We start from the raw sequence: 55030 nt of genomic DNA, 5'->3' as shown, positions 1-55030 counted from the left end.
TGACCCAGACGGGCCGCATTTACTCCCGCATCGCCGGCACCGGCAGCTACCTGCCCGAAAAGGTACTGACCAACGACGACCTGGCGAAGATGGTCGACACCAGCGACGAGTGGATCCGGAGCCGCACCGGCATCCGCGAGCGCCACATCGCCGCCGCAGGCCAGACCAGCGGCGACCTCGGCTACGAGGCCGCGCTGCGGGCGATGGAAGCCGCCGGCGTGACCGCCGCCGAGCTCGACATGATCGTGGTTGGCACCACCACGCCCGACCTCGTCTTCCCGTCCACCGCCTGCCTGGTCCAGGCCAAGCTCGGCGCGGAAGGCTGCGCGGCGATGGACGTCAATGCCGCCTGCTCCGGCTTCGTGTTCGCGCTGAGCGTGGCCGACAAGTTCATCCGCTGCGGCGACGCGAAGACGGTGCTGGTCATCGGTACCGAGACCCTCAGCCGCATCGTCGACTGGACCGAGCGCACCACCTGCGTGCTGTTCGGCGACGGCGCCGGCGCGGCGGTGCTGAAGGCCGACGCGGAAACCGGCATCCTCAGCACCCACCTGCACGCCGACGGCAGCAAGAATGACCTGCTGTGGAACCCGGTCGGCGTTTCCGCGGGCTTCAGGAGCGACGAGCCGAACGGCGGCGCGAAGATCAACATGAAGGGCAACGACGTCTTCAAGTACGCGGTGAAGGCGCTCGACGGCGTGGTCGACGAGACCCTCGCCGCCAATGGCCTGGACAAGCGCGACCTCGACTGGCTGATCCCGCACCAGGCCAACCTGCGGATCATCGAAGCCACCGCCAAGCGCCTGGAGATGTCGATGGACCAGGTGATCGTCACCGTCGACAAGCATGGCAACACTTCGTCGGGCTCGGTGCCGCTGGCGCTGGATGCGGCGATCCGTTCCGGCCGCGTGCAGCGCGGCCAGCTGTTGCTGCTGGAAGCCTTCGGCGGCGGCTTCACCTGGGGCTCGGCGCTGCTGCGCTACTGATCCGCGCGGCGAAACGATGCGCACGCGAAAACGGCCCTGCAAGGGCCGTTTTCCGTTTCGGCGGGAAGCGTCGCCGGGGCGAATGCCGCGCGTCGCCGCTTCGCGCCTACATACGCACAGGTACAGACAAAACGCGGGTTTCGCCCGTATCATCGCCGCTCGATTTTTCCGACGGATTCCCGCGTGACCGCAGCGCAACTCGCATTCGTTTTTCCCGGCCAGGGTTCGCAGTCGATCGGCATGCTCGCCGAGCTGTCGGAACTGCATCCGGGCGTGCGCGACACCTTCGCCGAAGCCTCCGACGGCGCCGGCGCCGACCTGTGGGCGCTGTCGCAGGGCGGCCCCGAGGAAATGCTCAACCGCACCGAATACACCCAGCCGGCGCTGCTCGCCGCGGGCATCGCGGTGTGGCGCCTGTGGCAGGCGCAGGGCGGTGCGACGCCCGCGCAACTTGCCGGGCACAGCCTCGGCGAATACACCGCGCTGGTCGCGGCCGGCGCGTTGTCGCTGAAGGACGGCGCGCACCTGGTGCGCCTGCGCGGCCAGCTGATGCAGGACGCCGCGCCGGAAGGCGTCGGCGCGATGGCGGCGGTGCTCGGCGCCGACGACGCGCTGGTCGCCGCGGTTTGCGAGGAAGCGTCGGACTCGCAGGTCGTGGTGCCGGCCAATTTCAATTCGCCCGGGCAGATCGTCATCGGCGGCGCCACCGCCGCGGTCGAACGCGCGATCGCGCTGCTCGGCGAACGCGGCGTGCGCAAGGTGGTCAAGCTCGCGGTCAGCGTGCCGTCGCACACGCCGCTGATGCGCGAGGCCGCCAACCGCCTGGCCGAGGCGATGGCCGGCCTGGAATGGCACGCGCCGCGGCTGCCGGTGGTGCAGAACGTCGATGCCAGGGTGCACGATGGCGTCGACGCGATCCGCGACGCGCTGGTGCGCCAGTTGTACCTGCCGGTGCGCTGGACCGAATGCGTGCAGGCGCTGGCCGCGGGCGGCGCGACCCGCATCGCCGAGTGCGGCCCGGGCAAGGTGCTGAGCGGCCTGGTCAAGCGCATCGACAAGGCGCTGGACGCGCGTTCGCTGGCGGCGCCGGCCGATTTCGCCGGCGCGCTGGAAGAATGGAAGTGATACGGTTGTCGGTTCGTGGTTGTTGGTTGGGGCGGTAATCGCACCCATCGCAGCCAGCAACCAAGAACCAACGACCAAGAACCAGAATTCGGGATTCCGGAAATGAGTGAAGCATTGAAAGGCGAAATCGCCCTCGTCACCGGCGCCAGCCGCGGCATCGGCGCCGCCATCGCCGACGAGCTCGCCGCGCAGGGCGCGACCGTGATCGGCACCGCGACCAGCGAAGCCGGCGCCGCGGCCATCGGCGAGCGCCTCGCGGCGAAGGGCGGGGCGGGGCGCGTGCTCGACGTCGCCGACGGCGCGCAGGTCGAGGCGTTGATCGACGCCATCGCCAAGGAATTCGGCCCGGTTTCCATCCTCGTCAACAACGCCGGCATCACCCGCGACAACCTGCTGATGCGGATGAAGGACGAGGACTGGCAGGCGATCCTCGACACCAACCTCAGCAGCGTCTACCGCACCAGCAAGGCGGTGATGCGCGGGATGATGAAGGCGCGCAAGGGCCGCATCGTCAACATCGCCTCGGTGATCGGCGTGACCGGCAACGCGGGGCAGGCCAATTACGCGGCGGCGAAGGCCGGCATCATCGCCTTCAGCAAGTCGCTGGCGAAGGAGATCGGCAGCCGCGGCGTCACCGTGAACGTCGTCGCGCCGGGCTTCATCGACACCGACATGACCAAGGCGCTGCCGGAGGACGCGAAGAACGCGATGCTCGGGCAGATCGCGCTGGGCCGCTTCGGCGAACCCGCCGACATCGCCCGCGCGGTCGCGTTCCTGGCGGGTCCGTCGGCCGGCTACATCACCGGCGAGACCTTGCACGTCAACGGCGGCATGTACATGCCGTAACTTGATTTCCAGTGTAAGTAATTGATTAGAATACGGTCGTGGCGGGTGCCCGCCGCCGCCGGATTCCACTACACTATGCCCGGTCGCCGCCGCCCCGCGATGGCACTCCGGTTTCCAAGCCACAATTTCTCGTAACCCCAACTCCGTCTGGAGCGATACCACATGAGCAGCATCGAAGAACGCGTCAAGAAGATCGTCGTCGAACAACTTGGCGTCAAGGAAGAGGAAGTCACCAACAGCGCGTCGTTCGTCGACGACCTCGGTGCCGACTCGCTGGACACCGTCGAACTGGTGATGGCGCTGGAAGAAGAGTTCGAGTGCGAGATCCCGGACGAGGAAGCCGAGAAGATCACCTCGGTGCAGCAGGCCATCGACTACGTCAAGGCCCACGTCAAGGCCTGAGGTTCGTCCCTGACAAGAGCCCGGCCGTCCATGGCCGGACTTCCCGTGGAAAGGCCTGGCGCATTCGTGACGCCAGTGCAGCCGGGGAAGTACAACCGGGGCCGCGGATGCGGCCCCGCGCGTATGTGAAACCGGAACCGGCGCGTGCGCCGGCCGCAACAAACGTAAGGAGCCGCATATGAGCCAGCGTCGCGTCGTCATCACCGGCATGGGCATGGTTTCGCCGTTGGGCAACGACCTGGCCAGCAGCTGGGATGGCATCGTCAACGGCCGTTCCGGCATCGGCCAGATCACCTCGTTCGATACAGAGGGCTTCACCACCAAGATCGCCGGCGAAGTCCGCGACTTCGACCCGACCAGTTTCGTGTCCGCCAAGGACGCGAAGAAGATGGACCCGTTCATCCACTATGGGCTCGCCGCGTCGTTCATGGCGCTGGACGATTCCGGGCTGGAGATCACCGAGGCCAACGCCGAGCGCATCGGTGCGATCATCGGTTCCGGCATCGGCGGCATCCATGGCATCGAGGAACAGACCCTGCGCCTGCACGAAGGCGGCGCGCGCAAGGTGTCGCCGTTCTACGTGCCCAGCACCATCATCAACATGCTGCCCGGTCAGCTGACCATCCTGAAGGGCATCAAGGGCCCCAGTTTCTCGGTGGTCTCGGCCTGCGCCACCTCCAATCATTCCATCGGCACCGCGATGCGCGCCATCCAGTACGGCGACGCCGACGCGATGGTCGCCGGCGGCGCCGAACTCGGTTCGTCGCCGACCTCGGTGGCCGGCTTCTGCACGATGAAGGCGATGTCCACGCGCAACGACGATCCGGCCCGCGCTTCGCGTCCCTGGGACAAGGACCGCGACGGCTTCGTGATCGGCGACGGCGCCGGCATCCTGATCCTCGAGGAATACGAGCACGCCAAGGCGCGCGGCGCGCGCATCTACGCGGAACTGGCCGGCTTCGGTTCCAGTTCCGACGCGCACCACATGACCGCGCCGAGCGAGAACGGCGAGGGCCCGGCGCGCTGCCTGGCCGCGGCGCTGAAGGACGCGAAGGTTTCGACCGGGCAGGTCGAGTACCTCAACGCGCACGGCACCTCGACGCCGCTCGGCGACGTGGCCGAGACGCTGGCGATCAAGCGCGCGCTCGGCGACCACGCCTACAAGATCATGGTCAGCTCGACCAAGTCGATGACCGGGCACCTGCTCGGCGCGGCCGGCGGCGTCGAGGCGATCTTCTCGGTGCTGGCGATCCACCACGGCATCGTCCCGCCGACGATCAACCTCGACGAGCCGGGCGAGGGCTGCGACCTCGACTACGTGCCGAACGTCGCGCGGCAGAAGAAGATCGACGTCGCCGTGTCGAACGGCTTCGGCTTCGGCGGCACCAACGGCACGCTGGTGTTCAAGCGGATCTGACCGCAACGGTTCCTTCCCCCGTGAGCAGGGGAAGGTGCCGGGGGCGGATGGGGGCGAACGAGGCGAGATGATCCGGACCCGCGCGCTTCGCCCCGACATCGACCTGCTGGCGCTGCACCGGCTGGCGCCGTCGCGTTACCCGCTGCTGCTGGAATCGGTCGCGTCCGGCACCGCGCAGGGGCGCTGGGACCTGCTGCTCGCGGCGAACGGCGAAGGCCTGCGGCTGGACGCCGATGGAGCGACGCGCGACCTCGCCGGCAACCCGGTCGAAGGGGATTTCCTTTCCGCCCTCGACGCGCAGGGGGCGTCGCAGCGCATCCCGCGCGAGGAGCCGCGCTGGCCGTTCCGCGGCGGCTGGGCCCTGCTGCTCGGCTACGAACTGGCGGGACAGGTCGAGCCGGTGCTCGAGCTGCCGCGCGGCGACGGCGGATTGCCGGTCGCGGTGGCGCTGCGCTGCCCGGCGGCGATCCTGCGCGACCGCGCCAGCGGCGACTGCGTGGCGTTGGCCGAGGCCGGTCGCGACGGGCTGCTGGATGCGCTGCTTGCCGACATCGAGCGTTCGCGCGGGTTCGCGCCGTTGCCGGACTGGCGGCCGCCGGCGCGGGTCGACGAGGACGAGCCGCGGCGATTCACCGACGGCGTCGGCCGCATCCTCGATTACCTCGCCGCCGGCGACATCTTCCAGGTCAACCTGTCGCGCGGCTGGGTTGCGCACTTCGATGGCCCGCTTGAGCCGGCGGCGTTGTACGCGCGCTTGCGCAACGCCAATCCCGCGCCGTTCGCCGGCCTGTTCGCCGGGGGCGGCTGGGCGGTGGTCAGTTCGTCGCCGGAACGGCTGGTGTCGGTGCGCGGCGACGTGGCCGAGACCCGGCCGATCGCCGGCACCCGCCCGCGCTTTCCCGGCGACGACGACGCGGCGCGGATCCGCGAGCTGGTCGGCCACCCGAAGGAGCGCGCCGAGCACGTGATGCTGATCGACCTGGAGCGCAACGACCTGGGCCGCGTGTGCGTGCCGGGCAGCGTCGAAGTCGACGAGCTGATGACGGTGGAAAGCTACGCCCACGTCCACCACATCGTCAGCAACGTGCGCGGCCGGCTGCGCGGCGACGCCACGCCCGGCGCGGTGATCCGCGCGACCTTCCCCGGCGGCACCATCACCGGCTGCCCGAAGGTGCGCTGCATGCAGATCATCGCCGAACTGGAACGCGAAGCGCGCGGCGCCTACACCGGCGCGTTCGGCTGGCTCAACCGCGACGGCGACCTCGACCTCAACATCCTGATCCGCAGTGCCGAGGTGCGTTCGGCCGGGCAGGGCAGCGAAGTGCGGTTCCGCACCGGTGCCGGCATCGTCGCCGATTCCATTCCCGACAGGGAACTGGACGAGACCCGGGCCAAGGCGCGTGGCCTGCTGAAGGCCCTGTAGAGCGGCGCAAGCCGCGACCCGGCACGCGGTCGCGGGCGCCGGTCGCGGCTTGCGCCGCTCCTACAGATTGAGACGGCCAGCGGGTATCCTGCCGGCACCGACACAACGAATCGAGGTATTCGTGGCTTCACGTTTCATGCGCGGCTGCCGCAACATCGCCATCGTCCTGTTGCTGGCCGCGGTCGCCGGTGGCGCGTGGGTCTGGCAACGCTACGACAGCTTCGCCAACCAGCCCATCGCCGGTTTGCAGGCCGGGGACGCGGTGGTGGTCGAATCCGGCGATTCTTTCGCCCGGGTGTTGCGCAAACTGCGCGGCCAGGGCGTGCGCAACGGGTCCGACATCGAATGGCGGCTGCTGGCGCGGCGCATGGACGTGGCCGCCCGGCTCAAGGTCGGCGAATACGCGCTGCGCCCGGGCATGACGCCGCTGGACCTGCTGCGCGACATGCGCAACGGCAGGGTCGTGCAGCACCAGGTGACTATCGTCGAAGGCTGGAACATCCGCCAGGTGCGCGCCGCACTGGCGAAGGCCGAGCCGCTGCAGCACGAAACGGCGAACATGGACGACGCGGCGCTGATGAAGGCGCTGGGCCATCCGGGCGAGCACCCGGAGGGCCGCTTCCTGCCGGAGACTTATGCCTACTCGCGCGGCGACAGCGACCTCGACGTGCTGAAACGCGCCTACGACGCGATGGACAAGGCGCTGGCCGATGCGTGGGACAGGCGTGCGGCCGACAATCCGCTGCAGACCCCGTACGAGGCACTGATCCTCGCTTCGGTCGTCGAAAAGGAAACCGGCGTGGCCGACGAGCGCCCGCAGATCGCCGGCGTGTTCGCGCGGCGGCTGAAGGCCGGTATGCTGCTGCAGACCGACCCGACCGTGATCTATGGCATGGGCGCGGCCTACGACGGCAACATCCGCAAGCGCGACCTGCTGGCCGACACGCCGTACAACACCTACACCCGGGTCGGTCTGCCGCCGACGCCGATCTCGATGCCCGGCCGGCAGGCGCTGGAAGCGGCGGCGAACCCGGCCGGCGGCGACGCGCTGTTCTTCGTCGCGGTGGGCGACGGCAGCGGCCGCCATGTATTCTCCAGGTCGGTGAGCGAACACAATGCCGCCGTCGCCGCTTACCTGCAGCAACTGCGGCAACGGCGCACCGCCGGGAAAGAGAAAGCGAAGGGAACCGCAGCGCAATGACCGAAGCCGTCGTCAGCCACCCGCATTTCGTCAGCCTGGAGGGCGGCGAGGGCGCGGGCAAGACCAGCGCGCTGGCCGCGATCCGCGATCTGCTGCACGCGCGCGGCCACGAGGTCGTGGTCACCCGCGAACCCGGCGGCACGCCGCTGGCCGAACGCATCCGCGAACTGCTGCTGGCCCCCAGCGACGGCGAGAAGCTGGCACCGGAAACCGAGCTGCTGCTGATGTTCGCCTCGCGCGCGCAGCACGTGCGCGAGGTGATCCGCCCGGCGCTGCGCCGTGGCGCCTTCGTGGTCAGCGACCGCTTCACCGATTCCAGCTACGCCTACCAGGCGGCGGGGCGCGGCCTCGACGAGGCGCTGGTCGCCGAACTGGAACGGCGCGTGGTCGGCATCCAGCCCGGCCTGACCCTGCTGCTCGACCTCGACGTGCGCGAGGGCCGCGCGCGTACCGCCGGCCGCGACCTGTGGCCGGACCGCATCGAGAGCGAGCAGGACGATTTCTTCGAACGCGTGCGCGAGGGCTTCCGCAGGCGCGCCGCCGCCGAACCGCAACGCTTCCGTGTCATAGACGCTTCGCAACCGCCGGCCGAGGTCGCGGCGGCGGTGACGAAGGCGTTGGCGCAATGGCTGGACGCGAAGCCGCAGTGAGCACGTCTGGCTCCGGCAATACGATTGCGCCCTGGCAACAGCGTGCCTATGACCATCTGGTGGCCGCTTTCGATGCTGGACGGCTTGGTCATGGACAGTTGATAAGCGGTCCTGCTGGCTTGGGCAAGCGAGATGTCGTGGAGAAGTTCGGTCAGTATGTGCTTTGCGTGGACCGGTACGACGGACAGCCATGCGGCAAGTGCAAGAGCTGCCTTTTGTACCAGTCGCGTTCGCAGCGCGATCCGCTGGAACATCGGCCCGACAAGTCGCCGTCGCATCCGGATGGGCATCCGACGCACCCGGATGCGATTTTTATCGGTTTTGCGCTGAATCCGAAATCATCCACAAAGAGCATGTGGACTCAGATCGTCGTCGACCAGATGCGCGACTTGACCGAGCGTCTGTTCAAGACGGCGCAACTCGGCGGAAATATCATCGCGTTGATCGAACCGGCCGACGCCCTGAACGAAAGTGCGAGCAATTCGTTGCTGAAAACGCTCGAGGAACCAGTTCCAGGTCGTTACTTGTTCTTGATAACGGCAAATCCCATGCGCCTGCCGGCGACGATCCGCAGCCGCGTGCAAAGGCTCGAAGTCAAATTGCCGCCGCGCGCCGAGGCGCTGGCCTGGTTGCGCGGGCAGGGCCATCCGGAAAAGTCGGCGATCGAAGCGCTGGATGCCGCGCGCGGCCATCCGGGCCTGGCCGACGAATGGCTGCGCGGCGAAGGACTCGTCCTGCGCCGGCAGGTCGCCGAGGACCTGGACAAGCTCGAGCGCGGGCAGGGCACGGCGACGGAGATCGCACAGCGCTGGTCTTCCGACGAATTCGTCGACCTGCGCCTGCGCCATGCCGCGGACCTGGCGCTGGCCCGGGCCGGCGACTTGACGGACATGGCCAAGATGAACAAGCTGGCGTCGTGGTTCGACGCCGCCAACCGCACCCGTGACCTGTTGCGCACCACGGTGCGCGGCGACTTGGCGATGGTCGACCTGCTAGTGGCCTGGCGCGGCGTCAACCGCGCGGCCGGCGTCGGGGAACGTGGAGGCAGTGCATGAATGCAGCAACAGGCGGGCGCCAGGGCATCCTGTCGCTGGCGGTCAAGGACAAGGCGTCGCTGTACAACGCCTACATCCCGTACGTGAAGGGTGGCGGCATTTTCGTGCCGACGCCGAAGCGCTATTTCCTCGGCGACGAGGTGTTCCTGCTGCTAACCCTGCCCGAGTCGAGCGAACGCCTGCCGGTGGCCGGCAAGGTGGTGTGGGTAACCCCGGTCGGCGCGCAGGGCGCGCGCGTGGCCGGCATCGGCGTGCAGTTCACCGAGAGCAGCGAAGGCGAGGCGGTGAAGAACAAGATCGAGACGCTGCTGGCCGGCACGCTCAACGCGGACAAGCCGACGCATACGATGTGACGCGACGGCGTACCTGCGGCAAAACGGCGAGGCGGGTCCCGCCTCATGAAAAATAGCCCCGACATGCGGGGCTTTTCCGTATCCGGCGCTGGACCGGCTGCTTACAGCCCCCTGAACAGGATCCCCGGGATCGGCGCCCCAGCAAGGGTAGGGCGGGTCGTGACCCGCCCATCAACCGTTCCGGCAAAGCGAACCGAAACCTGAACAGGCAAAAATCCCGGTCAACTTCGCAATTCCTGTCCCGTTATCCGTACCGAAGCGGCGCAACACCGCGTCCGCATTCGACAGGATGGGCACCATGAAGAAGCTGGCTACCACCGCATTCGTTGCACTCGGTTTGCTGGCTGCGCCGACGATGGCGTCTGCCGCCACCACCGCCTATGCCAACTCCACCGTCAGCCTGCGCACCGGCCCCGACGCCGGCTACCCGCGCGTGGCGACGCTGCGCGCCGGCACGCCGCTGCAGGTTTACGGCTGCATCAACGACTGGTCGTGGTGCGACGTCAGCGTCGGTCGCGACCGCGGCTGGGTTTCCGCGGGCCATCTGGATGCCTACTCGCGCGGTCACCGCGTCGCCGTCAGCCGCTACGGCGTGGGCCTCGGCCTGCCGGTGATCCGCTTCACCTTCAACAGTTACTGGAACGACCACTACCGCTACCGTACCTGGTACGCGCAGCGCAACCAGTGGGCCGGCTATCGCCCGCCGGTGCAGCGGATCGTGGTGGTGAAGCCGCAACCGCGACCGGTGGTGGTCAAGCCGCAGGTTCCGGGCAAGGGCGTCATGCAGCACCAGTCGCGGCAGAAGAACGCGCCGGATCGCGGCAACGGTTCGCGCAAGGTGGCCTGGCGCGATCCCGCCGGCAAGTCGCAGCAGCGCACGCGTTGATCGCCCGGCATTGCAAACGGAAAGCCCCCGCATCGCGGGGGCTTTCCTTCATCCGCAGGACGGGAAGCGAAGCCGCTTACAGCCCCTTGAACAGATTTCCCAGCAGCAACACCACCAGCGCGGCGACAACCAGCCAGAAGGCGTACGGCACCAGCACCGGGATGTAGTGCAGCTTCGCCGCCACGCCGATGCCGCCCAGCAGCAGCGAAAGGAAGAACATGCCGGTGGTGGGTGCGCTCAGGTTGAACATGCGGGGAATGGCCTCGGTAGCGTGGAATGGATGCGGGCGATTATGCCGCCTCGCCTCGCGCCGCATCCATGACCGAATTCCGGTTCCGGGCCCGGTTCAGACCGGCTTCTCGCGCAGCAGCGGCGAATCCCAGCCCGGCCGCGGCGCGAAGCGGCTGCCGTAGCGGGCGTGCAGGGTGTTCAACCGCGCCAGCAGTTCGTCGGCGCCGGTGGCCCTGATGTACTGGATCGGGCCGCCGCGGAACGGCGCGAAGCCGGTACCGAAGATCGCGCCCGCGTCGAGCAGGTCGGCGTCGCCGACCACGCCGTCGTGCAGGCAGGCCACCGCTTCGTTGAGATAGGGCAGGACCAGGCGATCCTCGAGGTCGGCCGGCACCTGGTAGTCCTTCGGCAGTTCCGGCTTCACCGGCTTGCCGTTCTCCCACTTGTAGAAGCCCTGGCCGTCCTTCTTGCCGCGCTTGCCCGGCTCGGGCGCCGCCGCCAACGCCGGCGGCACCTGCAGGCCGAGGAACGGCGCCAGTTCCTTGTTGACCCCGTAGGCCACGTCCAGGCCCACGGTGTCGATCAGTTCGATCGGGCCCATCGGCATGCCGAACTTCACCGCCGCCTTGTCGATCGCCGCGCCGGGGATGCCTTCCGAATACGCCGTCGCCGCTTCCAGCATGTACGGGAACAGGATGCGGTTGACCAGGAAGCCCGGCGTGCCGGTCACCGACACCGGCAGCTTGTCGATGGCCTTGCAGAACGCGGCCAGCCGCCGCTCTGTTTCCGGCGCCAGGCCGTCGTGGCGGATGATCTCGACCAGCGGCATCTGCGCCACCGGGTTGAAGTAGTGCAGGCCGGCGAACTGCGCCGGTCGTGCGATGTGTCCGCGCAGTTCGGTCAGCGGGATCGACGAGGTGTTGGTGGTCAGCAGCGCGTCGGCCTTCATCCGCGGCTCCAGCGACTGGTACAGCTCGCGCTTGGCGTCGGGGTTCTCGACGATCGCCTCGATCACCAGGTCGGCATCGGCCGCGCCTTCGCCGGCCAGGTCGCCCTTCAGCCGCGCCGCCACCGACGCGCGCCTGGCTTCGTCCTTCACCCGCTTGGCGAACAGTTCCTGCGCGCGGGCCAGGGCCGGGTCGATGAAGCGCTGCTCGCGGTCCTGCAGGGTCACCTCGAAGCCCTTGTAGGCGGCCCACGCGGCGATGTCGCCGCCCATCACGCCGGCGCCGACCACGTGCACGCGCGAGATGCCGTGATCTTTCCCGCCCAGGCCCTTCATTCGTTCGGTCAGGAAGAAGATGCGCACCAGGTTGCGCGCGGTCGGCGTCGAGGCCAGTTTCACCACCGCCTTGCGCTCGGCGTCGAGGCGGCCCTGGATGCCCTTGCCGCCGGCGTTCTTCCAGACGCCGATCAGCGCGTACGGGGCCGGGTAGTGCGCCTTCGGCGCCTTGCGGGCGACGGTCTTGGCGATCTGCGGGGCCAGGACCTGCCGTGCCGGCCAGGTGTTCGTCGCCCAGCCGAGGAATTTCTGCTTGAACGGGCGCTCGGCGCCCTTGCCCAGCAGCGCGATCGCCGCATCGAGCAACTGCTCCGGCGCCACCACCTTGTCGACCAGGCCCATGGCGCGCGCGGCCGATGCCGACAGCGTGCGTCCGGTCAGCATCATGTCCATCGCCGCCGGCGCGCCGACCAGCCGCGGCAGTCGCGCGCTGCCGCCCCAACCGGGGAAGATGCCCAGCTTGACCTCGGGCAGGCCGATGCGGGTCGAGCCGTCGCTGCTGGCCACGCGGTAGCGGCAGGCCAGCGAGATCTCGGTGCCGCCGCCCATGCAGAAGCCGTGGATCGCGGCGACGGTGGGGAAGGGCAGCTCGGCCAGCTTCTGGAACACGACCTGGCCGCGGCGGATCGCGTCGTTGGTGGTGCCCTTGCGGTCGAACTCCTGGAATTCCTTCAGGTCGGCACCGGCGATGAAGCCGTTGGGCTTGGCCGAACGCAGCACCAGCCCCTTCGGCGGGTCGATCGACAGGCGCTCGATGATGTCGGCCAGCTCGATCAGGACGTCCTGGGAGAAGGCGTTGACCGATGCGCCCTGGCGGTCGAAACCGAGCACGACGACGCCGTCGTCGCGCAATTCGGTGCGCCAGTGACTGAATCGCAGCCCATCGAAGCTCGTCGCCATGGGAGGGACCATCCGTTTGCGTATGGGAAAGGCGACTATCATCCGGGGCTTGTTCAACTTCCGTCAAATCCCCATGCCTTTGGCGTGACCGCCGGCACGGGCCAGGCGGCGGGTTTGCGGTTCGAATGGCCCTTGTGCGTCCCGTTCGGGCGGGCCGTGAACTTTTTTCCACCCGGGTTGTCACAGAGTCCGGTTCAATGCCGGATCGACAGGAGTGCGGTTCGGCATGGCCGATGCGGTGAGCAAAAACGAGATGAAGCACGACCCTTCGAAGGTGGACCTGCCGGAGGGTGGCTCGCCGCAGGAGCTGGACCTCGAGCTGGTCAAGCGCGTACAGCGCGGCGACAGCGCGGCATTCGACCTGCTGGTGCGCAAGTACCAGCACCGGATCGTGGCGCTGGTCGGGCGGTACGTGCACGACTGGAGCGAAAGCCAGGACGTGGCCCAGGAGACCTTCCTGCGCGCATACCGCGCGCTGGGCAGTTTCCGCGGCGACGCCCAGTTCTACACCTGGTTGCACCGGATAGCCGTGAACACAGCGAAGAACCACCTGGTCGCCCACAACCGCCGCCCGCCCACCGACGACGTGGACGCCGCCGACGCCGAACAGTTCGATGCCGGTGCGCGCCTGCGCGACACCGACACGCCCGAGCGCGAGTTGATGCGGCAGGAACTGGAGCGCACGGTGATGAAGGCGGTCGACGCGCTGCCGGAGGAACTGCGGACCGCGATCACCCTGCGCGAGGTGGACGGCCTGAGCTACGAGGAAATCGCGCAGAAGATGGATTGCCCGATCGGCACGGTGCGCTCGCGCATCTTCCGCGCGCGCGAAGCCATCGACGCCGAATTGCGGCCCCTGCTCGACAGCCCCAGCGCCACCCGCGAGCGCAACCGTTCCTGAGTGCATTGCCCATGAGTTCTTCCAACCCCCTTCCCGCCGACAAGTTCGAACTGCATTACCGGCAGCAGCTGTCCGCGTTGATGGACGGCGACCTGTCGCCGGACGAGGCGCGCTTCCTGCTGCGCCGCCTGCAGCACGACGGCGAACTGAACGCGCAATGGGAGCGCTGGCAACTGCTGGCCGACGTGTTGCGCGGGCAGGCCACGGCGCCGGCGCCGGCCGGCTTCGCCGAGCGCGTCGGTGCGGCGATCGCCGCCGAGCCGGCCATTGCCGGTTCCACCGCATCGGCATCGACGGCGCGTTCGCGCGGAGCCCTGGTCCGCTGGGGCGGCGCGCTCGCCGCGTCGGTGGCGGTCGTGGCCCTGTTCTTCGCCCGCCAGCAGGCGCCCGGCGATGCGGAGCCGGCCCCCCTGGCTGCGGCCCCCGCCGCCGAACCGGCCACGGCCGGATCGCCCGTCGCCTCGTCCGCCGCGGATGTCAGCCTTGCCGACGCCGACCCCGCCGCGCCGGCGCCGGTCGTGGCCTCGGTCGCCCCGCGCCCGGTCGCCGCGACGCGGCGCAGCGCCACCCGTACCCAGCAGGCCGCGCGCAGCACGGCGCTGGCGCGCCGCGAAGCCGAACCGCGGCGTGCCGCCGCCATGGTCGCTGCCCCGCCGGTGGCGCCACCGGTGCTGGTCGCCGGCGCTGCCGGCGAGAGCCGCGCCCGCGACCGCGACCCGTTCTCCACCGCCGGCATCGAGGCGCAGGCGCACGTGCCCGCCGCGCGGCCATGGCCGCGTTCGGTGTTGCAGTCGTACCCGGGCAATGGCGGCTTCACCGCCAGCTATCCCGGCGGCGGCAACGCGACGCATGTCTTCTATCCGTTCGAACCGCGGCTGATGCCGGATGCCCCGCCGGGCGAATCGCCGGCGGAAGCGGAGCCGCAGGACTGCCCTGAAGCAATGTGGTTGGAGGTTCCTGGTTGTCGGGTTGCCGGCGGGAAAACCGCCGCAGTCGATCGCCGGCCGACAACCAGGAACCCACGACCAAGAACCCATCACAATCGACACATGCCTTCGATGAACCTTCGTGCCCGCAACGGCCTGCTCGGCCTGCTGATCCTGACCACCCCGCTGGCCGCCTGCGCGCGGCCGGCCCCCGTCGCGGCGGATGGTTCCACGCCGGCCGCGACCAGTTCCATCGCGCAGAGCAGCGCGCCGCAGATCGTCACCGGCCTGCCGGATTTCACCAGGCTGGTGGAGACCGTCGGCCCGGGCGTGGTCAACGTCGAGGCCAAGGTCACGCCGAAGCTGTCGCGGGCCCAGCGGCAAATGCCGGATGACGAGGAGATGCCGGAATTCTTCCGCCGCTTCTTCGGCCCGGGCTTCCAGATGCCGGGGCCGCAGGAACGCGGCGGGGTTTCGTCGGGCAGCGGTTTCATCATCTCGCCCGACGGCTACGTGCTGACCAACCACCATGTCATCGACGGTGCGGACACGGTGACGGTGAAGCTGTCCGACCGCCGCGAGCTGAAGGCCAAGGTGATCGGCAGCGACCAGCAATACGACGTGGCCCTGCTGAAGATCGACGCCAGCAACCTGCCAAGCATCCGCATCGGCAATTCGAACACGCTCAAGCCGGGCCAGTGGGTGGTGGCGATCGGTTCGCCGTTCGGCCTGGACCACTCGGTCACCGCCGGCGTGGTCAGCGCGGTGGGCCGCAGCACCGGCAACGACCAGCGCTACGTGCCCTTCATCCAGACCGACGTGGCGATCAACCCCGGCAATTCCGGCGGTCCGCTGCTGAACACCAGCGGCGAAGTGGTCGGCATCAACTCGCAGATCTTCTCGCGCTCCGGCGGCTACATGGGCGTCAGCTTCGCGATCCCGATCGACCTGGCGATGAGCGCGGCCGAGCAGCTGAAGAAGACCGGCAGGATCCAGCGCGGGCAGATCGGCGTGGTCGTCGGCCAGATCGATTCCGATACGGCCAAGGGGTTCGGCTTGCCCGATTCCCGGGGCGCGCTGATCAACGACGTGCAGGACGGCAGCGCGGGCGAGAAGGCCGGCCTGCAGCCCGGCGATGTCATCCGTTCCATCAACGGGAAGCAGATCGATACCTTCAATGAGGTGCCGCCGATGGTTGGCGCGATGGCGCCGGGCACGAAGGTCAGGCTGGGCGTGTGGCGCGACGGCAAGCTGCACGACATCGACGTGACCCTGACCGCACTGAAGGAAGACGCCGGCATCGGCCCGTCCGGTGGGGAGGGCGACGACGATTCCGGCACGGGTTCCGCGACGACCGCGAAGGCCGAATTGCTCGGCATCGAGGTCGCCGACCTCAGCGCCGATGACCGCAAGCAACTGGGCCTGTCCGCCGGCGAGGGCATCCAGATCACCGACATCATCGGTTCCACCGCCCTGGAAGCGCGCCTGCAGGCGGGCTACATCATTACCCAGGTCGGCCGTACCAAGGTCGGCAGCGTCGCCGCCTTCAACAAGGCCCTGGCCGGGGTGAAGCCCGGCGACGTGGTGATGCTGCTGGTGCGCAGCCCGCGCAGCGGCGCCAGCCAGTTCGTCGCGGTGACCGCGGCGAAGGATTGACGGCTGCGGATCCCCCCGCGCCCGGTGCTAGCCGGGCGCGGGCTTCGGGCGCAGGCGCAGGCGCGCGGCATGCGATAATGCGCCGTTCTCACCATGACGGCCACGCGCCGCCCCCATGCAGCATATCCGCAACTTTTCCATCATCGCCCACGTCGACCACGGCAAATCGACGCTGGCGGACCGCATCATCCAGCTTTGCGGCGGCCTCGAGGCCCGCGAAATGGAGGCGCAGGTGCTCGATTCGAACCCGATCGAGCGCGAGCGCGGCATCACCATCAAGGCGCAGTCGGTGTCGCTGCCGTACAAGGCGCGCGACGGCCGCACCTACCAGCTCAACTTCATCGACACCCCCGGCCACGTCGACTTCAGCTACGAGGTCAGCCGCTCGCTGGCCGCCTGCGAGGGCGCGCTGCTGGTGGTCGACGCCGCGCAGGGCGTCGAGGCGCAGTCGGTCGCCAACTGCTACACCGCGGTGGAGCAGGGCCTGGAAGTCGTTCCGGTGCTGAACAAGATCGACCTGCCGACCGCCGATATCGACCGGGCCAAGGCCGAGATCGAGGCGGTGATCGGCATCGACGCCTCCGAAGCGGTGGCGATCAGCGCCAAGACCGGCCTCAACGTGCAGGAAGTGCTGGAGGCGATCGTCCAGCGCATCCCGCCGCCGCAGCCCGGCGACACCGACAAGCTGCAGGCGTTGATCGTCGATTCGTGGTTCGACAACTACCTGGGCGTGGTGTCGCTGGTGCGCATCGTGCAGGGCGAGATCAAGCCCGGCGACAAGCTGCTGGTGATGAGCACCGGCCGCACCCACCAGGTCGACAACGTCGGCGTGTTCACGCCGAAGCGGAAGGTGCTGCCCAAGCTCGGCGCCGGCGAGGTGGGCTGGGTCACCGCCAGCATCAAGGACGTGCACGGCGCGCCGGTCGGCGACACCCTGACCCTGGCCGGCGATCCGGCGCCGAAGCCGCTGCCCGGCTTCCAGGAAATGCAGCCGCGCGTGTTCGCCGGACTGTTCCCGGTGGACGCCGAGGACTACCCGGCGCTGCGCGAGGCGCTGGAGAAGCTGCGCCTGAACGACGCCGCGTTGCGCTTCGAGCCGGAAAGCTCCGAGGCGATGGGCTTCGGCTTCCGCTGCGGCTTCCTCGGCATGCTGCACATGGAGATCGTGCAGGAGCGGCTGGAGCGCGAGTACGACCTCAACCTGATCACCACCGCGCCGACCGTGGTGTACGAGGTGGTGAAGACCGACGGCAGCGTCGTCTCGCTGGACAACCCGGCCAAGCTGCCGCCGGTGAACCAGATCGACGAGATCCGCGAGCCGATCATCCGCGCCAACATCCTGACGCCCGAGGCCTACATCGGCGCGATCATCACCCTGTGCGAGGAGAAGCGCGGCAGCCAGCTCGGCATCACCTACATGGGCAGCCAGGTGCAGATCGCCTACGAGCTGCCGATGGCCGAGGTGGTACTGGACTTCTTCGACAAGCTGAAGTCGGTCAGCCGTGGCTACGCTTCGCTGGACTACCACTTCCTGCGCTTCCAGGCCGGTCCGTTCGTGCGGGTGGACACGCTGATCAACGGCGACCGCGTGGACGCGCTGTCGCTGATCGTGCACCGCAGCCAGGCCGACCGCCGCGGCCGCGAGCTGTGCGAGAAGATGAAGGACCTGATCCCGCGGCAGATGTTCGACGTGGCCATCCAGGCCGCGGTCGGCTCGCAGATCATCGCCCGCAGCACGGTCAAGGCGCTGCGCAAGAACGTGCTGGCGAAATGCTATGGTGGCGACGTCACCCGCAAGAAGAAGCTCCTCGAGAAGCAGAAGGAGGGCAAGAAGCGGATGAAGCAGGTCGGGCGTGTCGAGATCCCGCAGGAGGCGTTCCTGGCGGTGTTGCAGATGGACAACAAGTAACGGGCAAGAAGAGACGGAACACCGTTCCAAAGGAACAAGAAAAATGGGCTGGTTGGAAGCGTTCGAAACAATCCTCGTCGTGGCGACCCTGCTGACCGGCGCGATCTGGCTGCTGGACAAGCTGTTCTTCGCCAAGCGCCGCGCGGAGAGGGGCGGCCTGCTCGACGAGGAGCCGGTGCTGGTCGACTACTCGCGCGCGTTCTTCCCGGTGCTGGCCATCGTGCTGGTGCTGCGCAGCTTCGTGGTCGAGCCGTACAAGATCCCGACCGCGTCGATGTATCCGAATCTGGAGATCGGCGACTTCATCCTGGTCAACAAGTTCGCCTACGGCCTGCGCCTGCCGATCAACAACCACAAGTTCGTGGCGCTGGGCGAGCCGAAGCGCGGCGACGTGGTGGTGTTCCACTACCCGGGCTATCCGTGCGAGGTCGACGGCAAGATCGTGCGCAGCGGCGACCGCTACTGCTACCAGCCGGAAACGCCGGTGGTCAACCAGAACTGGATCAAGCGGGTGATCGGCCTGCCGGGCGACAGGATCTCGTTCGAGGACAACACGGTGTCGATCAACGGCAAGCCGCTGGCCTACCAGCCGCTCGGCGCCTACGCCGACCCGCGCTCCGGGGTACCGGGCGCGCAGCTCCTGAAGGAAGAACTGCCGGGCCGGCCGCACGAGGTGCTGGAGAACCTGGACGCCCACGTGGTGTCCGGCGAATGGGTGGTGCCGGCCGGGCACTATTTCGTCATGGGCGACAATCGCGATAATAGCGAGGACGGCCGCTTCTGGGGGGTGCTGCCGGAGAAGGACCTGCGCGGCAAGGCTTTCCTGGTCTGGCTGAACTGCTCCGGCTGGTTCTGCAGCAACGGCTTCAACCCGTCGCGCATCGGCACCCGGATCCGCTGATCGCGGATTCGGGTATCTTCGGCACAGTCCGGGCGCGGGCGATCGGGCATCATCCGCGGCATCCGCCATAACGGCATCGGCTCCAAGGGGGACTTGGCACCATGAAACGCAAGCAGAGCGGCATCACCTTCATCGGCTTCCTGATCGTGCTGGCGGTGGTGGGGTTCGCCGCCTTCATCGGCATGAAGCTGTTCCCGATGTACCAGGAGTTCTACGCGGTGAAGACGGCGGCCAAGGGCCTGGCCACCGAACCCGGCGTCGGCGACATGGACCCGGCGAAGATCCAGGACCTGTTCTTCCGCCGCCTGTACATCAACTACTCCGAAAACGTGAAGCCGCAAAACGTCAAGATCGAGCGCATCGACAACGGCTGGAACATGAAGGTCAACTACGAGGTGCGCAAGTCGCTGGTCGGCAACCTCGACGTGGTCGGCAAGTTCGACATTTCCCAGGACCTGACCCGGCGCGGTGGTGGCGGCGAGTAATCCTTTTTCCGGCGGCGGCGACCGCATCGGCCACCGCTTCGCCGACCCCGCGTTGCTGGAGCGGGCGCTGACCCATCGCAGCGCCGGCCCGAAGCACAACGAACGCCTGGAATTCCTCGGCGACGGCGTGGTCAACCTGCTGGTCGCCGAGGCGCTGTTCGCGCGCTGGCCGAAGGCCGACGAAGGCGCGCTGACCCGCGCCCGCGCCGAGCTGGTGCGCGAAGCCTCGCTGGCCGCCATAGCGCGCCGGCTGGACCTCGGCCCGCGTCTGGTGATGGGGCCGGGCGAAATGAAATCCGGCGGCCACCGCCGCGATTCGATCCTGGCCGACGCGGTGGAGGCGGTCGTTGCGGCGATCTATCTCGACGCCGGCTTCGAGGCCTGCCGTACGGCGGTGCTGCCGTGGTTCGAGGAGGCGCTGGCCGCCTTGCCGGTCGGCAAGCCGGGGAAGGACGCCAAGACCCGTCTGCAGGAATGGCTGCAGGCGCGGCAGCGGCCGCTGCCGGTCTACGAACTGGTCGACGAAAGCGGCGACGAGCACGCGAAGGTGTTCCGCGCGCGCTGCAGCATCGTCGAGCCCGTGTTGTCCGCCGAAGGCGAGGGCAGCTCGCGGCGCAATGCGGAACAGGCCGCGGCGGCGGCCTTGCTGGAGTCGCTGGCGGCCGATCGCTGATTCGGCGGCCGGCCGGGCCTTTGCCGTCGGTCCCGGACTACTGGCGGCCAACTGCCTCTACAATCGCCGCATGTCCACTCCCGAACCAACCCACCGCAGCGGCAGCGTGGCCGTGGTCGGCCGCCCCAACGTCGGCAAATCGACCCTGGTCAATGCGCTGGTCGGCGCCAAGGTCAGCATCGTCTCCAACCGCCCGCAGACCACGCGCCATCGCCTGCTCGGCATCGCCACCTTCCCGGAAGGGCAGGTCGCGCTGGTCGACACGCCCGGCCTGCACAAGCAACAGAAGCGGGCGATGAACCGGGTGATGAACCGTGCCGCGCGCGGCGCGCTGGAAGGCGTGGACGCGGCGTTGCTGGTGATCGAGGCCGGGCGCTGGGACGACGAGGACACGCTGGCCTGCAACGTCCTCGGCGATGCCGGCGTACCGGTGATCCTGGTGGTCAACAAGGTCGACCGGCTGAAGGAAAAGGCGGCGCTGCTGCCGTTCCTCGCCCAGGTCAGCGAAGGCCGCAAGTTCGCCGCGGTGCATCCGGTTTCGGCGCTGAAGCGCAACGGCCTGCAGGCGCTGGCCAAGGACCTGCTCGCGTTGCTGCCGGAAGCGCCGCCGATGTTCGGCGAGGACGAAATCACCGACCGCAGTTCCAAGTTCCTCGCAGGCGAGCTGGTGCGCGAGCAGCTGATGCGCCAGCTCGGCGCCGAGCTGCCGTATTCGACGACCGTGGAAATCGAGCGTTTCGTCGAGGAAGGCGAGCTGCTGCGCATCGGCGCGGTGATCTGGGTCGAGCGCGAAGGGCAGAAGGCCATCGTGATCGGCAAGGCCGGCGCGCGGCTGAAGGAAATCGGCGCCAAGTCGCGGATCAGCATGGAGAAGCTGTTCGGCCGCAAGGTTTTCCTCGAAACCTGGGTGCGCGTGCGCGAGGGCTGGTCGGACGACGAGGCGGCGCTGAAGGCGTTTGGATACGAGTAGGAGCGGCGTGAGCCGCGACCGTAAACTTTCCGTCTTCGGGAATTACCCGCGTAGCGCCATTTTCGTGGTCGCGGCTCACGCCGCTCCTACAATGAGCCGATGCGCCTGATTGCCCAACCTGCCTTCGTCCTGCACGCGCGTCCTTGGCGCGAAACCAGCCTGCTGGTCGAGGTATTGGCGGCCGGGCATGGCCGCATCGGCCTGGTCGCGCGCGGCGTGCGCGGGCCGAAGGCGCACGTGCTGCGTTCGGCGCTGCAGCCGCTGCAGCACATCCGCTTCGATGCCGTGCTGCGCGGCGAACTGGCGCAGTTGCACGCGGCCGAAGCGCTCGACATCGCGCCGCGCTTGGCCGGCGATGCCGTCATGGCCGGGTTCTACCTCAACGAACTGGTGCTGCGCCTGGCACCGCGCCACGACCCGCATCCGGAACTGTTCGCCGCCTACGCGCGCGCCCGCGAACGCCTGCGCGCCGGCGACGTGCTGGCGTGGACCCTGCGCCGCTTCGAGCGCGACCTGCTGGGCGCGCTCGGATTCGGTTTCGCTCTCGACTGCGATGGCGATGGCGCGGCCATCGACCCGGCGGCGCGTTACCGGATCGACCCGGAGCACGGCCCGCGCCGCGTCGGCAGCGATCGCGGCCATGGGGAACGCAGCACGTTCGCCACCGGCCGCGGCCTGCTCGCCCTGGCGGCCGACGAAACGCCGGACCACGACGACCTTGCCAGCCTGCGCCTGCCGATGCGCGGGGTGCTGGCGCACCATCTCGGTCCGCGCGGCCTGAAGTCGTGGGAGATGATCGGCGAACTGGGGCGGCTGAAACGGTAGGATCGCGCTCGCGCGCGGGCGCCATGCTGCGCGGGCGAATGGAAGGTTCCCGGTCGCGGCCCGGCCTGCGCCTACAGGCGGGTCTGCTTCGCGATCTCGTCGAATTCGTCGAGCAGTGAAAGATCCGGCAGCGTGCGGTCGAACGCCGCCGCCGCCGACTGCAGCCGCGCCGCGCCGACGAAGCCGCAACTGGCCTTGAGCCGGTGCAGTTCGCGGTGCAGGGCTTCGTGGTCCCGGTTCGCCGCCGCCGCGGCGATGGCGGCCCGCTGTTTCGGCAGTTCGGCCAGAAACAACTGGCGCAGTGCGGCAACGTTGCCGGCATTGCCCTTCAGCGCCGCCAGTGCCGCGGCGTCGTCCCAGAGCGGCAGCCCGGTTCCGTCGCGGGGCGCGGCAGCCCCGGCCGGGGCACCGGCAGCCAGACCGAGCGTTTCCCGGACCGCTGCCTGCAGGTCGCCGGCCGACAGCGGCTTGACCAGCACCTCCACGAAGCCGTCGGCAAGCAGGCGCTCGCGCGTCGTCGGCGAGCCGTCGGCGGTGTGCGCCAGCGCCGGCGTGCGCGGGGCGTGCCGGCGCAGCCGCGCCAACAGTTCGGCACCGCTGCCGTCGGGCAGGTTGGCGTCGATCAGCCACAGGTCGCAGCCGGCACCGGCGGCCGTGGCTTCGGCCAGCGTGGCGGCGGTGTCGACCGTGGCCGGCAGGGCCTCGAGCGCGGCGGTCAGGAAATCGCGGCTGACCGGGTCGTCTTCGACCAGCAGCAGGCGTGGCTTCGTCTCCCGTTCCATTCCGTCCCCCCCATCGGCGCGGCGTCCGGCGGATGTTAGCGCCGGTTGGCGGGCGGGGGCCGGGACCCCGTCGGGTCCGTGGCCGGATGGCCTTCGGTTTGCGCCTAAGTGTTTGAAATGCCATAATGCGCGGCTCCCACGGGCCCTGCCTGGGGAGTCCTTGCTCCACCGCCACGGCGGGGGGCTGTCCGGCCGGCGCCGCTGGCGCTGGCCATCATCCACAAGGTAACCAAAACATGCGTCACTACGAAATCGTGTTCCTGGTCCATCCGGACCAGAGCGAGCAGGTGCCGGCGATGATCGAGCGCTACAAGGCGCTGGTCGAGAACGGCAGCGGCAAGATCCACCGCCTGGAAGACTGGGGCCGCCGCCAGCTGGCCTACCCGATCCAGAACCTGGTCAAGGCCCACTACGTGCTGCTCAACATCGAGGCCGGCCAGTCGGTGCTGGCCGAGCTGACCGAGAACTTCCGCTTCAACGACGCGGTGCTGCGCCACCTCGTCATCAAGCGCGATGGTCCGGACACCGAGCCGTCCTTCATCCTGAAGAGCAAGGACGAGAAGGACAAGGGCGAGCGTCGCCGCCGCGACGACGAAGAGGGCCCCGGTTCCGCCGATGCCGAAACCGCCGAAGCCGCCTGAGGAGATAGCCCATGTCCAAGTTCTTCCGTCGCCGCAAGTTCTGCAAGTTCACCGCCGAAGGCGTGAAGGAGATCGATTACAAGGATCTCAACACCCTGCGCCAGTACCTGACCGAGACCGGCAAGATCGTGCCGAGCCGCGTCACCGGCACCAAGTCGCGCTACCAGCGCCAGCTGCAGACCGCGATCAAGCGCGCGCGTTTCCTCGCGCTGATCCCGTACACCGACAACCACGACGTCTGATCGCGGAGGCAGGCCTCGGCCTGCCTTCCGCAGGGCGCGACCCCGTCCGTTCGGACAGCCAACAGTTGCGGACCCGCTCCATCGGGTCCGCTAACGAATACGGAGCAACAAAATGGAACTGATCCTCCTGCAGAAAGTGACCAACCTCGGCGGCCTTGGCGACAAGGTCAACGTCAAGCCGGGCTATGGCCGCAACTACCTGGTGCCGCAGGGCAAGGCCGTGCCGGCCACCGCGGAAAACATCGCCGCGTTCGAAGCCAAGCGCGCCGAGTACGAAGCCAAGGCCAAGGCCGCGCACGACGAAGCCGAAGCCCGCAAGGCCAAGCTGGAAGGCGCCAGCGTGACCATCAAGGCCAACGCATCGACCGAAGGCAAGCTGTTCGGCTCGGTCGGCCCGCGCGACATCGCCGAGGCCTTCACCGCCGCCGGCCTGCCGCTGGAGAAGAGCGAAGTGGTGCTGGGCGAAGGCGCGTTCCGCAACGTCGGCGAGTACGAAGTGATCGCCAAGCTGCACGCCGACGTCGAAACCACGCTGAAGGTCGTCGTCGAAGCCGAAGCCTGATCCTCCGGCACGGCCAGCGGTACCGAAAACGGGCGCCTCTCGGCGCCCGTTTTTCTTTTGCTGCCTATTGCCTGGCGACTGGCGCCGGCGGCGCGGGTGCCGCCGGGGGCGCGGGCGGTGCCGGCGGTTCGTCCTTGCCGGCGACGGCCTGCGTAGCTTCGCGGATCCCGTCGCGAATTCCCTGGCGAATGTCCTGCCGAAGTTCGGCGCGCTCCTCGTCCGACATCGCGGCGGCGCCATGGCCATCGATGTCGTCGGCGCAGTCGTCGATGTCGCCCTGGTTCATCGTCGCATACGGCTGGAACTCGGGCAGCGCGGCCGCGAGTTTCTGCTGCGAGGCCAGCAGCGCGGGCAGGCGGCCGCACAGTTGCTTCGCCCCCGCCTTGATCCCTTCCGCCTCGGCCTCGATGCGCTTCTCGATGGCCTTGTCGTCGTCGCCGTTGAACAAGCCCTTCAGCGCTTCGCCGGCCGCTTTTATGCCCAGGTCGGCGCCCTGCGCGCCGATGTCCATGCCGGCCTTGGCCACTTCGATCAGCTCGCCGCGGTATTGCTTCAGCAACGCCTGCTGTTCCGGCGTGGTCGCGACTTTCGCGCCTTCGATCAGCAATTCGCCCTGCGGGGTGATCTCGGCCTTGGGCAGGTTGCTGTCGCGCTTGATCTTGCGGCCGTTGACATTGATGTCGACGCCGCCGCTGCCGATGTTGATGTTCTTCGTTTCCAGTTCGGCCTTGGCCTTGTCCATGGCCTGCTGGACCTTCGAACCGATGAAGGTGGTCGGTTGCGATGCGCCGCTGCCGGCGGGCGCCGGCGCCGGCTTCTCGCCGCAGGCGGCCAGCGGCAGTACGGCGGCGAGCGCAAGGATGCGGAGTCTGTTCATGGTCGTTGCCTCGGGTCAGTGCATGGCGAAGTCGCGGCGGAGGTCGTTTTCGCAGTCCTCGACGTCGTCGGCTTCCAGCGTGGCGTAGGGGCGAAACTGCGGCAGGCTGGCGGCCAGTTGCTGCTGCGAGGCCAGCACGTCGGGCAGGCGCCGGCAGATCCGGCGTACCATCGGTTCGACGTGTTGCTTGACCGTGCGCTCGACGCGCCGCTCCAGGCTGCCGGTGAGGCCGCCCACGATCAGCCCGAACAACGAGGTGTCGGCGGCTTCGATCGCGGCCATGGCCGCGTGTTCGCCAGCGTCGATGCCATCCTTGGCAATGTCTATGATCAGGCCGCGATAGCCGAGCAGTTGCTGGCGCTGTACCGCGTTGACGGCCACGGCCTTGCCATCGATCAGGAAGTCGCCTTGCGGGCTGATTTCCGCCTTCGGCAGCTTTTCGTCGTGCGGCGGTTTTCTCTTGCCGTCCTTGCCGAAATGGAAGCCGTTGCCGACTTCCAGGTTTTCGGTTTCCAGCTCGGTGCGGGCCTTGGCGAGATCGGCGTGAACCTCACTGCGCGCTTCGGCCAGTTCCTGGCGGACTTCGTCGCGGGTGTCGCCGGCCTGCGCCGCCAGCGGCAGCAGCAGGGCCAGGACGAGGGTGGTGGCTTGCAGTTTTTTCATCGTCGGCTCTCCGAGGCGGGATCAGTCGGCCAGTTCGCGCCAGCGGCGCAGGTGGATCGCGGCGAAGATGAAGCCCGCGCCGACAACTGCGCCGATCCAGGTGTTGAGCAGGCTGAACGCGTGCCAGCTGTGCGCGACGAAGTTGTACAGGCCGATGATGCTGGTCTTCGCGTCGCCGGTGACGATGGCGTCGTGTCCGTACCACAGTGACCAGATGCCCGGCACCGCGCTGCCCAATCCCCGGCCGACGATGGTCGACCACAGTTCCTTCAGCGGCAGGTCCAGGCCCAGGATCAACGAGATCAGGCTGATGCTGGCGCAGCCCAGCACCGGTACCAGCACGGCCCACAGGAACGGCTTGCTGCGTGCCCAGGACGAAACGAACAGCAGCCAGCCGACGGTGGGCAGCGCCCAGGCCACGTAGACGGGCAGGGCGGCGATGCCGCTGCCGATCAGCCGGAACACGTGCGCATCGGTGAACATCGCGGTGAAGCCAACCATGCCCAGGCCACTGATGGCGATGCCCAGCGCGGCGATCAGCCACAGAACCAGGCCGAGTACCGCGCCCAGCAGGATCGCCAGCAGCGGCGCCAGCAACAGCGCCCAGGCGAGCTTGGACAGTACGGTGGCGGCATCGGACACCGGCATCGATTTCCAGAACAGCACGCTGCGGTCCTTGCGTTCGTCGAACAGCGCGCCCAGGGTGTAGAAGAACACCACGAAGGTAAGCACCAGCAGGCTGATGCCCATGCCCATGCTGACCACGCCCTCGATGAACTGGCCGATCGCGTGCGCGCCCGCCTCCGTGTCGACGTCGTGGAAGTCGTCGACGAAATGGCCGTTGATCTTGACTCCGCCCAGCACCGCGCCGATCAGGGTCAACCCGGCGACGACCGCGCCGGTGATCAGCTGCGACCACAGGAAACCGCCGCGGTTTTCCCAGAACTCGCGCTTCAGCAGCCATTTGAAGGTGTCGAACTTGCTCTTGTTCACGACGACGGCGTTCATGCGTAGGTTCCTTTCATGATGGCGACGAACAGGTCGGCCAGGCCGGGGTTGCGGGTTTCGCCCAGCGCGGCCAGGCGGTCGCGCGGCACGCCGTCAAACAGCAGGACGGTCTTGCCGAAGGGCAGGGCGCGTTCGTCGATCGGCTTCAGCGCGCGGGCTTCGTCGATCTTCTCGGCCGAAACCAGCGCTTCGGTGTAACGCGCGCCGACTTCGTCCATTTGCGCGGCCAGCGCGATCTTCCCGTCGCGGATGAACATCACGTCGGTGAGGATGTGCTCGATCTCCTCGACCTGGTGGGTGGTGACCAGGATGGTCTTCTCCTCGTCGAAGTAGTCCTCGAGCAGGCGCTGGTAGAACTGCTTGCGGTACAGGATGTCCAGGCCCAGCGTGGGTTCGTCCAGCACCAGCAGCCTGGCGTCGATCGCCATCACCAGCGCCAAGTGCAGCTGCACGATCATGCCCTTCGACATCTCGCGCACGCGCTGGTTGGGCTTCAGTTGCGTGTTGGCGAGGAAACGCTCGCACTTGGCGCGATCGAAGCGCGGGTGCACGCCGGCGACGAAATCGACCGCTTCCCTGACCCGGATCCAGCGCGGCAGCACCGCCACGTCGGCGATGAAGCACACGTCGCGCATCAACTGGTCGCGGTCCTTGCGCGGGTCCAGGCCCAGCACCTTCAGCTCGCCCTCGAACGGGATCAGGCCGAGGATCGCCTTCAGCGCGGTGGTCTTGCCGGCGCCGTTCGGCCCGATCAGGCCGACGATGCGGCCGGCCGGGATGTCGAAACCCGCGCCGTCCAGCGCCAGCTTGTTCTTGTAGGCCTTGCGCAGGCCGTGCGCGGAAACGACCGCGGAAGTACTCGTTGTATTCACTTGTCGATCCCCTTCAGCAGTTCTTCGGCAGTCAGTCCCAGGCGCTGGATGCGTTCGGCCACGACCGGCCATTCCTCGTTGAGGAAGCGCTCGCGCTCGCTGCCCAGCAGCTTCTTCGCCGCCTCTTCGGTGACGAACATGCCCAGCCCGCGGCGCTTCTCGACCAGGGCCTCGTCGGCCAGCTCCTGGTAGGCGCGCGACACGGTGATCGGGTTGAGCTGGTATTCGGCGGCCACCTGGCGTACCGAGGGCAGGGCGTCGCCGGGCTTCAGCACGCCGTCCAGCATCATCGCGATCACGCGGTCCTTCAGCTGGCGGTAGATCGGAGCGCCGTCGCTCCATTGGACGGATGGACTCATCATGTTCAGTTCCCGGGGCGCAGCGAACGCGCAAAGGAGAAGTAGGGCATCGACAGGACGCCGTGGCGACGGCGCAGCAGGTGGCGCGGCGTCACGGCAGTCGCGTCGTCGGCCTGTATCATTGGGGTATCCGCGACCGCCGGAACGAGGCCGCCCTCGGCGTTGGTGTCGGCGTGCCGTCCCGCCGCGGCCAGCAAACCCAGGCCGCAGAGGCCGGCGGACGCCAGCAGCAGGTACGGCGATTTGAGCGGGCTCGGTTTCATTGACTCCCCCTTCGGGGTGAGTGGTGTTGTATGTAACTATAACACCTAAACACGGCTTGTCAACAAGCTGCAATGAACCGGGAACCCAACTGAAGACACAGGCCATGGGGCCGTAGTGGAGGTTTGGAAATGGTGTTCAAGTCATTGAAATTACTCGCCTTCGTGGCCGTATTGGCGGTTTTCGACGCCCATGCGGGTGGCCTGCTCGACGTGACCTACCGTCCGCTGGCGGGCAAAACGCCGGTGGAACTGGACAAGGCCTATGGCGGCAAGGTGCTGCTGGTGGTCAATACGGCCAGCAAGTGCGGTTTCACGCCCCAGTACGAGGGCCTGGAGGCGATGCACCAGAAGTATTCGGCGCAGGGTTTCGCCGTGCTCGGTTTTCCGTCGAACGACTTCAGGGGCCAGGAGCCGGGAAGCGAGCAGCAGATCCAGGAGTTCTGCACCCTGACCTACGGGGTCAAGTTCCCCATGTTCGAGAAGGTGCACGTGGTCGGCGACGAAGCGACGCCGCTGTACAAGGCGCTGGCCCGCGAAACCGGCGTTGCGCCGGGCTGGAATTTCCACAAGTACCTGATCGGTCGCGACGGCCGCGTGCTTGCGCAATTCCCGAGCAAGGTCGAGCCCGACGACCCGCGGCTGGTGCAGGCAGTGGAAAACGCGCTGAAGGCGCCGCCCACCGGCAAATGATGCAGCCGGTATCGCGTCGCGCATGCGACAATGCCGCCATGCGCGGCGCGGCCGCGCCAACCGGATTCACCAGGAGCTATCGATGAAGCGTTTGATGCGCGGCGTGGCCGCGGCAGTGGCGGCCACCCTGGCCATGATCGGCGGCAACGTGGCCGCGCAGAGTACCGCGGGCGACAAGGCCGCGTTGAACAGCGAGCGCGAGAAGGTCAGTTACGCGATCGGCCTGGACATCGCGCGTTCGTTCGAGCCGCTGGCGCCGTTCGTCGATCTCGGCACGTTCGAGAAGGCGGTGCGCAATGCGTTCGCCGGCGGCGCGCCGCTGCAGAGCGAAGACGAAGCCCGCGCCACCGACAGCGCGCTGCGCATCAACCTCGCCGCCAGCCAGGGCCAGACCCCGCCGGGCATGCCGCCGGGCAGCCAGCCGCCGGCGGTGGACAAGGCCAAGGTCGGGCTGATGCTGGGCGACCGCATGGTCGGGCCGAGCTTGCTGCCGTTGAAGGACGAGATCGACCTGCCGCTGCTGATCCAGGCGATCCGCACGGCGTTCGCCAAGGGCCAGCCGTTGCTCAGCGCAGGCGAGGCGCAGGCGACGATGGCGGCCTATCTGTCCCGCAAGCAGAGCGAGGCCGGGGCGAAGAACCGCGCCGAGGGCGCCGAGTTCCTGGCGAAGAACAAGATGCAGAAGGGCGTGATCACCACGCCCTCCGGCCTGCAGTACCAAGTGCTGCGCCCGGGTAGCGGCCCGCACCCGACGCCGAACAGCACGGTACGGGTCAACTACGAGGGCAAGCTGCTCGGCGGGCAGGTGTTCGACAGCTCCTACAAGCGCGGCCAGCCGGCCGAATTCCCGCTGACCGGCGTGGTCGCGGGCTGGACCGAGGGCATCCCGCTGATGCCGGTCGGCGCCAAGTATCGCTTCTGGATCCCGTCCGAACTCGCTTACGGCCCGCAGGGGCAGCCGCAGGGCGGCATTCCGCCGAACGCCACCTTGACCTTCGACGTCGAGCTGCTCGGCATCCTGCAATAAACCGACGGGACAACTCCCGATCAACCCGAGGAATACAGGAACGGTATGCGCGTAGCGATTTTCGGAACCGGCTATGTCGGCCTGGTGACGGGTACCTGCCTGGCCGAAGTCGGCCACGACGTGGTTTGCGTGGACATCGAAGCGGCCAAGGTCGAGGGGCTGAACAACGGCGTCGTCCCGATCTACGAGCCCGGCCTGGAACCGATGGTCAAGGCCAACCACGCCGCCGGGCGCCTGCGCTTCACCACCGACGCGGCCGCGGCGATCGCGCACGGCGAGGTCGTGTTCATCGCAGTCGGCACACCGCCGGACGAAGACGGCAGCGCCGACCTGAAGTACGTGCTGGCGGTGGCCGCGACCATCGGCCGGCACATCGACAAGCCCACCGTGGTCGTCGACAAGTCGACCGTGCCGGTCGGCACCGCCGACAAGGTGCGCGCGACCGTCGCGGGGGAACTGCGGGCGCGCGGCGTGCAGGTCGCGTTCGACGTGGTTTCCAACCCGGAATTCCTCAAGGAAGGCGACGCGGTCAACGACTGCATGCGCCCGGACCGCATCGTCATCGGCGCCAGCGACCCGGCCTCGGTCGAGAAGATGAAGCGCCTGTACGCGCCGTTCAACCGCAACCACGAGCGCATCGTGGCGATGGACGTGCGTTCGGCCGAACTGACCAAGTACGCGGCCAACGCGATGCTGGCGACCAAGATCAGCTTCATGAACGAGATCGCCAACATCGCCGAGCGCGTCGGCGCCGACGTCGAGATGGTGCGCAAGGGCATCGGCTCCGACCCGCGCATCGGCTGGCACTTCATCTATCCCGGCGCCGGCTACGGCGGTTCGTGCTTCCCGAAGGACGTGCAGGCGCTGGCGAAGACCGCGTCGCAGCACGGCTATGCGGCGCGGTTGCTGGATTCGGTCGAGGCGGTCAACGACGCGCAGAAGGACCACCTGTTCGAACTGATCTCGCGACACTACGGCGGCAAGCTGGCCGGCAAGACCTTCGCGGTGTGGGGCCTGGCGTTCAAGCCGAACACCGACGACATGCGCGAGGCCTCCAGCCGCCGCCTGCTGGCGCAGCTGTGGCAGGCCGGTGCGAAGGTGCGCGCCTACGACCCGGAGGCGCGGCACGAAGCGCAGCGCATTTTCGGCGAGCGCGACGACCTGTTGCTGTGCGACACCGCCAGTGAAGCGCTGCATGGCGCCGACGCGCTGGTCGTGGTCACCGAATGGAAGCAGTTCCGCAGCCCGGCCTTCGCCGGCCTGAAGGACGTGCTGGCCGACGCGGTGGTCTTCGACGGCCGCAATCTCTACGAGCCGGCCGAGGTCGAGGAAGCCGGCGTGGCCTATTACGGCATCGGCCGGGGGCGTTCGCTGCATGCAGCCTGAGTTCGCCGGCCGCGACCGCCTGCTCGAGCAGCGGTTGATCGAAATGGAAACGCGCCTGACCTTCCAGGAACAGGCGCTGGCCGAGTTGAGCGAGGCCCTGGCCGATGCGCGCGCCGAGAGCGCCCGCAACGCCAGCCTGCTGCGCCACCTGCTCGAGGACCTCGGCAAGTTGCGCGCCAGCCTGTACGCCGATCCGGCCGACGAACCGCCCCCGCCGCACTACTGAGTTTTTTGCACCACCATGAGCGACAGCCTGCGCGATCAACTGCTGGGCCTGGGTTTCAAGCCGGCGCCGAAACCTTCACGGCAGCCGAAGACGGGCCATCCCGGACGCAAGCCGGAACACGGGAAGCCCGCTTCCGCCGATGCGCGCAGGCGCGGCGATCCGCAGCCGCATGGCAAGGGCAAGCCTGCCTCGTCGTCGAAGCCGGCGCGCATGCGCGAGGAAATCGATCTGGCCAAGGCCTATGCGATCCGCGCGCAGAAGGAAAAGGACGAGCGCATCGAGGCCGAGCGGCAGAAGCAGGAGGAGGCGCGCCAGCGCCGCGAAGCGAAGGCGAAGCTGGAAGCGTTGCTGCAGGGCAGGGCGCTGAACGATCCGGCGGCCGAGGTCGCGCGCCACTTCCCTTACGGCGGCAAGATCAAGCGCGTGCACGTGACCGGAGCGCAGCTGAAGGCGCTCAACGCCGGCGAGCTCGGCGTGGTGCAGTTGAACGGCCGCTACCTGCTGGTCGACGCGGCGACGCTGGCCGAGGCCGAAGCGGTCTTCCCGCAGGCGGTCGCGTTGAAGGTCGATCCGAACGCGCCGGCCGAAGACGATCCGTATTCCGACCCGAAATACCAGGTGCCCGACGACCTGGTCTGGTGATCGTCGCGGCTATGCCGTGGCCGGCGGGCGCACCCGCCCGCGCCAGGCGATGAACGCGGCCGCCAGCGCGACGAACCCCGCCACGGCGAAGGCGACATTGCCGCCGAATCGCCACAGTTGCCCGGCCAGCAGCGCGCCGGCCACGCCGCCGATGCCGGACGACAGGCCGTAGAACACGCCCTGGCCATGGCCGTTCATGCGCCCCGGGAAGAACCGCGCCAGCAACTGCATCACCGCGGCGAAGAACGCGCCGAAACTCAGCGCATGGCTGGCCTGCGCCACGAGCATGACAATTTCATGGCCCGGCCACAGCGCGACGGCCCACCAGCGCAGCGCCGCGGTCGCCATGGAGAAGGCCAGTACCTTGCCTGCGTCCCAGCGGCGGAAGATGCGCGCGGACAGGAAGAACACGCCGATCTCCGCGAGCACGCCGGCCGCCCACAGCAGGCCTTGCGCGGTCGGCGCATAACCGTGCGCTTCCAGGTAGATCGAGAAGAACGTGTAGAACGGGCCGAACGAAACCTGGGTCAGGAACGCGGATGCGAAGAAGGCGACGACCTGCGGCCGCCGCAATCGCGCACGGAAGCCGCCATCCAGCGAATGGTCGATTTCGTCCGGTCGGTGCGCGTAGCGGTTGGCGAAGGCGAAGGCCAGCATCAGCGCGAACAACGGCAGCATCAGCCATGGCAGCCGCGCGATGCCGAAGCGGTCGATCAGCCAGCCGTGCGCGACCACCACCGCGATGAAGCCGATCGAGCCCCAGACCCGGATGCGCCCGTACAGTTCGTTGCGGCCTTCCAGGTGCGACTGGGTGATCGATTCGAACTGCGGCATCACCGCGTTGTAGAAGAAGCAGAACAGGCACATCGCCGCGAACAGGCCGGCGAAGCCCAGCGGCAGGAAGAAGGCGGCGAAGCTGGCCAGGGTCAGCGCCGCGCCGATGCGCAGCCAGCGGATCGGCCGCGGCGAATGCGCCGCCAGCGTGGTCCACGTGCTCGGCGCGACGATCCGGGTCGCGTACCACAGGCTCATCAGCACGCTGATCGCGGTCGCACGCATGCCCTTGTCCTGCAGGTACAGGCTCCAGTACGGGGTGAACGCGCCCAGCGCGGCGTAGTAGGCGAAGTAGAAGCCCGCCAGCCGCAGCTGCGGTATCGCGGGCGGGTTCATTCGGGGTCGTAGTCGAGGTTCGACGCGAGCCAGCGCTCGGCCTGGGCGAGGTCGACGCCCTTGCGCTTCGCGTAATCGGCGACCTGCTCCTTCGATACCCGGCCGACCACGAAGTACTGGCTGCCCGGATGGCTGAAGTAGTAGCCGGACACCGCCGCGGTCGGCAGCATCGCGAAGCTCTCGGTCAGCGCCATGCCGGCGTTCCTTTCCGCGTCCAGCAGGCGGAAGATCGTCGCCTTCTCGCTGTGCTCGGGGCAGGCCGGGTAGCCGGGGGCCGGGCGGATGCCGCGGTACTTTTCGGCGATCAGCGCCTCGTTGTCGAGCGCTTCGGCGGCAGCGTAGCCCCAGAATTCGGTGCGCACGCGCTGGTGCAGGCGTTCCGCCAGCGCCTCGGCCAGGCGGTCGGCCAGCGACTTCAGCAGGATCGCGTTGTAGTCGTCGTGCTCGGCCTCGAACCGGGCCACGTGCGCGTCGATGCCGATGCCGGCGGTGACGGCGAACGCGCCGATCCAGTCCTGCTTGCCGCTGTCCTTCGGCGCGATGAAGTCGGCGAGGCAGAAGTCGGGGCGTTCGGCCGGCTTGTCGACCTGCTGGCGCAGGAAGCGCAGCTTCACCTCGTCGCCGTTCGTCAGCGGCGACGGGAACACGCTGACGTCGTCGCCGTTCGAATGCGCCGGCCACAGGCCGAACACCGCCTTCGCGGTCAGCCACTTTTCGGAAACGATCTTGTCGAGCATCGTCCGCGCATCGCGATACAACTCGCTGGCCTGCTTGCCGACGACCGCATCGTCGAGGATCGCCGGGAACTTGCCGGCCAGCTCCCAGGCGTTGAAGAACGGCGACCAGTCGATGCAGTCCACCAGTTCGGCGAGCGGATAGTCGTCGAACGCGGTGATGCCGGGCTTGTTCGGCGCGGGCGGCGCGTAGTTCGCCCAGTCGCCGTCGAACTTCTGGCCGCGCGCCTTCTCCAGCGAGACAAGGCGCTTGGCGTCGCCGCGGTTCCTGTGCCGCTCGCGGATTTCCGCATAGTCGGCGTCGTTCGCGGCGACGAAGGCGGTGCGCAGTTCCTTCGAGATCAGCGACTGCGCCACGCCGACGGCGCGCGAGGCGTCCTTCACCCAGACCGTCGGCGCCTTGTAGTGCGGATCGATCTTCAGCGCGGTATGCGCGCGCGAGGTGGTGGCGCCGCCGATCAGCAGCGGCGTCTCGAAGCCCTGGCGCTGCATCTCGCGGGCGACGTGGCTCATTTCCTCCAGCGACGGCGTGATCAGGCCGCTCAGGCCGATGAGGTCGGCGTTGACCTCGCGCGCCTTGTCGAGGATGACCTGCGCCGGCACCATCACCCCGAGGTCGACGACCTCGAAGTTGTTGCAGGCCAGGACCACGCCGACGATGTTCTTGCCGATGTCGTGCACGTCGCCCTTGACCGTGGCCATCACGATGCGGCCGTTCGACTTGCCGGCATCGCCGTTCCGGGTCTTTTCCGCCTCGATGAACGGCAGCAGGTAGGCGACCGCCTTCTTCATCACCCGCGCCGACTTCACCACCTGCGGCAGGAACATCTTGCCGGCGCCGAACAGGTCGCCGACGATGTTCATGCCGTCCATCAGCGGGCCTTCGATCACGTCGAGCGGGCGCGTCGCCTGCTGGCGCGCTTCCTCGGTGTCGGCGTCGACGAACGCGTCGATGCCGTGCACCAGCGCATGCGCCAGGCGCTCGCGCACCGGCTTCTGCCGCCACGCCAGGTCTTCGGCCTTGGCCTCGCCCTTCCTGCCCTTGTAGCGCTCGGCGACATCGAGCAGGCGCTCGGTCGCGTCCTTGCGCCGGTTCAGCACCACGTCCTCGACGCGTTCGCGCAGTTCCGGGTCGAGGTCGTCGTAGATCGGCAACGCGCCGGCGTTGACGATACCCATGTCCATGCCGGCCTTGATTGCGTGGTACAGGAACACGCTGTGGATGGCCTGGCGCACGATCTCGTTGCCGCGGAACGAGAACGACACGTTCGATACGCCGCCCGAGACATGGCAGCCCGGCAGCGTCTGTCTGATGGTCCGCGCGGCCTCGATGAAGTCGACGGCGTAGTTGTCGTGCTCCTCGATGCCGGTGGCGATCGCGAAGATGTTCGGATCGAAGATGATGTCCTCGGGCGGGAAGCCGACCTGTTCGGTCAGGATCCTGTACGCCCGTGTGCAGATCTCGACCTTGCGCGCGGCGGTATCGGCCTGGCCCTGTTCGTCGAAGGCCATCACCACCGCGGCGGCGCCGTAGCGCAGTACCTTCCTCGCGTGAGCGACGAAGGCTTCCTCGCCTTCCTTCAGCGAGATCGAGTTGACCACGCCCTTGCCCTGCAGGCACTTCAGCCCGGCCTCGATCACGCTCCACTTGGACGAGTCGACCATCACCGGGATGCGGGCGATGTCCGGCTCGGACGCGATCAGGTTGAGGAAGCGCGTCATCGCCTTCTCTGAGTCGATCAGGCCCTCGTCCATGTTGACGTCGAGGATCTGCGCGCCGTTCTCGACCTGCTGGCGCGCCACTTCCACGGCCTCGTCGTAGCGCTCTTCCTTGATCAGCTTGCGGAACTGCGCGCTGCCGGTGACGTTGGTGCGCTCGCCGATGTTGACGAACAGCAGGTCGGGGGTGATGACCAGCGGCTCGAGGCCGCTGAGGCGGGTCAGGGTGGTCATGCGGCCTTGCGTTCCTGCGCGGGCAGCGTGCGCGGGGCGATGCCTGCGACGGCATCGGCGATCGCGCGGATGTGGTCGGGCGTGGTACCGCAGCAGCCGCCGACGAGGTTGAGCAGGCCGGACTGCGCGAACTCCTTCAGCACGCCGGCCATGTCTTCCGGGGTTTCGTCGTAGCCGCCGAAGGCGTTCGGCAGGCCGGCGTTCGGGTGCGCGCTGACGTAGGCGTCGGCGACGCCCGCCAGTGTTTCGACGTGCGGGCGCAGGTCCTTCGCGCCGAGCGCGCAATTGAAGCCGATCGACAGTGGCCGCGCGTGCGCCAGCGAAGTGTAGAAGGCCTCGGCGGTCTGCCCGGACAGGGTGCGGCCGGAAGCGTCGGTGATGGTGCCGGAGATCATCACCGGCAGGCGCGCGCCGCGCTCGTCGAACACTTCCTCGATCGCGAACAGCGCGGCCTTGGCGTTGAGCGTGTCGAAGATGGTCTCGACCATCAGGACGTCGGCGCCGCCGTCGATCAGGCCGTTCGCGGCTTCGCGGTAGGTTTCGCGCAATTCGTCGAAGCTGGTGTTGCGGAAGCCGGGATCGTTGACCTCCGGGCTGATCGACGCGGTGCGGCTGGTCGGGCCGAGCACGCCGATGACGAAGCGCGGCTTGCCCGGGTCCCTTGCCTCGACGGCATCGCAGCATTCGCGCGCGACCTTCGCGCCCGCCTTGTTCAACTCGTACACGAGGTGTTCGAGGCGGTAGTCGGCCTGGCTCACCGAAGTCGCGTTGAAGGTGTTGGTCTCGACCAGGTCGGCGCCGGCCTCGAGGTAGGCGGTGTGGATGCCGGCGATGATCTCCGGGCGGGTCAGCAGCAACAGGTCGTTGTTGCCCTTCAGGTCGCAGCCGCAGCCGGCGCCGTGCACGTGGCCTTCCGGCGGGCGGGCGCTGTCGAAGCCTTCCGCGAAGCGTTCGCCGCGGTAGTCGGCTTCCTGCAGGTCGTGGCGCTGGATCATCGTGCCCATCGCGCCGTCGATGACCAGGATGCGCTCGCGCAGAGCGTGCAGCAGTTTCCCGGCGCGCTCGGGGTGCAGCCAGGGAAGCTGGATCCCCGCACGATGTGCGGTTTTCCGCGGGGGATTCGCATCGATGCTCATTGCTTCACTCCTATGAGCGAGATCACTTCGAAATGCGGCGGCCGGCGCTCGCGGGTCACGGTTTCCAGGCTGGTGACGTCCAGTCCGGCCTTCTCGGCGAACTTGCGCAGCTCCCTGTCGGCAAAGCCGAGGTTGACGTGGCCGTAGGCCTCGACCACGGTGCGGTGCTCGTGCCTGGCGAGGCTGCTCAGCAGCAGGCGCCCGCCCCGGCGCAGTACGCGGGCGGCTTCGGAAACCGCCTGTGCGGGCTTGCCGGAATAAGTCAGCGCATGCATCAGCACCACCAGGTCGAAGCTGGCGTCCTTGAACGGCAGTTCGTGCATGTCGCCCTCGCGCACTTCGACGTTGGGGAAGCGGCGCAGGCGTTCGCCGGCGGCGGCGACCACGCGGGCGCTGGTGTCGACGCAGACGTAGCGCTTGGCGTGCGGCGACAGCAGTTCGGCCAGCACGCCGTCGCCGGAGGCGATGTCGAGCACGTCGCCGGTTTCCAGCAGCGGCAGCGCGGTGCGCGCCAGCGCTTCCCAGGTGCGGCCGGGCGAGTAGTGGCGCTCCATGTCGCCGGCGACGCTGTCGGCCCAGTTCTGGTCGGCGGCGCGATTGGCGAGCACGCCGGCCACGCGCTCGGCGTCCTGGCGCAGCAGCGGGTCGTCGCTGCCATGGCTGAGCGCCTGCCACAGCGAGCGCTGCGCGGGGTCGAGCTGGGCTTCGTCGAAGCGGTAGTAGGCCGATACGCCGGCGCGACGGTCGCGGACCAGCCCGGCTTCCTTCAGCCTGGCCAGGTGGGTGGAGACGCGCGGCTGGGCGAGGCGGGTGATCGCCGACAGTTCGGCCACGGTCAGTTCTTCCTGCTCCAGCAGCGCCAGCAGGCGCACGCGGGTGGCGTCGGCGAAGACCTTCAGCCGGGCGGACCAGTCTTCCAGATCCATAAATATCTTCCCATCGCGATGAAAGGATATTGTCCGGCCGACGCCGTCCGCGGTCAAGCCGCGCTTGGGTGCGGGGCGGATGGTTACAATTGCATCTATTGCAATCGAAGGGGTCGGAACGTGGATTTCAGCTACACCGAAGAACAACTGATGCTGCAGGACGTGGCCCGGCGCATCGCACAGGAAAAGATCGCGCCCAGCGCCGAGCACTTCGACCGGGTCGGCGAGTTCCCGCTGGAGAACATCCACCTGCTCGGCGAGAACGGGCTGATGGGGATCGAGGTGCCGGTCGAATACGGCGGTGCCGGCATGGATTCGATCGCCTACGTGCTGGCGATGGTCGAGATCGCCGCCGCCGACGCCGCGCATTCGACCATCATGTCGGTCAACAACTCGCTGTTCTGCAACGGCATCCTGAAGTTCGGCACCGAGGAGCAGAAGCAGAAGTACGTGCGCGCGATCGCCGAAGGCCGCGAGATCGGCGCGTTCGCGCTGACCGAGCCGCAGTCCGGTTCCGACGCCACCGCGATGCGCTGCCGCGCGGTCAAGCAGGCCGACGGCAGTTTCGTCGTCAACGGCAAGAAGAGCTGGATCACTTCGGGCCCGGTGGCGAAGTACATCGTGCTGTTCGCGATGAGCGAGCCGGACCGGCGCTCGCACGGCATCACCGCGTTCCTGATCGACACGAGCAAGCCGGGCTTCCATCGCGGCAAGACCGAGCCGAAGCTGGGCATCCGCGCCTCGGCGACCTGCGAGATCGAATTCCAGGACTACGTGGTCGCGCCCGAGGACGTGCTCGGCACGGAGGGCGACGGCTTCAAGATCGCGATGGGCGTGCTCGACGCCGGCCGCATCGGCATCGCCTCGCAGGCGATCGGCATCGCCCGCGCCGCGTATGAGGCCACGCTGGCCTACGTGAGGGAGCGCAAGGCCTTCGGCGCGCCCATCGGCACCTTCCAGATGACCCAGGCCAAGATCGCCGACATGAAGTGCAAGCTGGACGCGGCGCTGCTGCTGACGCTGCGCGCGGCGTGGCTGAAGGGGCAGGGGCAGAGGTTCAGCACCGAGGCCGCAGTGGCCAAGTTGACCGCGTCGGAAGCGGCGATGTGGATCGCGCACCAGGCGGTGCAGATCCACGGCGGCATGGGTTATTCGAAGGAGATGCCGCTGGAGCGCTACTTCCGCGACGCCAAGATCACCGAGATCTACGAAGGCACCAGCGAGATCCAGCGCATGGTCATCGCGCGCGGCGAAACCGGGTTGCGCTGAACGGCCGAGCCGGACGAAACAATGGAAAACGAAACCCCGGCCTGGCCGGGGTTTTTTCTTGCCGCGACGGAATTCGAGAAGCGGATGCGCCGGACTCTTCGCGGGTGAATCCGGTTCGGGCGGTCGAAGCGTCATGGTCGTTGTGCCACTGCCATGTGTTCGCCACATTGTTGGTACGCCTTTGGTCTTGCGATTGCTGCAGTGCATGATGCTGCTGGGCAGCATCGCCACGTACGCTGCACGGCGGGCGTACGGCGTCCAGCGCGGTTTGCCCGGAAGCGTGCGGCGCGGGGCAGGTGCGGCGTTTCCAGTCTCGATTCCAAAACCATTACTACGAACATGACGACACAACAGACCCGCTGGTCGCAATTCGGTGTGCTCATCACCGTGTTTTTCTTCTGGGGCTTCGTCGCTGCCAGCAACGACATCCTGATCCCGGTGTTCAAGAACGCGTTCGACCTCACGCAGGGGCAGAGCCAGTTGGTGTCGGTGGCGTTCTACGTGGCCTACACGGTCGGTTCGCTGATCTACTTCGGCGTATCCAAGTCGATGGGCCAGGACGTGCTGAACAGGATCGGCTACAAGAACGGCATCTGCGTCGGCCTGGCGATCTCCGCGCTGGGCACGCTGCTTTTCTATCCGGCGGCGAATACCGGCTCGTTCGTCCTGATGCTGTCGGGCCTGTTCATCGTCGGCCTCGGCTTCTCGCTGCAGCAGATCGCGGCCAATCCGCTGGCGATCGTCATGGGCAACCCGGCCACCGGCGCGCAGCGCCTGACCATGGCCGGCGGCGTCAACAACTTCGGCACCACCATCGGCCCTCTGCTGGTCAGCCTGGCGATCTTCGGCAGCGTCGCCGCCGGCGGCACCAATGCCAGCATCGAAAGCGTCAAGGTGCCGTATCTGGTGCTGGGCGCGGCATTCCTGTTGGTGGCGGCCTTCATCAAGTTCTCGTCGGTACCCAACCATATCGACCTGGAAGAAGTCAGCGCCTCCGAGGCGCAGGACGAAGGCAAGCTGATCCACAAGGCGTCGGTTTTCGCCTATCCGCAGCTGGTGCTGGGCATGCTCGCGATCTTCGTCTACGTGGGCGTGGAGGTGTCCACCGTGGCGAACCTGCCGGCCTACCTGCACGAAGGACTGGGCATCGAAACCCACAACCTGGCGCCATACGTATCGCTGTACTGGGCCAGCCTGATGATCGGCCGCTGGACCGGTGCCGCCGGCGCGTTCGAGGTGGGCGCCGGGGCGAAGCGGTTGCTGACCCTGATCCTGCCGTTCCTGGCCTTCGGCGTGTTCCTCGCGGTGAACGCCATCGCCCAGCACGACGTGAGGCAGTTCTTCGGCTACGTGGCCATCATCGCGATCATGATTGCGGTCACGCTGACGACCCGCGGCAACCCGGCGCGGATGCTGCTGTACTTTGCCCTGTGCGGCATCGCCGCGCTGCTGATCGGCATGTTCACCACCGGCAAGGCCAGTGCGGTGGCCTTCATCAGCGTGGGACTGTTCTGCAGCACGATGTGGCCGTGCATCTTCGCACTGGCCATCGCCGGCCTGGGCAAGAACACCAATACGGGCAGCAGCCTGCTGATCATGATGATCATGGGCGGCGGCATCGTCAGCTGGCTGCAGGGCACGCTGGCCGATTCGGTCGGCCTGCACATGAGCTTCTGGGTCGGCGTGGCCTGCTTCACCTACCTGGCGTTCTACGCGCTGCGCGCCAGCGGCGTGCTCAAGCGGCAGGGCATCGACCTGGACAAGCTCAGCGCCGAAGGCGGGCATTGAGCCACGCGTTCCCGCCCTGATGCGAAAAAACCCCGGCACTGGCCGGGGTTTTTTCATGCGGGCGCAGTGGAAGGGAGTGTCGCGGCCCGGCCGTCACTGGCGCGGGTCGGGATCGGTGCGCATGCCGATTTCGGTTCCCGGCAGTGGCTGCCTGCGCCAGTCGTCGGCCGGATCGTCGAGCAGCGACAGTCCTTCGATGCGGTACTCGCAACCGACCAGGGTCATGCCTTCCAGGCCGGCGAGCCCGGCCGGGTAGACGACCAGGCCATGCCGCGCGTCGAGCCGTCCCGATACCGGCGAATCGCCGCTTCGTTCCAGGTATTGGTCGACCCGCTGGCTGGTCTCGTCGGGCGAGGCGGCGACCGCCAGCAGCACGCGGTTCGCGGCGACGACCACGGCGTCGCCCTCGCTGCCCCAGGCCCGTACCGGCTGGGCCAGCCGGTACAGGTCCATGTCCGGCGCGGAATACTGCCGCTCGGCCTGCATGAAATCGCCCGGGCGCGTCTGGCGCAGGCGCGCGAGCAGGCCCGGCAAGCCGACATCGTCGACCCGGCAGTCGAGCGCGTCGGTGAGCAGGGCCTCCCCCGGATTCGATGCCGGGTCGCCGGCCGCCGTTACCGCTGCCGTGTCCGCGGCTTCCGGATAGAAGGCTTGCGCTTGCGCCTGCGCCTGCCGCGCGCATGAGACGGCCAGCAGGGCGGACGCGGTCCACGCGGCGATCGGCCCGGTCAGGCGCATCGCGAACCTGTCAAGGCAGCTGGAACCGTCGCCAGATGCCCCGTTTCGATTTTCGAACCATTGCCCATTGGGATTCTTTATCGTTTCTCTGGCGAAACAGTCCGTCGGCCGCGGCCCGCTTACTCGCATACGTGAATCGGCGCATCCTGAGGCCATTCCGAAAACAGCCGAGGAGGCCTCCGTGATCACCCTTCGTCCCGCCAAGGAGCGCGGCCACGCCAACCATGGCTGGCTGGATTCGTGGCACAGCTTCTCCTTCGCCAACTACTACGATCCCAGCCACGTGCACTGGGGTCCGCTGCGCGTGATCAACGAGGACCGGGTCGCGGCCGGGCAGGGCTTCGGCACCCATGGCCACCGCGATATGGAGATCGTCAGCTACGTGCTGAATGGCGGGCTGGGCCACCAGGATTCGATGGGCAACAAGGCCACCATCGTGCCGGGAGAAGTGCAGCGCATGAGCGCGGGTACCGGCGTGACCCATTCCGAGTTCAACTACGACAAGGAAGGGCAGACCCACTTCCTGCAGATCTGGATCATCCCGAACAAGCTGGGCATCAAGCCGTCGTACGAGCAGAAGACCTACGGCGACGAAGAAAAGCGCGGCAGGCTGCGCCTGGTGGTCAGTCCGGACGGCGCCGGGGGCTCGGTGTCGATCCAGCAGGATGCGCGGATGTACGCCGGTTTGTTCGACGGCGACGAGAAGGCCGAGCTGGTGCTCGACAAGGGCCGCCTGGCCTACGTGCACGTGATCCGCGGTGAAGCCGAGGTCAACGGCCGTCGCGTGTCCGGCGGCGATGCGCTGCTGATGCAGGCCGAGCCGCTGGTCGCCGTGGCGAACGGCAGCAACGCCGAGCTGCTGGTGTTCGACCTGCCGGAAACCGGCTGGGAACCGAACTGAGCCATTTGCGGCACGGGCAAAAAAGCCCCGGATCGTCGGGGCTTTTTTTGCCGCTCAGCGCTTGAGTTTCTTCACCAGCCCGACGTACTTCTTCTGCGCGTCTTCCGGCGGCATGCCCTTGAGTTGGGTCCAGGCTTCGTGCTTGGCGGTGCCGACGAAGTCGAAGAAGCCGGGTTTGTCGCCCTTCACGTCACCCTCGGTGCCTTGCTTGTACAGCGCATAGAGGCGCAGCAAAGTCGCGTTGTCGGGGCGTTCCGGCAAGTGCTGGACATCTTCGGATGCCCTGTCGAAAGCGGTTTTCAGGTCGGCCATCGTTGCACCTCCGCCTGAGGAGACCGCGTGCAATTACGCCACGCAGGGCATGACGGGTCAACGCCAGTCGTGCGCGGTTGGTCCGGTGCGTCGCGGTTCCGGTGGTGGTGTCAGCGCCGGATCGATTCGCACTGCCGCCAGCGCACCTGCTCGTCGCTGCCCGGCGGCGGATTCATCTGCACGCGGGTCAGGGCCAGGTTGGGGTGGCGCGCCAGTTCGGTGCAGACCAGCGACCACGCGAGGTCTTCGCCGACCTTGCGGTCCACCGCCAGGGTCGAACGCGAAATCCAGATGCCGCGCACCAGGCCGTCGATGCCGGCCATCGACTTGGCGACTTCGGCGCGTTCCTTTTCCAGTTCTTCCTCGGTAGGCGGGGCGGCCACGCTGGCGACGGGCGGTTGCGGGGCGGTTTTCGCCTGCGTGGCGGTCGCCGGGGCGGACGGCGATGCCGTGGCGACTGCGTTCGCCTCGTCGGGCATGCCCGGCAGGAGCAGTGCGACGACGGCGCCGAGGGCGATGGCGGCGAGCCATGCGAATCCGGTGTGCCGGCCCGCGCGCGTCGTCGCGTCGTCGACCACGTGCTTGCGCAGGCCCTCGTCGACCAGCGGCTTCAGTTCCGCCCACAGCCGGGTGCCGTCGAGCACCTCGATGTCGTGCCTGGCGGCCTTGTCGCGGCCCCCCTGGTCGAGGATGCCCTGGGTGACGAGGATGCCGCCCTGTGCGCCGCGCAGGCGGATGTCGGCAGCGATCTCGTCGACCGTGGCGGAGCCGATGCGGTAGGCCGAGCCATGCTTGCAGGCCAGCAGCAATTGCCTGCCGTCCTTGCCCAGCAGGAAGTTGGCGCTTTGCTCGCGCACGTCCTCGGGGCCCGCGGAAATCTGCCGGTAGCCGCGACGCTCCATCGCCGCGAGCACGAGCCGGGCGAATTCGCGCCAGCGCATGCCTGCCAGCGCGTGCAGGCCGGCGGCGTTCTCTTCGGCGCGGCGGCGGAGCAGCCACAGGTACAAGCTGGCGGCGATGCCCAGCAGCAGGGCGATGAGCAGTCCGGTCAACCAGGCAGACATGGGGGGCCTTCGCAGCGTGAATCCCGTCGGGACGGCGATTCTATGTCAACTGCGGAATCGGCAGGCGCGCTGCCGGTCCAAAAGCGGGCACGAAAAAGGCCCGCCAGTCCGAAGTCGTAAGGGGAGGGGAGCATACGTGCTTCGGAGGACTGGCGGGCCTCGCGAAGAAAATTACGCGCTTCCATGTTGCTTTGCAACAGTCATTCGCGGTTGTTTACGCTATGTTCCGCCAGTGCGCGCAAGCGCCGTCCCGGTCAACGAATGTTTGCGCATTTTTGCCGGGAATTGGTTCGGAACTGGTCCATTCCGGGCGCCCGCTCAGCGGAATTTTTCCGCGAGGACGCGGCGGATCTCGTTCTCGATCGGCCCTTGCAGCATCGACAGCATGAAACCGAGCTCGGCGCTGACATGCAGTTGCTCGGGCGCGAGCCGGATCCTGCCGTCGACGCCGGCGCGCGAGAAGTTGAGCGTGTCGCCGTCCCAGCGGTACGCGAAGTCGAAGCGTTCGGCCAGCTTGCGCGCCACGTCCTCGACCGCTTCGCGCGCCTGCTGCAGATCCTTCGTGTGCCGGTGGAGGATGTCGATGCTGGACATGGGTGTGTGCGGGATGGAGCGGATGCGCATTGTATTGCGTGGCGAGTGATCGTCGGGCGACAACCTGCTAGTCTCCCGCGGCGTGGAGAATCTGAGAATTCATTTCAGGCACCGCCAGCAGGCGGATTGGCCTCTCGATGCCGGCGTGCACCGGCTGGTGCGCGGTCCCGGCGGAACGCTGGAGATCGGCGGCGCCGTGCAGGGTGCGCTGCTGGCGCAGTTCTGCGTCGACGACCGCGGCCTGTGGCTGCAGGTCGCCGGCGGAGTGCACGGCATCCACGTCAACGGTCGGCCGGTATTGCGCATGGCCCTGTTGCGCGCCGGCGATGCGGTCTATGCCGATGGCGTGGAACTGCTGATCCGGGGCGTGGCGGCGCGGCCCGCACCGGCGGCGCTGCAGGGCCCGGCCACGCCGCCGGACGAGGACGATCCGCGCATCGTGCTGCGCGGCATCGGCGGCGCCTGGCATGGCCGCAGCTTCCCGCTTGCGCGCGCCTGCGAAGTGGGCGATGCGCCCGGCGCGGACATCCGCATCGATTCGCCCGGCATCGCCGCGCGGCTGTGGCGCCAGGGCGACCGGGTGGTGCTGGCCGACCTGGGCTCCGCGGAGGGCATCCTGGTCAACGGCGTCGCGGTGCGCGAAGCCCTGCTGTCGGCCGGCGACCAGGTGGCGTTCGGCCCGCAATGGCGTTTCGTGGTCGAGGTGCCGTGGCAGGCGCAGCAGCCGGCGGGCGACGAGGCCGCGGAGGACGAGGATGACGAAGCGGTGCGTCCGCCGCCGCCGCTGCAGGCGGCGAAGCGCTGGCCGTGGCTGTTGCTGGCCGCGCTGCTGCTGGGCGCGGCGTTGAACGCACTGCTGCTGTTCGGGGTGGGCTAGGGCCTGTCGGCGGCGTTGCGCACTGCGGCATACTGGGCGTCCTTTTCCCCAGGTGCCCCATGACCCGCGTCTTCAACTTCAGCGCCGGCCCCGCCACGTTGCCGGAACCGGTCCTGCGCCAGGCCCAGGCCGAACTGCTCGACTGGAACGGCATCGGCGCCTCGATCGTCGAGATCAGCCACCGCAGCGCGGATTTCATCGAGGTCGCCGCGCGCGCCGAAGCCGACCTGCGCCAGCTGCTTTCCGTCCCCGACGACTACGCGGTGCTGTTCCTGTCCGGCGGCGCGACCACCCAGCAGGCGCTGCTGGCGCTGAACTTCGCCTCGCCGGGCGGCACCGTCGATTACGTCGTGACCGGGCACTGGAGCAAGACCGCGATCAAGCAGGTGCGGCCGTACGTGAAGGTCAACATCGCCGCTTCCTCGGAAGCGGGCGGCTTCGTCGACATCCCGCCGCGCGACACGTGGAAGCTGACGCCGGGCGCCGACTACGTGCACATCACCGCGAACGAGACCATCCACGGCGTCGAGTACCGCAATGGCGCGCCCGACGTCGGCGACGCGCCGCTGTTCGCCGATTTCAGCTCGAGCATCGCCTCGGAACCGATCGACGTATCGAAGTACGGCGCGATCTATGCCGGCGCGCAGAAGAACCTGGGCCCGGTCGGCGTGGCGGTGGTGATCGTGCGCCGCGACCTGCTCGGGCGCGAAGGCCTGCCGCGCGCCGACATCTTCGATTACCGTTCCCACGCCGCGCGCGATTCGATGCTCAACACGCCGCCGACCTGGAACTGGTACCTGGCCGGGCTGGTGTTCCGGTGGATGCTGGCCGAAGGCGGCGTCGCCGAATTCGCCAAGCGCAACGCCGAGAAGTCGCGCATCGTCTACGAGGCGATCGACGGCTCCGGTGGTTTCTACCGCAACCATGTGTTGCCGGATTTCCGTTCGCGCATGAACATACCGTTCTTCCTGCCGGACGAGACGCTGACCGCGCGCTTCGTGGCCGAGTCGAAGGCCGCGGGCCTGCTGGCGCTGAAGGGCCACAAGGCGGTCGGCGGCATCCGCGCTTCGCTGTACAACGCCATGCCGGTGGCCGGCGCGCAGGCGCTGGCGGCGTTCATGCGCGATTTCCAGCGGCTCAACGGCTAGGCAGGCGAAGCAACAAAGAAAGGAACCCGCAAGGCAATGGCGTCGAAGCCGAAGAAAACCCCGAAGAAGACCGCGCCGGCCGAGGCGAAGCCCGACCTCGCCGACGTGCGCGCCAAGATCGACGGCATCGACCGGCAGATCCAGGCGCTGATCGCCGAGCGCGCGCGCTTCGCCCATCAGGTCGGCCGCGCCAAGGGCAAGCTGGCCGCGGCGGTCGACTACTACCGGCCCGAACGCGAGGCGCAGGTGCTGCGCATGGTCGTCGACCGCAACGAGGGCCCGCTCAGCGACGAGCTGCTGGTGCACGTGTTCCGCGAGATCATGTCCGCGTGCCTGGCCCAGCAGGAGCCGCTGAAGATCGGCTACCTCGGCCCCGAGGGCACGTTCTCGCAACAGGCGGTGCTGAAGCACTTCGGTCGTTCCGCGCACGGCCTGCCGCTGGCCAGCATCGAGGAGGTCTTCCAGGAAGTCGAAAGCGGCGATGCCGACTTCGGCGTGGTGCCGGTGGAGAACTCGGGGCAGGGCACGATCCAGATCACCCTGGACATGTTCCTGACCTCGAACCTGAAGATCTGCGGCGAAGTCGAGCTGCGCGTGCACCAGTTCCTGCTGTCGCGCAGCGGCCACATCGAGGACATCGAGCGCATCTACGCGCACCCGCAGTCGTTCGCGCAGACCGCGGGCTGGCTGCGCGCCAACCTGCCGAAGGTCGAGAAGATCCCGGTGTCGAGCAACGCCGAGGGCGCGCGCCGCGCGCGCAACGCCGACGACGCGGCCTGCATCGCCGGCGAGAGCGCGGGCCACGTGTACGGGCTGAAGAAGGTGGTGATGTCGTCGATCCAGGACGACAAGGACAACACCACGCGCTTCCTGGTGATCGGGCGGCAGATCTTCCCGCCGTCGGGCCACGACCGCACTTCGGTGCTGGTGTCGATCCACGACAAGCCCGGCGCGCTGTTCGACGTGCTCAGCCCGTTCGCGCGGCACGGCATCAGCATGAACCGGATCGAGTCGCGCCCGTCGCACCACGCCAAGTGGGAATACGCGTTCTTCATCGACCTGGCCGGGCACGTCGACGATCCGGCGATGAAGCAGGCGATGGCGGAACTGAAGGACCACGCGGCGCAGGTCAAGGTGCTGGGGTCGTACCCGGTGGCGGTGCCCTGACGAAATGAGCGGCAAGCAGAACTGGATCGCGGCGCGCGGCGCGCCGTTGCGCGGCGAACTCGGCATTCCCGGCGACAAGTCCGTCTCGCATCGCGCGGTGATGTTCGCCGCGCTGGCCGACGGCGTCTCGGAGATCGACGGTTTCCTCGAAGGCGAGGACACCCGTGCCACCGCCAAGGTGTTCGCGCAACTCGGCGTGAAGATCGGGACCCCGTCACCGTCGCGGCGCATCGTGCACGGAGTCGGCGTCGACGGCCTGCAGGCGCCTTCGGGCCCGCTCGACTGCGGCAACGCCGGCACCGGCATGCGCCTGCTCGCCGGCCTGCTCGCCGCGCAGAAGTTCGACAGCGTGCTGGTCGGCGACGAATCGCTGTCGAAGCGGCCGATGCGCCGCGTCTCGGCACCGCTCGCCGAAATGGGCGCGAAGATCGATACCGAAGAGGGCGGCCTGCCGCCGCTGCGCATCCACGGCGGCCGCAGGCTGCACGGCATCGACTTCGTCTCGCCGGTCGCCAGTGCGCAGGTCAAGTCCGCGGTCTTGCTGGCTGGCCTGTACGCCGACGGCGCGACCTCGGTGCGCGAACCGCACCCGACCCGCGACTACACCGAACGCATGCTGTCGGCATTCGGCGTCGACATCGAGTTCTCGCCCGGCTATGCGAAGCTGCGCGGCGGCCAGCGCCTGCGCGCGACCGACATCGCGGTGCCGGCGGACTTCTCGTCGGCGGCGTTCTTCCTGGTCGCCGCGCGCATCGTTCCGGGCAGCGAGCTGCGCCTGCGCGCGGTCGGCCTGAACCCGCGCCGCACCGGGCTCCTCGCCGCATTGCGGCTGATGGGGGCGGACATCCGCGAAGAGAACGCCAGTTCGCATGGCGGCGAGCCGGTCGCCGACCTGGTGGTGCGCCACGCACCGTTGCGCGGCATCGAGGTGCCGGTGGAACTGGTACCGGACATGATCGACGAGTTCCCGGCCTTGTTCGTCGCCGCAGCATGCGCGGAAGGGCCGCCCGTCGTCCGCGGCGCGGCCGAGTTGCGGGTCAAGGAATCCGACCGCCTGGCGACGATGGCTACCGGCCTGCGCGCGCTCGGCCTGCGCGTCGACGAAACGCCGGACGGCGCGACGATTTTCCCGGGCACGTTGCGGGGCGGCCGCGTCGACAGCCACGGCGACCACCGCATCGCGATGTCGTTCGCGGTCGCCGCGCAGGTGGCTGAAGGCGAAGTCGAAATCGGCGACGTGGCGAACGTGGCGACATCGTTCCCGGATTTCGACGGATTGGCGCGCCGCGCCGGGTTCTCGCTGCGGGCCGGCTGAGCCTCAGCGCTGCAGGTCGAAGGTGATCGGGATGTCGACGCTGGCCGCGACCGGCTGGCCGTTGCGCTGGGCGGGGCGGAAACGCCAGCGGCGCACGGCCTCGATCGCCGCGCGGTCGAGGTCGCGGCTGCCGCTGCGATCGGCGATTTCGATATCGGTCGGCACGCCGTCGGCGCCGACCGTCACCCGCAGCGTCACCGTGCCGGTATCGCCGCGGCGCATCGCGCGGGTGGGATATTCCGGCGGCGGATTCCGGCCGGGGATCGGCGCCGGCACGTCGCCGGGGGCCAGCGCCACGCCCGCCGGCGGCGCAGGCGTTGCCGCCGGGGCGGCCGGCGGTGGGGCGGGAGGCATTTCCTCGACCGGCGGCGGCATCGGCGCGGTTTCGACCACGGCCGGCGCTTCTTCCCCGGCCGCCGCCGGCTGGCGCGGCTCTTCGAGCCCGCTGGCACCGTCGCCGTCGCCCGGCAATGGCGCGGGCAGGGCCTCGACGCCGGCATCGCCGGCCTTCGCCGTCGGTTCCACCGTGTAGAAGCCGTCGTCGCGGCCCAGCCACCAGGCCAGCAGGAACAGCAGGAAGCCGACGCCGGCGGCGATGCCGACGATCTGCAGGGCCTTGCGCGGCAGGCGGAACACGAAGTGTGAGTCGGACGGGTCTTGCGGGCTGGCGGACATGCGGTTTCCCTCGAGCAGGGCCTGATTCTGGCACAGCCGCGGTGAACCGCGCGGGCAGGATGCGGCAGGAATCGGCGATAATCGGCGCCCATTCCGCGATTCCCGATGCCATGCTCGATCCCACGCTGCTCCGCAACCAGCCCGCCGAACTCGCCGAACGCCTGCGCGCCAGCCGCGGCTTCGAACTGGACGTGGCCGCGCTGGCGTCGCTGGAATCGCGCCGCAAGCAGATCCAGGTGCGCACGCAGGAACTGCAGAACCTGCGCAACACCAAGTCGAAGGCCATCGGCCAGATGAAGGCCCGGGGCGAAGACACCGCGGCGATCATGGCCGAGGTGGCCGGCTTCGGCGACGAACTGAAGGCGTCGGAAATCGAGCTGGAGAAGATCCGCGGCGAGATCGAGGCGATCGCGCTGGGCATCCCGAACCTGCCGCATGCCAGCGTGCCGCCGGGCGGCGACGAGAGCGCCAACGTCGAGCAGCACCGCTGGGGCACGCCGCGCACGTTCGATTTCGAAGTGAAGGACCACGTCGACCTCGGCGCCCGCAACGGTTGGCTCGACGGCGAAACCGCGGCCAAGCTCAGCGGCGCGCGCTTCACCGTGCTGCGCGGCCAGCTGGCGCGCCTGCACCGCGCGCTGGCGCAGTTCATGCTCGACCTGCACACCAGCGAGCACGGCTACGAGGAAACCAACGTGCCGCTGCTGGTCAATGCCGACTCGATGCAAGGCACCGGGCAGCTGCCGAAGTTCGAGGACGACCTGTTCTCGCTGCAGGTCGGCGACAGCAAGCGTTACCTGATCCCGACCTCGGAAGTGCCGCTGACCAACATCGTCCGCGACGCGATCGTCGACGATGCCGTGCTGCCGAAGCGCATGACCGCGCATTCGATGTGCTTCCGCGCCGAAGCCGGCAGCGGCGGCCGCGACGTGCGCGGCATGATCCGCCAGCACCAGTTCGAGAAGGTCGAACTGGTCAGCATCGCGCGCCCGGCGGAAAGCTACGACGAACACGAGCGCATGACCCGCTGCGCCGAAGTGGTGCTGGAAAGACTCGGCCTGCCGTATCGGCGCATGCTGTTGTGCAGTGGCGACATGGGCTTCTCCGCCGCCAAGACCTACGACCTCGAGGTCTGGCTGCCGTCGCAACATGCCTATCGCGAGATTTCCTCGTGCTCGAACTGCGAGGACTTCCAGGCGCGGCGCATGCAGGCGCGCTGGCGCAACCCGGCCACCGGCAAGCCCGAGCCGGTGCACACCCTCAACGGTTCCGGCGTTGCCGTCGGCCGCGCGCTGATCGCGGTGATGGAGAACTACCAGAACGCCGACGGTTCGATCACCGTGCCGGATGCGCTGCGTGCGTACATGGGCGGCGTCGAACGCATTGCCTGATTCCCGGCGCCCCGTCGCCGGGCGGTGCAAGACGCAAAAAGAATCGGGCCCGCTCGTGGAGCGGGCCCGTCGCGTTTCCGGCGCGGGGAGAGAGAGGGGAGAGCGCCGGACCGCGCTGCTCAGGCGGCCTTGGCCAGCCCGGCGTCTGCCCCGGCGATCTTCGCCAGCGCACCGGCGATGGCCTGCTCGCGGTGCCGCGGCGAGTAGGCGATGCCTTCGGCGCCGACGAATTCCACGTCGGTGACACCGAGGAAACCGAACACCTGACGCAGGTACGGCTCGACGAAGTCGCTGGCGGTGCCGGCATGGAGGCCGCCGTAGGCGCTGGCGACCACGACCTTCTTGCCGCCGGCCAGGCCCTCGGGGCCGTTCTCGGTGTAGCGGAAGGTGCGGCCGGCCACGGCGATGCGGTCGATCCAGGCCTTCAGTGTCGAGGGAATGCCGAAGTTGTACATCGGCGCGCCGATCACGACGACGTCGGCGTCGAGGAACTGCTGCAAAGTACGCTCGGCGGTTTCGACCTCGGCCGGATCGGCCTTGGCCAGCGAAGCGCCGCTCAGGTGCGGCAGCGGTTCGACGGCGAGGTCGCGGTATTCGACCTCGACCTGCGGCCGGGCGGCGCGCCAGTTGGCCACCACGGCGGCCGACAGTTGGCGGCTGACCGAGCCGTCGCCGAGAATGCTGGAGTCGATATGCAACAGTTTCATTGTCTTGCCCTGCAAAAATGGCGCATTACTGCGATGGACAGAACAATATTTGCTTGTAATTTCGGAATAAATATGGTTATTTATTACTGATCGTTCTGTCTACGGGACAAAAGCCATGCAGGACCTCAACGACCTCTATTACTTCGCCATGGTCGTCGACCACGGCGGCTTCGCCGCGGCCGAACGCGCGCTGGGCATCCCGAAGTCGCGCCTCAGCCGGCGCATCAGCCAGCTCGAGAGCGACCTGGGCGTGCGCCTGCTGCAGCGTTCCACGCGCCGCTTCGCCGTGACCGATGTCGGCATGAGCGTGCACCGCCACGCCCAGACCATGCTGGCCGAGGCGCAGGCGGCGCGCGAAGTGGTCGACCGGCTCAGCGCCGAGCCGCGCGGCGTGGTCCGGGTCAGCGTGCCGGTGGCGGTGGCGCAGATGCAGCTGCCGAAGATCCTGCCGATGTTCCTCGACAAGTACCCGAAGGTGCGGCTGCAGTTGCACGTCAACAACCGCCGCGTCGACATCATCAACGAGGGCTACGACGTCGCCCTGCGCGTGCGCGCCAAGCTCGACGACGACGGCAGCCTGGTAATGCGCAGCTTCGGCCAGATCCAGGAGCTGCTGGTCGCCAGCCCGAAGTACCTGAAGCGCGCCGGCCGCCCGCAGGCGCCGGAGGACCTGGCCAACCACGTCACCCTGAGCATCAGCGAGGACGAAGCGCGACAGCGCTGGGAACTGCACGGTCCCGACGGCGAAGTGCGGCGCATCGAACTGCAACCGCGGCTGATGGGCTTCGATTTCCCGCTGCTGCAGGCGCTGGCCAAGGACGGCTACGGCATCACCCTGCTGCCGGAGACGGTCTGCGCCGAAGCGGTGCGCAGGGGCGAGCTGGAAGTGGTGTTGCCGCAGTGGTCGCTGCCGCAGGGCATTTGCCACGCGGTGTTCGCTTCGCGCCGCGGCCTGTTGCCGGCGGTGCGGGTGTTCATCGATTTCCTCGCCGAACACCTGCCGCAGCAAATCGAAACCTCGCGGCTGGATTGCGGCGGCAAGTGCAGCGAGGAAGCGGACAAGGCGCTGGCGCGGGCGAAGCAGGCATCGTGACGCCGTACGCCATCGTGCGAAAATGCGTCGTGCGACAAGGCGAACCCGACGACGGTGTGCCGGCGTCGCTCGTGTGGCAGCATGGACGAACGGAGAGATGGCCGAGCGGTTTAAGGCACCGGTCTTGAAAACCGGCGTGGTAGCGATACCACCGTGGGTTCGAATCCCACTCTCTCCGCCAATATCGTTCACCCCGCTTGCAGGCGCGTCGCCGCGACGGATAGTCTCGGCCGCACCATATCCTTGAGGGGGACGAGGATGACGATTCGCGTGTTCCTGATCGACGATCATGCGCTGGTGCGCGCCGGCATGAAGATGATCCTGGCCGGCGAGACCGATATCGAAGTGGTGGGCGATGCCGACAGCGGCGAGGAAGGCCTGCCGCAGGTGCGCAGGCTGAAGCCCGACGTCGTGCTGTGCGACCTGCACCTGCCCGGGCTGAGCGGGCTGGAAATCACCGAGCGCATCGCGCGCAGCGACTACGGCACGAAAGTCATCATCGTGTCGGTGCTCGAGGACGGGCCGTTGCCGAAGCGGCTGCTCGAGGCGGGCGCGGCCGGCTACATCGGCAAGGCCGGCGATGCGACGGAACTATTGCGCGCGGTGCGCGACGTCGCGCGCGGCAAGCGTTACCTCGGCAGCAACGTGGCGCAGAACCTGGCGCTGTCGAACGTCGGCGGCGGCGCGTCGCCGTTCGACGCGCTGTCTCCGCGCGAACTGGAAGTCACGATGTTGCTGGTGCAGGGCCTGCGCCAGGAAGAAATCGCCAAGCGGCTGAGCCTGAGCGCCAAGACCGTGAACACGCACAAGTCGCGGCTGTTCGAGAAGCTCGGCATCAGCGACGGCATCGCGCTGGCGCGGCTGGCCGGGCAATACGGGCTGACCGATACCGCGCGCTCGGTGTGACCGGCGCGCGGTAGCGGCGCGTCAGGTCGCGCTGCGCTCGGCGTTTTCGCCGTTGTCCTCCGGCGGCGTGTCGCGCGCGAGCAGCGTTTCCGCGTCTTCCTCTTCCGCCTCGGCTTCCTGGTCGGCCTCGTGCTTTTGCGCGGTCGGCTCGGCGATCAGGTGGCGGATCACCGAGGCCGGCGTGTCGGCATCGGCGGCGAAGAACAGCGAGCCGGTGGTGGCGACAGGGCGCGGGGCAGGGGTTGCCGGCACGGCGGGGGCCGCCGCTTCCGCCGGCTCCTGTGCGATTTCGCGCATGGCATCGTCGATGCCGGTGGCGACCGGGGTTTCCTGCGCGCGGACCGCTTCGGACGGCGCGGTTTCGGCGCCCGCGACAACCGGATCGGTTGCGACGGGCTCGACGAAGGAAGGCGCCGGGTCGGCGGCGACGGTTTCGGCTGCCGCGACTGCCGGCGCGGCGGCTTCGTCGCGCGGCGCAGTCGTTGCATCGGCGGACGAAGCGGCCGCAACGGCCGGTGCGATTTCGACCGGGACGGCCTTGGCGGGTGGGTCGACGGCTTCGACAGGCTGTTCGGGGGCCGGCGCGGCATCGGCCCGCTCGGCCGCGGTCGTGGTTTGCGGCTTCCCGGCAGCCGGGCTCGGCACGTCGTCGAAGTCGAATTCCGGTTGCAGGCCCAGGCCGACCACCGGCTCGTCATCGTCGGTCTCGTCGCCCGGCGCGACGTTCTGCGCATCGGCACCGACAGCGGCTTCGCTGCCATTGCGACGGCGGCGGCGACCACCGCGACGGCCGCGGCGGCGGCGACCGGTGCCTTCGCCGGTGGCCGCATCGGCATCGGCCGGCTGGGCGTTTTCGGCGGCGGCGGTTTCAACGGCCGTGGCCGCGCTGGCTGCCGGCGTCGCATCCGCGGTCGTTGCAGCGG

General features: G+C 68.3%; 56 protein-coding genes, 1 tRNA gene and 2 pseudogenes (1 of these 59 cut by a window edge). 39 read left to right on the top strand and 20 right to left on the bottom strand.

Annotation, left to right across the window (positions count from 1 at the left end):
- From CSC71_RS12705 to CSC71_RS12655, 11 genes are all read left to right on the top strand, one after another.
- On the top strand, nucleotides 1-986 hold the 3' portion of the coding sequence (locus tag CSC71_RS12705; RefSeq protein ID WP_162374747.1) for a beta-ketoacyl-ACP synthase III. The gene continues 1 nt to the left of window position 1, outside the view; the window shows 986 of its 987 coding nt (coding positions 2-987); only part of the start codon is in view: it crosses the left edge, with 2 bases visible at nucleotides 1-2; its stop codon occupies nucleotides 984-986.
- A gap of 183 nt (nucleotides 987-1169) precedes the next feature.
- Nucleotides 1170-2111, top strand: a complete 942-nt coding sequence (gene fabD, locus CSC71_RS12700) for an ACP S-malonyltransferase (RefSeq protein WP_162374746.1) — start codon at nucleotides 1170-1172, stop codon at nucleotides 2109-2111.
- A 102-nt stretch (nucleotides 2112-2213) separates the two neighbouring features.
- Complete coding sequence (gene fabG / locus CSC71_RS12695) at nucleotides 2214-2957, top strand: 3-oxoacyl-ACP reductase FabG (RefSeq protein ID WP_162374745.1); 744 nt, start codon at nucleotides 2214-2216, stop codon at nucleotides 2955-2957.
- Between the two features lie 162 nt (nucleotides 2958-3119).
- Nucleotides 3120-3359, top strand: a complete 240-nt coding sequence (gene acpP, locus CSC71_RS12690) for an acyl carrier protein (protein WP_093297108.1) — start codon at nucleotides 3120-3122, stop codon at nucleotides 3357-3359.
- Between the two features lie 178 nt (nucleotides 3360-3537).
- Entirely contained in the window at nucleotides 3538-4776 is a 1239-nt protein-coding gene (gene fabF / locus CSC71_RS12685) for a beta-ketoacyl-ACP synthase II (RefSeq protein WP_162374744.1), read from the top strand.
- 67 nt (nucleotides 4777-4843) lie between these two features.
- Complete coding sequence (locus tag CSC71_RS12680) at nucleotides 4844-6199, top strand: aminodeoxychorismate synthase component I (RefSeq protein WP_162374743.1); 1356 nt, start codon at nucleotides 4844-4846, stop codon at nucleotides 6197-6199.
- A 136-nt stretch (nucleotides 6200-6335) separates the two neighbouring features.
- Nucleotides 6336-7400 carry an endolytic transglycosylase MltG gene (gene mltG / locus CSC71_RS12675; RefSeq protein ID WP_162374751.1) on the top strand — a complete coding sequence of 355 codons (1065 nt, stop codon included), beginning with the start codon at nucleotides 6336-6338 and terminating at the stop codon, nucleotides 7398-7400.
- Nucleotides 7397-8050, top strand: a complete 654-nt coding sequence (gene tmk, locus CSC71_RS12670) for a dTMP kinase (RefSeq protein WP_162374742.1) — start codon at nucleotides 7397-7399, stop codon at nucleotides 8048-8050. The genes mltG and tmk overlap by 4 nt, the downstream gene beginning before the upstream one ends.
- Nucleotides 8026-9105, top strand: a complete 1080-nt coding sequence (locus tag CSC71_RS12665; protein ID WP_162374741.1) for a DNA polymerase III subunit delta' — start codon at nucleotides 8026-8028, stop codon at nucleotides 9103-9105. Before tmk ends, CSC71_RS12665 begins: the two co-directional genes overlap by 25 nt.
- Nucleotides 9102-9458: a PilZ domain-containing protein gene (locus tag CSC71_RS12660; protein ID WP_162374740.1), complete on the top strand. Its 357-nt coding sequence runs from the start codon at nucleotides 9102-9104 to the stop codon at nucleotides 9456-9458. Before CSC71_RS12665 ends, CSC71_RS12660 begins: the two co-directional genes overlap by 4 nt.
- A 298-nt stretch (nucleotides 9459-9756) precedes the next feature.
- A complete protein-coding gene (locus CSC71_RS12655) occupies nucleotides 9757-10344 on the top strand; it encodes an SH3 domain-containing protein (protein WP_162374739.1) in 588 nt (195 codons plus the stop codon).
- A gap of 76 nt (nucleotides 10345-10420) precedes the next feature.
- Here the strand turns inward: CSC71_RS12655 and CSC71_RS12650 are convergent, their stop codons facing one another.
- Together CSC71_RS12650 and CSC71_RS12645 are read right to left on the bottom strand one after the other, a co-directional pair.
- Nucleotides 10421-10594 (bottom strand): hypothetical protein, encoded by a 174-nt coding sequence (locus tag CSC71_RS12650; protein WP_162374738.1) that lies wholly within the window; start codon nucleotides 10592-10594, stop codon nucleotides 10421-10423.
- 96 nt (nucleotides 10595-10690) lie between these two features.
- The gene (locus CSC71_RS12645; protein WP_162374737.1) at nucleotides 10691-12757 is read right to left on the bottom strand and encodes a 3-hydroxyacyl-CoA dehydrogenase NAD-binding domain-containing protein; all 2067 of its coding nucleotides are present in this window, start codon (nucleotides 12755-12757) and stop codon (nucleotides 10691-10693) included.
- A gap of 253 nt (nucleotides 12758-13010) precedes the next feature.
- Between CSC71_RS12645 and rpoE the strand changes: the two genes are divergently transcribed.
- The 9 genes and pseudogenes from rpoE to recO all read left to right on the top strand — a co-directional run bounded on the left by rpoE (nucleotide 13011) and on the right by recO (nucleotide 22003).
- Nucleotides 13011-13658 carry an RNA polymerase sigma factor RpoE gene (gene rpoE, locus CSC71_RS12640; protein WP_425501953.1) on the top strand — a complete coding sequence of 216 codons (648 nt, stop codon included), beginning with the start codon at nucleotides 13011-13013 and terminating at the stop codon, nucleotides 13656-13658.
- 11 nt (nucleotides 13659-13669) lie between these two features.
- A pseudogene (locus CSC71_RS15675) lies at nucleotides 13670-13945 on the top strand (sigma-E factor negative regulatory protein); the annotation flags it as partial.
- Between the two features lie 771 nt (nucleotides 13946-14716).
- On the top strand, nucleotides 14717-16240 hold the full coding sequence (locus CSC71_RS15425; RefSeq protein WP_170295398.1) for a DegQ family serine endoprotease: 1524 nt from the start codon (nucleotides 14717-14719) through the stop codon (nucleotides 16238-16240).
- Between the two features lie 115 nt (nucleotides 16241-16355).
- On the top strand, nucleotides 16356-18149 hold the full coding sequence (lepA, locus tag CSC71_RS12630) for a translation elongation factor 4 (RefSeq protein WP_162374735.1): 1794 nt from the start codon (nucleotides 16356-16358) through the stop codon (nucleotides 18147-18149).
- 52 nt (nucleotides 18150-18201) lie between these two features.
- A complete protein-coding gene (gene lepB / locus CSC71_RS12625; protein ID WP_425501954.1) occupies nucleotides 18202-19050 on the top strand; it encodes a signal peptidase I in 849 nt (282 codons plus the stop codon).
- Nucleotides 19051-19151: 101 nt separating this feature from the next.
- Nucleotides 19152-19535 carry a DUF4845 domain-containing protein gene (locus CSC71_RS12620; RefSeq protein WP_162374733.1) on the top strand — a complete coding sequence of 128 codons (384 nt, stop codon included), beginning with the start codon at nucleotides 19152-19154 and terminating at the stop codon, nucleotides 19533-19535.
- Entirely contained in the window at nucleotides 19522-20208 is a 687-nt protein-coding gene (gene rnc, locus CSC71_RS12615; RefSeq protein WP_162374732.1) for a ribonuclease III, read from the top strand. The genes CSC71_RS12620 and rnc overlap by 14 nt, the downstream gene beginning before the upstream one ends.
- A gap of 70 nt (nucleotides 20209-20278) precedes the next feature.
- Complete coding sequence (gene era / locus CSC71_RS12610) at nucleotides 20279-21178, top strand: GTPase Era (RefSeq protein ID WP_162374731.1); 900 nt, start codon at nucleotides 20279-20281, stop codon at nucleotides 21176-21178.
- 99 nt (nucleotides 21179-21277) lie between these two features.
- A complete protein-coding gene (gene recO, locus CSC71_RS12605; protein WP_162374730.1) occupies nucleotides 21278-22003 on the top strand; it encodes a DNA repair protein RecO in 726 nt (241 codons plus the stop codon).
- Nucleotides 22004-22074: 71 nt separating this feature from the next.
- Here recO and CSC71_RS12600 read toward each other — a convergent pair whose 3' ends face one another.
- Nucleotides 22075-22785, bottom strand: coding sequence for a response regulator (locus CSC71_RS12600; protein ID WP_162374729.1), 711 nt, complete (start codon nucleotides 22783-22785; stop codon nucleotides 22075-22077).
- 236 nt (nucleotides 22786-23021) lie between these two features.
- Between CSC71_RS12600 and rpsF the strand changes: the two genes are divergently transcribed.
- The 3 genes from rpsF (at nucleotide 23022) to rplI (ending at nucleotide 24230) form a co-directional block, all read left to right on the top strand.
- Nucleotides 23022-23426 carry a 30S ribosomal protein S6 gene (gene rpsF, locus CSC71_RS12595; RefSeq protein ID WP_162374728.1) on the top strand — a complete coding sequence of 135 codons (405 nt, stop codon included), beginning with the start codon at nucleotides 23022-23024 and terminating at the stop codon, nucleotides 23424-23426.
- A gap of 11 nt (nucleotides 23427-23437) precedes the next feature.
- Entirely contained in the window at nucleotides 23438-23668 is a 231-nt protein-coding gene (gene rpsR, locus CSC71_RS12590) for a 30S ribosomal protein S18 (RefSeq protein ID WP_162374727.1), read from the top strand.
- Between the two features lie 112 nt (nucleotides 23669-23780).
- On the top strand, nucleotides 23781-24230 hold the full coding sequence (gene rplI, locus CSC71_RS12585) for a 50S ribosomal protein L9 (protein ID WP_162374726.1): 450 nt from the start codon (nucleotides 23781-23783) through the stop codon (nucleotides 24228-24230).
- A gap of 64 nt (nucleotides 24231-24294) precedes the next feature.
- Here rplI and CSC71_RS12580 read toward each other — a convergent pair whose 3' ends face one another.
- Genes CSC71_RS12580 through CSC71_RS12555 form a run of 6 tightly spaced genes read right to left on the bottom strand, consistent with a single transcriptional unit; the run spans nucleotide 24295 to nucleotide 28272 of the window.
- Nucleotides 24295-25107: a YggN family protein gene (locus tag CSC71_RS12580; protein WP_343037690.1), complete on the bottom strand. Its 813-nt coding sequence runs from the start codon at nucleotides 25105-25107 to the stop codon at nucleotides 24295-24297.
- A 15-nt stretch (nucleotides 25108-25122) separates the two neighbouring features.
- Nucleotides 25123-25770, bottom strand: a complete 648-nt coding sequence (locus CSC71_RS12575; RefSeq protein ID WP_162374725.1) for a hypothetical protein — start codon at nucleotides 25768-25770, stop codon at nucleotides 25123-25125.
- Nucleotides 25771-25791: 21 nt separating this feature from the next.
- Nucleotides 25792-26778 carry an ABC transporter permease gene (locus CSC71_RS12570; protein WP_162374724.1) on the bottom strand — a complete coding sequence of 329 codons (987 nt, stop codon included), beginning with the start codon at nucleotides 26776-26778 and terminating at the stop codon, nucleotides 25792-25794.
- A complete protein-coding gene (locus tag CSC71_RS12565; protein ID WP_162374723.1) occupies nucleotides 26775-27650 on the bottom strand; it encodes an ABC transporter ATP-binding protein in 876 nt (291 codons plus the stop codon). Before CSC71_RS12565 ends, CSC71_RS12570 begins: the two co-directional genes overlap by 4 nt.
- Nucleotides 27647-28009: a GntR family transcriptional regulator gene (locus CSC71_RS12560; RefSeq protein WP_162374722.1), complete on the bottom strand. Its 363-nt coding sequence runs from the start codon at nucleotides 28007-28009 to the stop codon at nucleotides 27647-27649. The genes CSC71_RS12565 and CSC71_RS12560 overlap by 4 nt, the downstream gene beginning before the upstream one ends.
- 5 nt (nucleotides 28010-28014) lie before the next feature.
- Nucleotides 28015-28272, bottom strand: a complete 258-nt coding sequence (locus CSC71_RS12555; RefSeq protein ID WP_162374721.1) for a hypothetical protein — start codon at nucleotides 28270-28272, stop codon at nucleotides 28015-28017.
- Nucleotides 28273-28401: 129 nt separating this feature from the next.
- Between CSC71_RS12555 and CSC71_RS12550 the strand changes: the two genes are divergently transcribed.
- The 5 genes from CSC71_RS12550 to CSC71_RS12530 all read left to right on the top strand — a co-directional run bounded on the left by CSC71_RS12550 (nucleotide 28402) and on the right by CSC71_RS12530 (nucleotide 32243).
- Nucleotides 28402-28962: a glutathione peroxidase gene (locus tag CSC71_RS12550; protein WP_162374720.1), complete on the top strand. Its 561-nt coding sequence runs from the start codon at nucleotides 28402-28404 to the stop codon at nucleotides 28960-28962.
- Between the two features lie 82 nt (nucleotides 28963-29044).
- Nucleotides 29045-29989 carry an FKBP-type peptidyl-prolyl cis-trans isomerase gene (locus tag CSC71_RS12545; protein ID WP_162374719.1) on the top strand — a complete coding sequence of 315 codons (945 nt, stop codon included), beginning with the start codon at nucleotides 29045-29047 and terminating at the stop codon, nucleotides 29987-29989.
- 45 nt (nucleotides 29990-30034) lie between these two features.
- Nucleotides 30035-31375: a UDP-glucose dehydrogenase family protein gene (locus CSC71_RS12540; protein ID WP_162374718.1), complete on the top strand. Its 1341-nt coding sequence runs from the start codon at nucleotides 30035-30037 to the stop codon at nucleotides 31373-31375.
- Nucleotides 31365-31601 carry a SlyX family protein gene (locus CSC71_RS12535; protein WP_162374717.1) on the top strand — a complete coding sequence of 79 codons (237 nt, stop codon included), beginning with the start codon at nucleotides 31365-31367 and terminating at the stop codon, nucleotides 31599-31601. Before CSC71_RS12540 ends, CSC71_RS12535 begins: the two co-directional genes overlap by 11 nt.
- 15 nt (nucleotides 31602-31616) lie before the next feature.
- Complete coding sequence (locus CSC71_RS12530) at nucleotides 31617-32243, top strand: DUF2058 domain-containing protein (protein ID WP_162374716.1); 627 nt, start codon at nucleotides 31617-31619, stop codon at nucleotides 32241-32243.
- A 9-nt stretch (nucleotides 32244-32252) separates the two neighbouring features.
- On the opposite strand, the gene CSC71_RS12525 is transcribed toward CSC71_RS12530, so the two are convergent.
- From CSC71_RS12525 to CSC71_RS12510, 4 genes are read right to left on the bottom strand one after another with little or no spacing between them, the layout of a single operon-like run.
- The gene (locus CSC71_RS12525; RefSeq protein WP_162374715.1) at nucleotides 32253-33413 is read right to left on the bottom strand and encodes an MFS transporter; all 1161 of its coding nucleotides are present in this window, start codon (nucleotides 33411-33413) and stop codon (nucleotides 32253-32255) included.
- Nucleotides 33410-36100, bottom strand: coding sequence for a methionine synthase (gene metH / locus CSC71_RS12520; protein ID WP_162374714.1), 2691 nt, complete (start codon nucleotides 36098-36100; stop codon nucleotides 33410-33412). The genes CSC71_RS12525 and metH overlap by 4 nt, the downstream gene beginning before the upstream one ends.
- Nucleotides 36097-37236, bottom strand: coding sequence for a homocysteine S-methyltransferase family protein (locus CSC71_RS12515; RefSeq protein ID WP_162374713.1), 1140 nt, complete (start codon nucleotides 37234-37236; stop codon nucleotides 36097-36099). The genes metH and CSC71_RS12515 overlap by 4 nt, the downstream gene beginning before the upstream one ends.
- Nucleotides 37233-38162, bottom strand: a complete 930-nt coding sequence (locus tag CSC71_RS12510; RefSeq protein WP_162374712.1) for an ArsR/SmtB family transcription factor — start codon at nucleotides 38160-38162, stop codon at nucleotides 37233-37235. The genes CSC71_RS12515 and CSC71_RS12510 overlap by 4 nt, the downstream gene beginning before the upstream one ends.
- 93 nt (nucleotides 38163-38255) lie before the next feature.
- On the opposite strand from CSC71_RS12510, the gene CSC71_RS12505 reads away from it, so the two are divergent.
- Together CSC71_RS12505 and CSC71_RS12500 are read left to right on the top strand one after the other, a co-directional pair.
- Nucleotides 38256-39431, top strand: coding sequence for an acyl-CoA dehydrogenase family protein (locus tag CSC71_RS12505; RefSeq protein WP_343037691.1), 1176 nt, complete (start codon nucleotides 38256-38258; stop codon nucleotides 39429-39431).
- A gap of 339 nt (nucleotides 39432-39770) precedes the next feature.
- The gene (locus tag CSC71_RS12500) at nucleotides 39771-41219 is read left to right on the top strand and encodes an MFS transporter (RefSeq protein WP_162374710.1); all 1449 of its coding nucleotides are present in this window, start codon (nucleotides 39771-39773) and stop codon (nucleotides 41217-41219) included.
- A gap of 93 nt (nucleotides 41220-41312) precedes the next feature.
- On the opposite strand, the gene CSC71_RS12495 is transcribed toward CSC71_RS12500, so the two are convergent.
- On the bottom strand, nucleotides 41313-41957 hold the full coding sequence (locus tag CSC71_RS12495; protein WP_162374709.1) for a hypothetical protein: 645 nt from the start codon (nucleotides 41955-41957) through the stop codon (nucleotides 41313-41315).
- Between the two features lie 181 nt (nucleotides 41958-42138).
- On the opposite strand from CSC71_RS12495, the gene CSC71_RS12490 reads away from it, so the two are divergent.
- A complete protein-coding gene (locus CSC71_RS12490; protein ID WP_162374708.1) occupies nucleotides 42139-42858 on the top strand; it encodes a pirin family protein in 720 nt (239 codons plus the stop codon).
- 54 nt (nucleotides 42859-42912) lie between these two features.
- On the opposite strand, the gene CSC71_RS12485 is transcribed toward CSC71_RS12490, so the two are convergent.
- The 3 genes from CSC71_RS12485 to CSC71_RS12475 form a co-directional block, all read right to left on the bottom strand.
- On the bottom strand, nucleotides 42913-43170 hold the full coding sequence (locus CSC71_RS12485; RefSeq protein ID WP_162374707.1) for an acyl-CoA-binding protein: 258 nt from the start codon (nucleotides 43168-43170) through the stop codon (nucleotides 42913-42915).
- Nucleotides 43171-43280: 110 nt separating this feature from the next.
- Nucleotides 43281-44234: a restriction endonuclease gene (locus CSC71_RS12480; protein WP_162374706.1), complete on the bottom strand. Its 954-nt coding sequence runs from the start codon at nucleotides 44232-44234 to the stop codon at nucleotides 43281-43283.
- A 318-nt stretch (nucleotides 44235-44552) separates the two neighbouring features.
- Nucleotides 44553-44828, bottom strand: a complete 276-nt coding sequence (locus CSC71_RS12475) for a polyhydroxyalkanoic acid system family protein (RefSeq protein ID WP_162374705.1) — start codon at nucleotides 44826-44828, stop codon at nucleotides 44553-44555.
- 82 nt (nucleotides 44829-44910) lie between these two features.
- Here CSC71_RS12475 and CSC71_RS12470 point away from each other — a divergent pair, with 82 nt between their 5' ends.
- From CSC71_RS12470 to aroA, 4 genes are read left to right on the top strand one after another with little or no spacing between them, the layout of a single operon-like run.
- Nucleotides 44911-45705 (top strand): FHA domain-containing protein, encoded by a 795-nt coding sequence (locus CSC71_RS12470; protein WP_162374704.1) that lies wholly within the window; start codon nucleotides 44911-44913, stop codon nucleotides 45703-45705.
- Nucleotides 45706-45764: 59 nt separating this feature from the next.
- Nucleotides 45765-46853 carry a phosphoserine transaminase gene (gene serC / locus CSC71_RS12465; protein ID WP_162374703.1) on the top strand — a complete coding sequence of 363 codons (1089 nt, stop codon included), beginning with the start codon at nucleotides 45765-45767 and terminating at the stop codon, nucleotides 46851-46853.
- A 36-nt stretch (nucleotides 46854-46889) separates the two neighbouring features.
- Nucleotides 46890-48020, top strand: coding sequence for a prephenate dehydratase (gene pheA / locus CSC71_RS12460; RefSeq protein ID WP_162374702.1), 1131 nt, complete (start codon nucleotides 46890-46892; stop codon nucleotides 48018-48020).
- 4 nt (nucleotides 48021-48024) lie between these two features.
- A complete protein-coding gene (gene aroA, locus CSC71_RS12455) occupies nucleotides 48025-49335 on the top strand; it encodes a 3-phosphoshikimate 1-carboxyvinyltransferase (protein WP_162374701.1) in 1311 nt (436 codons plus the stop codon).
- A gap of 3 nt (nucleotides 49336-49338) precedes the next feature.
- Here aroA and CSC71_RS12450 read toward each other — a convergent pair whose 3' ends face one another.
- Nucleotides 49339-50010, bottom strand: coding sequence for an energy transducer TonB (locus CSC71_RS12450; protein ID WP_162374700.1), 672 nt, complete (start codon nucleotides 50008-50010; stop codon nucleotides 49339-49341).
- Nucleotides 50011-50120: 110 nt separating this feature from the next.
- Here CSC71_RS12450 and serS point away from each other — a divergent pair, with 110 nt between their 5' ends.
- Nucleotides 50121-51401, top strand: coding sequence for a serine--tRNA ligase (serS, locus tag CSC71_RS12445; protein WP_162374699.1), 1281 nt, complete (start codon nucleotides 50121-50123; stop codon nucleotides 51399-51401).
- Between the two features lie 119 nt (nucleotides 51402-51520).
- On the opposite strand, the gene CSC71_RS12440 is transcribed toward serS, so the two are convergent.
- Entirely contained in the window at nucleotides 51521-52108 is a 588-nt protein-coding gene (locus tag CSC71_RS12440; protein ID WP_162374698.1) for an FMN-dependent NADH-azoreductase, read from the bottom strand.
- A gap of 115 nt (nucleotides 52109-52223) precedes the next feature.
- Here CSC71_RS12440 and CSC71_RS12435 point away from each other — a divergent pair, with 115 nt between their 5' ends.
- The 3 genes from CSC71_RS12435 (at nucleotide 52224) to CSC71_RS12425 (ending at nucleotide 54107) form a co-directional block, all read left to right on the top strand.
- Nucleotides 52224-53201: a LysR family transcriptional regulator gene (locus CSC71_RS12435; RefSeq protein WP_162374697.1), complete on the top strand. Its 978-nt coding sequence runs from the start codon at nucleotides 52224-52226 to the stop codon at nucleotides 53199-53201.
- Between the two features lie 91 nt (nucleotides 53202-53292).
- Nucleotides 53293-53382 (top strand) — tRNA-Ser (locus CSC71_RS12430).
- Between the two features lie 77 nt (nucleotides 53383-53459).
- Nucleotides 53460-54107, top strand: coding sequence for a response regulator (locus tag CSC71_RS12425; RefSeq protein WP_162374696.1), 648 nt, complete (start codon nucleotides 53460-53462; stop codon nucleotides 54105-54107).
- Nucleotides 54108-54128: 21 nt separating this feature from the next.
- On the opposite strand, the pseudogene CSC71_RS12420 reads toward CSC71_RS12425, so the two are convergent.
- Nucleotides 54129-55030, bottom strand: a pseudogene (locus CSC71_RS12420) (hypothetical protein); the annotation flags it as partial.

Source organism: Pseudoxanthomonas sangjuensis (genome assembly GCF_010211755.1).
GTDB classification, from domain to species: Bacteria; Pseudomonadota; Gammaproteobacteria; order Xanthomonadales; family Xanthomonadaceae; genus Pseudoxanthomonas_A; species Pseudoxanthomonas_A sangjuensis.
This window is presented reverse-complemented; position numbering and strand designations above follow the sequence as displayed.

Coding starts and splice junctions, on each gene's coding strand:
- fabG (WP_162374745.1), top strand. CDS start 2,214: ATGAGTGAAGCATTGAAAGGCGAAATCGCCCTCGTCACCGGCGCCAGC.
- acpP (WP_093297108.1), top strand. CDS start 3,120: ATGAGCAGCATCGAAGAACGCGTCAAGAAGATCGTCGTCGAACAACTT.
- fabF (WP_162374744.1), top strand. CDS start 3,538: ATGAGCCAGCGTCGCGTCGTCATCACCGGCATGGGCATGGTTTCGCCG.
- CSC71_RS12680 (WP_162374743.1), top strand. CDS start 4,844: ATGATCCGGACCCGCGCGCTTCGCCCCGACATCGACCTGCTGGCGCTG.
- mltG (WP_162374751.1), top strand. CDS start 6,336: ATGCGCGGCTGCCGCAACATCGCCATCGTCCTGTTGCTGGCCGCGGTC.
- tmk (WP_162374742.1), top strand. CDS start 7,397: ATGACCGAAGCCGTCGTCAGCCACCCGCATTTCGTCAGCCTGGAGGGC.
- CSC71_RS12665 (WP_162374741.1), top strand. CDS start 8,026: ATGGCTGGACGCGAAGCCGCAGTGAGCACGTCTGGCTCCGGCAATACG.
- CSC71_RS12660 (WP_162374740.1), top strand. CDS start 9,102: ATGAATGCAGCAACAGGCGGGCGCCAGGGCATCCTGTCGCTGGCGGTC.
- CSC71_RS12655 (WP_162374739.1), top strand. CDS start 9,757: ATGAAGAAGCTGGCTACCACCGCATTCGTTGCACTCGGTTTGCTGGCT.
- CSC71_RS12650 (WP_162374738.1), bottom strand. CDS start 10,594: ATGTTCAACCTGAGCGCACCCACCACCGGCATGTTCTTCCTTTCGCTG.
- CSC71_RS12645 (WP_162374737.1), bottom strand. CDS start 12,757: ATGGCGACGAGCTTCGATGGGCTGCGATTCAGTCACTGGCGCACCGAA.
- rpoE (WP_425501953.1), top strand. CDS start 13,011: ATGAAGCACGACCCTTCGAAGGTGGACCTGCCGGAGGGTGGCTCGCCG.
- CSC71_RS15425 (WP_170295398.1), top strand. CDS start 14,717: ATGAACCTTCGTGCCCGCAACGGCCTGCTCGGCCTGCTGATCCTGACC.
- lepA (WP_162374735.1), top strand. CDS start 16,356: ATGCAGCATATCCGCAACTTTTCCATCATCGCCCACGTCGACCACGGC.
- CSC71_RS12620 (WP_162374733.1), top strand. CDS start 19,152: ATGAAACGCAAGCAGAGCGGCATCACCTTCATCGGCTTCCTGATCGTG.
- era (WP_162374731.1), top strand. CDS start 20,279: ATGTCCACTCCCGAACCAACCCACCGCAGCGGCAGCGTGGCCGTGGTC.
- recO (WP_162374730.1), top strand. CDS start 21,278: ATGCGCCTGATTGCCCAACCTGCCTTCGTCCTGCACGCGCGTCCTTGG.
- CSC71_RS12600 (WP_162374729.1), bottom strand. CDS start 22,785: ATGGAACGGGAGACGAAGCCACGCCTGCTGCTGGTCGAAGACGACCCG.
- rpsF (WP_162374728.1), top strand. CDS start 23,022: ATGCGTCACTACGAAATCGTGTTCCTGGTCCATCCGGACCAGAGCGAG.
- rpsR (WP_162374727.1), top strand. CDS start 23,438: ATGTCCAAGTTCTTCCGTCGCCGCAAGTTCTGCAAGTTCACCGCCGAA.
- rplI (WP_162374726.1), top strand. CDS start 23,781: ATGGAACTGATCCTCCTGCAGAAAGTGACCAACCTCGGCGGCCTTGGC.
- CSC71_RS12580 (WP_343037690.1), bottom strand. CDS start 25,107: ATGAACAGACTCCGCATCCTTGCGCTCGCCGCCGTACTGCCGCTGGCC.
- CSC71_RS12575 (WP_162374725.1), bottom strand. CDS start 25,770: ATGAAAAAACTGCAAGCCACCACCCTCGTCCTGGCCCTGCTGCTGCCG.
- CSC71_RS12570 (WP_162374724.1), bottom strand. CDS start 26,778: ATGAACGCCGTCGTCGTGAACAAGAGCAAGTTCGACACCTTCAAATGG.
- CSC71_RS12560 (WP_162374722.1), bottom strand. CDS start 28,009: ATGAGTCCATCCGTCCAATGGAGCGACGGCGCTCCGATCTACCGCCAG.
- CSC71_RS12555 (WP_162374721.1), bottom strand. CDS start 28,272: ATGAAACCGAGCCCGCTCAAATCGCCGTACCTGCTGCTGGCGTCCGCC.
- CSC71_RS12550 (WP_162374720.1), top strand. CDS start 28,402: ATGGTGTTCAAGTCATTGAAATTACTCGCCTTCGTGGCCGTATTGGCG.
- CSC71_RS12545 (WP_162374719.1), top strand. CDS start 29,045: ATGAAGCGTTTGATGCGCGGCGTGGCCGCGGCAGTGGCGGCCACCCTG.
- CSC71_RS12540 (WP_162374718.1), top strand. CDS start 30,035: ATGCGCGTAGCGATTTTCGGAACCGGCTATGTCGGCCTGGTGACGGGT.
- CSC71_RS12535 (WP_162374717.1), top strand. CDS start 31,365: ATGCAGCCTGAGTTCGCCGGCCGCGACCGCCTGCTCGAGCAGCGGTTG.
- CSC71_RS12530 (WP_162374716.1), top strand. CDS start 31,617: ATGAGCGACAGCCTGCGCGATCAACTGCTGGGCCTGGGTTTCAAGCCG.
- CSC71_RS12525 (WP_162374715.1), bottom strand. CDS start 33,413: ATGAACCCGCCCGCGATACCGCAGCTGCGGCTGGCGGGCTTCTACTTC.
- metH (WP_162374714.1), bottom strand. CDS start 36,100: ATGACCACCCTGACCCGCCTCAGCGGCCTCGAGCCGCTGGTCATCACC.
- CSC71_RS12515 (WP_162374713.1), bottom strand. CDS start 37,236: ATGAGCATCGATGCGAATCCCCCGCGGAAAACCGCACATCGTGCGGGG.
- CSC71_RS12510 (WP_162374712.1), bottom strand. CDS start 38,162: ATGGATCTGGAAGACTGGTCCGCCCGGCTGAAGGTCTTCGCCGACGCC.
- CSC71_RS12500 (WP_162374710.1), top strand. CDS start 39,771: ATGACGACACAACAGACCCGCTGGTCGCAATTCGGTGTGCTCATCACC.
- CSC71_RS12495 (WP_162374709.1), bottom strand. CDS start 41,957: ATGCGCCTGACCGGGCCGATCGCCGCGTGGACCGCGTCCGCCCTGCTG.
- CSC71_RS12485 (WP_162374707.1), bottom strand. CDS start 43,170: ATGGCCGACCTGAAAACCGCTTTCGACAGGGCATCCGAAGATGTCCAG.
- CSC71_RS12480 (WP_162374706.1), bottom strand. CDS start 44,234: ATGTCTGCCTGGTTGACCGGACTGCTCATCGCCCTGCTGCTGGGCATC.
- CSC71_RS12475 (WP_162374705.1), bottom strand. CDS start 44,828: ATGTCCAGCATCGACATCCTCCACCGGCACACGAAGGATCTGCAGCAG.
- serC (WP_162374703.1), top strand. CDS start 45,765: ATGACCCGCGTCTTCAACTTCAGCGCCGGCCCCGCCACGTTGCCGGAA.
- pheA (WP_162374702.1), top strand. CDS start 46,890: ATGGCGTCGAAGCCGAAGAAAACCCCGAAGAAGACCGCGCCGGCCGAG.
- aroA (WP_162374701.1), top strand. CDS start 48,025: ATGAGCGGCAAGCAGAACTGGATCGCGGCGCGCGGCGCGCCGTTGCGC.
- CSC71_RS12450 (WP_162374700.1), bottom strand. CDS start 50,010: ATGTCCGCCAGCCCGCAAGACCCGTCCGACTCACACTTCGTGTTCCGC.
- serS (WP_162374699.1), top strand. CDS start 50,121: ATGCTCGATCCCACGCTGCTCCGCAACCAGCCCGCCGAACTCGCCGAA.
- CSC71_RS12440 (WP_162374698.1), bottom strand. CDS start 52,108: ATGAAACTGTTGCATATCGACTCCAGCATTCTCGGCGACGGCTCGGTC.
- CSC71_RS12435 (WP_162374697.1), top strand. CDS start 52,224: ATGCAGGACCTCAACGACCTCTATTACTTCGCCATGGTCGTCGACCAC.
- CSC71_RS12425 (WP_162374696.1), top strand. CDS start 53,460: ATGACGATTCGCGTGTTCCTGATCGACGATCATGCGCTGGTGCGCGCC.